At 43.7% G+C, this 42,996-nt stretch carries 36 protein-coding genes; 19 read left to right on the plus strand and 17 right to left on the minus strand.

Annotated features, from left to right (window positions below; translation table 11 throughout):
• Positions 1-118: 118 nt before the first annotated feature.
• Complete coding sequence (locus LHL20_RS17350; RefSeq protein WP_226434204.1) at positions 119-1,360, minus strand: cystathionine gamma-synthase family protein; 1,242 nt, start codon at positions 1,358-1,360, stop codon at positions 119-121.
• An 81-nt stretch (positions 1,361-1,441) separates the two neighbouring features.
• Entirely contained in the window at positions 1,442-2,077 is a 636-nt protein-coding gene (locus LHL20_RS17355; protein WP_226434205.1) for a 1-acyl-sn-glycerol-3-phosphate acyltransferase, read from the minus strand.
• Positions 2,078-2,268: 191 nt separating this feature from the next.
• Here LHL20_RS17355 and LHL20_RS17360 point away from each other — a divergent pair, with 191 nt between their 5' ends.
• From LHL20_RS17360 to LHL20_RS17380, 5 genes are all read left to right on the plus strand, one after another.
• A complete protein-coding gene (locus LHL20_RS17360) occupies positions 2,269-3,054 on the plus strand; it encodes an NRDE family protein (protein WP_226434228.1) in 786 nt (261 codons plus the stop codon).
• Between the two features lie 239 nt (positions 3,055-3,293).
• Positions 3,294-4,484 carry an amino acid aminotransferase gene (locus tag LHL20_RS17365; RefSeq protein ID WP_202265461.1) on the plus strand — a complete coding sequence of 397 codons (1,191 nt, stop codon included), beginning with the start codon at positions 3,294-3,296 and terminating at the stop codon, positions 4,482-4,484.
• A gap of 176 nt (positions 4,485-4,660) precedes the next feature.
• The gene (locus LHL20_RS17370) at positions 4,661-5,350 is read left to right on the plus strand and encodes a TorF family putative porin (RefSeq protein WP_226434206.1); all 690 of its coding nucleotides are present in this window, start codon (positions 4,661-4,663) and stop codon (positions 5,348-5,350) included.
• A gap of 43 nt (positions 5,351-5,393) precedes the next feature.
• The gene (locus LHL20_RS17375) at positions 5,394-5,663 is read left to right on the plus strand and encodes a hypothetical protein (protein ID WP_226434207.1); all 270 of its coding nucleotides are present in this window, start codon (positions 5,394-5,396) and stop codon (positions 5,661-5,663) included.
• Complete coding sequence (locus LHL20_RS17380) at positions 5,611-7,524, plus strand: methyl-accepting chemotaxis protein (protein ID WP_226434208.1); 1,914 nt, start codon at positions 5,611-5,613, stop codon at positions 7,522-7,524. The genes LHL20_RS17375 and LHL20_RS17380 overlap by 53 nt, the downstream gene beginning before the upstream one ends.
• 65 nt (positions 7,525-7,589) lie before the next feature.
• Here the strand turns inward: LHL20_RS17380 and LHL20_RS17385 are convergent, their stop codons facing one another.
• From LHL20_RS17385 to LHL20_RS17405, 5 genes are all read right to left on the minus strand, one after another.
• Complete coding sequence (locus tag LHL20_RS17385) at positions 7,590-9,152, minus strand: hypothetical protein (RefSeq protein WP_226434209.1); 1,563 nt, start codon at positions 9,150-9,152, stop codon at positions 7,590-7,592.
• Between the two features lie 225 nt (positions 9,153-9,377).
• A complete protein-coding gene (locus LHL20_RS17390; protein ID WP_202265453.1) occupies positions 9,378-9,839 on the minus strand; it encodes a YaiI/YqxD family protein in 462 nt (153 codons plus the stop codon).
• 23 nt (positions 9,840-9,862) lie between these two features.
• Positions 9,863-10,624, minus strand: a complete 762-nt coding sequence (locus LHL20_RS17395) for an SDR family oxidoreductase (RefSeq protein ID WP_226434210.1) — start codon at positions 10,622-10,624, stop codon at positions 9,863-9,865.
• Positions 10,625-10,687: 63 nt separating this feature from the next.
• Positions 10,688-11,455 (minus strand): SDR family NAD(P)-dependent oxidoreductase, encoded by a 768-nt coding sequence (locus LHL20_RS17400; protein WP_226434211.1) that lies wholly within the window; start codon positions 11,453-11,455, stop codon positions 10,688-10,690.
• Between the two features lie 149 nt (positions 11,456-11,604).
• Positions 11,605-13,407, minus strand: coding sequence for an acyl-CoA dehydrogenase (locus LHL20_RS17405; protein WP_226434212.1), 1,803 nt, complete (start codon positions 13,405-13,407; stop codon positions 11,605-11,607).
• A 142-nt stretch (positions 13,408-13,549) separates the two neighbouring features.
• On the opposite strand from LHL20_RS17405, the gene LHL20_RS17410 reads away from it, so the two are divergent.
• Both LHL20_RS17410 and LHL20_RS17415 read left to right on the plus strand, forming a co-directional pair.
• The gene (locus tag LHL20_RS17410; RefSeq protein ID WP_226434213.1) at positions 13,550-14,539 is read left to right on the plus strand and encodes a GlxA family transcriptional regulator; all 990 of its coding nucleotides are present in this window, start codon (positions 13,550-13,552) and stop codon (positions 14,537-14,539) included.
• Positions 14,540-14,763: 224 nt separating this feature from the next.
• Positions 14,764-17,040: a TonB-dependent receptor gene (locus LHL20_RS17415; protein WP_202265443.1), complete on the plus strand. Its 2,277-nt coding sequence runs from the start codon at positions 14,764-14,766 to the stop codon at positions 17,038-17,040.
• An 82-nt stretch (positions 17,041-17,122) separates the two neighbouring features.
• Here LHL20_RS17415 and LHL20_RS17420 read toward each other — a convergent pair whose 3' ends face one another.
• The 3 genes from LHL20_RS17420 to LHL20_RS17430 form a co-directional block, all read right to left on the minus strand.
• Positions 17,123-17,479: a hypothetical protein gene (locus tag LHL20_RS17420; protein ID WP_226434214.1), complete on the minus strand. Its 357-nt coding sequence runs from the start codon at positions 17,477-17,479 to the stop codon at positions 17,123-17,125.
• A gap of 136 nt (positions 17,480-17,615) precedes the next feature.
• Positions 17,616-20,768 (minus strand): efflux RND transporter permease subunit, encoded by a 3,153-nt coding sequence (locus LHL20_RS17425; RefSeq protein WP_226434215.1) that lies wholly within the window; start codon positions 20,766-20,768, stop codon positions 17,616-17,618.
• The gene (locus LHL20_RS17430; protein WP_226434216.1) at positions 20,768-22,000 is read right to left on the minus strand and encodes an efflux RND transporter periplasmic adaptor subunit; all 1,233 of its coding nucleotides are present in this window, start codon (positions 21,998-22,000) and stop codon (positions 20,768-20,770) included. The genes LHL20_RS17425 and LHL20_RS17430 overlap by 1 nt, the downstream gene beginning before the upstream one ends.
• A gap of 427 nt (positions 22,001-22,427) precedes the next feature.
• Here LHL20_RS17430 and LHL20_RS17435 point away from each other — a divergent pair, with 427 nt between their 5' ends.
• Complete coding sequence (locus LHL20_RS17435) at positions 22,428-22,736, plus strand: isoamylase early set domain-containing protein (protein ID WP_159624863.1); 309 nt, start codon at positions 22,428-22,430, stop codon at positions 22,734-22,736.
• Positions 22,737-22,836: 100 nt separating this feature from the next.
• On the opposite strand, the gene LHL20_RS17440 is transcribed toward LHL20_RS17435, so the two are convergent.
• A complete protein-coding gene (locus LHL20_RS17440) occupies positions 22,837-23,763 on the minus strand; it encodes an electron transfer flavoprotein subunit alpha/FixB family protein (RefSeq protein ID WP_226434217.1) in 927 nt (308 codons plus the stop codon).
• Positions 23,760-24,512 (minus strand): electron transfer flavoprotein subunit beta/FixA family protein, encoded by a 753-nt coding sequence (locus LHL20_RS17445; RefSeq protein WP_039216447.1) that lies wholly within the window; start codon positions 24,510-24,512, stop codon positions 23,760-23,762. Before LHL20_RS17445 ends, LHL20_RS17440 begins: the two co-directional genes overlap by 4 nt.
• A 371-nt stretch (positions 24,513-24,883) precedes the next feature.
• On the opposite strand from LHL20_RS17445, the gene LHL20_RS17450 reads away from it, so the two are divergent.
• The 5 genes from LHL20_RS17450 (at position 24,884) to fldA (ending at position 28,832) form a co-directional block, all read left to right on the plus strand.
• A complete protein-coding gene (locus LHL20_RS17450) occupies positions 24,884-26,533 on the plus strand; it encodes an electron transfer flavoprotein-ubiquinone oxidoreductase (RefSeq protein WP_226434218.1) in 1,650 nt (549 codons plus the stop codon).
• A gap of 117 nt (positions 26,534-26,650) precedes the next feature.
• Positions 26,651-27,049 (plus strand): H-NS histone family protein, encoded by a 399-nt coding sequence (locus LHL20_RS17455; protein WP_202265431.1) that lies wholly within the window; start codon positions 26,651-26,653, stop codon positions 27,047-27,049.
• Positions 27,050-27,134: 85 nt separating this feature from the next.
• Positions 27,135-27,908 (plus strand): alpha/beta fold hydrolase, encoded by a 774-nt coding sequence (locus LHL20_RS17460; protein ID WP_226434219.1) that lies wholly within the window; start codon positions 27,135-27,137, stop codon positions 27,906-27,908.
• Positions 27,909-28,062: 154 nt separating this feature from the next.
• The gene (locus LHL20_RS17465; protein ID WP_159624996.1) at positions 28,063-28,281 is read left to right on the plus strand and encodes a DUF2788 domain-containing protein; all 219 of its coding nucleotides are present in this window, start codon (positions 28,063-28,065) and stop codon (positions 28,279-28,281) included.
• A gap of 26 nt (positions 28,282-28,307) precedes the next feature.
• The gene (gene fldA / locus LHL20_RS17470; RefSeq protein ID WP_202265427.1) at positions 28,308-28,832 is read left to right on the plus strand and encodes a flavodoxin FldA; all 525 of its coding nucleotides are present in this window, start codon (positions 28,308-28,310) and stop codon (positions 28,830-28,832) included.
• Positions 28,833-28,915: 83 nt separating this feature from the next.
• On the opposite strand, the gene LHL20_RS17475 is transcribed toward fldA, so the two are convergent.
• Positions 28,916-30,922 carry a methyl-accepting chemotaxis protein gene (locus LHL20_RS17475; RefSeq protein ID WP_226434220.1) on the minus strand — a complete coding sequence of 669 codons (2,007 nt, stop codon included), beginning with the start codon at positions 30,920-30,922 and terminating at the stop codon, positions 28,916-28,918.
• Positions 30,923-31,235: 313 nt separating this feature from the next.
• Between LHL20_RS17475 and fur the strand changes: the two genes are divergently transcribed.
• A complete protein-coding gene (gene fur / locus LHL20_RS17480) occupies positions 31,236-31,664 on the plus strand; it encodes a ferric iron uptake transcriptional regulator (RefSeq protein ID WP_159624877.1) in 429 nt (142 codons plus the stop codon).
• A gap of 42 nt (positions 31,665-31,706) precedes the next feature.
• Here the strand turns inward: fur and LHL20_RS17485 are convergent, their stop codons facing one another.
• The 4 genes from LHL20_RS17485 to LHL20_RS17500 are packed head-to-tail and all read right to left on the minus strand — an operon-like array spanning position 31,707 to position 35,038.
• Complete coding sequence (locus tag LHL20_RS17485; RefSeq protein WP_226434221.1) at positions 31,707-32,573, minus strand: D-amino acid aminotransferase; 867 nt, start codon at positions 32,571-32,573, stop codon at positions 31,707-31,709.
• Entirely contained in the window at positions 32,570-33,520 is a 951-nt protein-coding gene (locus tag LHL20_RS17490) for a biotin-dependent carboxyltransferase family protein (RefSeq protein ID WP_226434222.1), read from the minus strand. The genes LHL20_RS17485 and LHL20_RS17490 overlap by 4 nt, the downstream gene beginning before the upstream one ends.
• Positions 33,510-34,253 (minus strand): 5-oxoprolinase subunit B family protein, encoded by a 744-nt coding sequence (locus tag LHL20_RS17495; protein ID WP_226434223.1) that lies wholly within the window; start codon positions 34,251-34,253, stop codon positions 33,510-33,512. The genes LHL20_RS17490 and LHL20_RS17495 overlap by 11 nt, the downstream gene beginning before the upstream one ends.
• Before the next feature lie 59 nt (positions 34,254-34,312).
• Positions 34,313-35,038, minus strand: a complete 726-nt coding sequence (locus LHL20_RS17500) for a 5-oxoprolinase subunit PxpA (protein ID WP_226434224.1) — start codon at positions 35,036-35,038, stop codon at positions 34,313-34,315.
• 65 nt (positions 35,039-35,103) lie between these two features.
• Here LHL20_RS17500 and LHL20_RS17505 point away from each other — a divergent pair, with 65 nt between their 5' ends.
• The 5 genes from LHL20_RS17505 (at position 35,104) to LHL20_RS17525 (ending at position 42,902) form a co-directional block, all read left to right on the plus strand.
• The gene (locus LHL20_RS17505) at positions 35,104-35,994 is read left to right on the plus strand and encodes a CvfB family protein (RefSeq protein WP_226434225.1); all 891 of its coding nucleotides are present in this window, start codon (positions 35,104-35,106) and stop codon (positions 35,992-35,994) included.
• Between the two features lie 8 nt (positions 35,995-36,002).
• Complete coding sequence (locus LHL20_RS17510) at positions 36,003-36,395, plus strand: OsmC family protein (RefSeq protein ID WP_159624888.1); 393 nt, start codon at positions 36,003-36,005, stop codon at positions 36,393-36,395.
• 198 nt (positions 36,396-36,593) lie between these two features.
• Entirely contained in the window at positions 36,594-37,703 is a 1,110-nt protein-coding gene (locus LHL20_RS17515; RefSeq protein ID WP_226434226.1) for an efflux RND transporter periplasmic adaptor subunit, read from the plus strand.
• 25 nt (positions 37,704-37,728) lie between these two features.
• The gene (locus LHL20_RS17520; RefSeq protein ID WP_226434227.1) at positions 37,729-41,073 is read left to right on the plus strand and encodes an efflux RND transporter permease subunit; all 3,345 of its coding nucleotides are present in this window, start codon (positions 37,729-37,731) and stop codon (positions 41,071-41,073) included.
• On the plus strand, positions 41,070-42,902 hold the full coding sequence (locus LHL20_RS17525; RefSeq protein WP_413228905.1) for an efflux RND transporter permease subunit: 1,833 nt from the start codon (positions 41,070-41,072) through the stop codon (positions 42,900-42,902). Before LHL20_RS17520 ends, LHL20_RS17525 begins: the two co-directional genes overlap by 4 nt.
• Positions 42,903-42,996 lie beyond the last annotated feature (94 nt).

Below are 42,996 nucleotides of genomic sequence, written 5' to 3' on the forward strand. Positions count from 1 at the left end.
ATAAAAAAATCCGATGGCAAATGCTCATCGGATTTTTACATCTATAAAAGATCGGTCAACCGATCGCTAAAACTTTTCTTAACTGATCGGCATTAGGCATACGCCCCTTTTTTATTTTTTACAATGAGGCTAACGCTCTATCAAAGTCGGCTATTAAATCAGCGGTATCTTCAATACCCACAGAAAGTCGCAGCATTGAATCAGAAATACCCATTTTTTGACGTTCCTGTGCCGTGTTCTCAAAATAGATCGTTGGTGCTACCGGCAATGCCAAAGTACGATTATCCCCTAAGTGGGTCGCACAGATTACAAGCTCCATCTGATTAAGAAATGCAACGGGGTCGGCTCCTTCCACTAAGTCAAAACTTAGAATAGCGCCATAGCCATTGTTCAAGTGCTCTCGGGCAGTAAAGTGCTGTGGATGATCGGCTAAGCCAGGATAAAACACTTTAGCGACTTTTGCGTGATTGTCTAAGAATGTTGCTAATTGCATTGCATTGTACTGACTACGCGCCATACGCAGTTCGAGGGTTTCCATTCCTAGCGCAATCGCGCTGGCCGATTGTGGCGCAAGCGTCGCCCCAAGGTCACGAAGCCCTTTTTTCTTAATCTGGGTCAGCCCCCATTGAGAGACATCGTCAACCTGATAAGCCGGCTTTATATTGGTAAATTGTTGCCAATCAAACACGCCAGTATCAATAACGGCACCGCCTAACACATTACCGTGGCCGGCGATATATTTGGTTAACGAGCAAAAAATCAGCGACGCTTTGACCTCTTTTGCATAAAACAGCGGCGGTGGTGTCATGGTGTTATCCACCATAAACAGAATACCTTTCTCTTCACAGAACTGACCAATACCACGTAAATCCGCAACTTGGGTGACTGGGTTAGCAACTGTTTCGGTGTAAACGCCTTTAGTATTGGGCTGATAAGCCGCTTTTACGTGTTCAATATCAGTAACATCAGTAAACGTAACCTGTACACCAAAGTCCTGAATCGTTTCAAAGAAGCTACGGGTATTACCGAACAAGTATTGACTGACAATTAAGTGATCGCCTGACTTTACTAGTGCAAAAAGCGCACTGCTAATAGCTGCCATCCCCGTTGCAAAACACAGCGCCCCTACCCCATCTTCAAGGTCGTTGAGCATATTTTGTAGTGCCGCGACAGAAGGCGAAGATGAACGGGAATATACGTGTGCGGCACGTTTGCCTTGAAACGCATCGATAATGCCCTGTGCGTCTTTAAATTCAAACAACACTGAGTTTGAAGTACTGGTATGAACACCACCGTGCTCTGGTGCGTTTAACATGCGATCAGCATGAACCTGACGGGTTGTAAATCCCTGTTTTGTCACGTGTTAAGCTCCGAATATGATGAAAGCGACTTGGGTTATCACGACTTTACTAGCGCCAATTATCTCTGCGATAGAATTGGCTTACGACCGTGTTATGCAATTTTTTGGATATTTTGCGCAAACAGTATCATAAAACGCATAAATAGTTTGCATTTGTTCATCTATGTTAGTCACTTTCTGAATAATCGGGCCCAGTACAATGGCCTTTTTAGCATAGTCGATCCCAATAACTTGAATGGGAATTTCAGCCTCACGCGCAATATGCATAAACCCCGTTTTCCAAGGAAATATCGGACTACGTGTACCCTCTGGTGCCAACGCAAGCATAATATCGTCAGCTTGCTTAATTTGAGTTGCGATAACACTAACCACACCATGAGCCTTACTGCGCTCGATGGGAATTCCCCCCAATCGGCGAACGACAGCTCCAAGTGGCGGCTTGAAAATTGTGTGCTTACCAAAAAAGTTTAAGTTTAACCTAAATGAAAAAACCACAAATAAGCCAATGAAAAAGTCCCAGTTAGACGTATGTGGTGCCACGGCAATAATAGCTTTTCGTTCATTGATAAACTCACCTTCTACAACCCATCCCCGCTTAGTAAGTAGCCATGTTGCAAATCGCGATAGCCATCGAGGCCATTTGCGAGACACCAATTTACCAATATTTACCTGTGATAAAGGGCGACGATGTGACTGTGTTTGTGAACCCGTATTCATTATTGTTATTCTCTTACTACTGCCCTGCATAATCGATGTAGCAATATTTGTCGATTATGCGGAGAAAGGTGCGGCGAATGATGCGGCACAAGATGACGTGTTTATCCTCGATCATAATTGATGTTTCTTCATTGTAAACATTTAGTTAACATTTTAGCGCTTGTATGCGTATTTTCAGTAGTGAGACCTTTATGTGTATCTTGTTTATCGCTAATAAAATGCGACGCGACTTCCCACTTATCATCGCGGCAAATCGCGATGAGTTTTACGCTCGACCTACTGCCCCCTCTGAATTTTGGAATTCACATCCCACGATGCTCGCTGGTCGCGATTTGGAAGCAGGAGGAACATGGATGGGCGTTACGCGTAACGGGATGATTTCAGCATTAACGAATGTAAGAGAGCCGCACAACCTCAAGCAAAATGCGGTATCTAGAGGAGAGCTCGTTGCTAACTGGCTTTCATTGAACGCAAGTACATCAAAAAATAAAGTGGAAAACGATAGCGAGCATTACCTTAGCCGGATACGTGAAAATAGGCACCACTACAACGGCTACAATTTGCTGTTTGGAAATATTAATAAATTGCGTGTCTACAATAATGTGAACGACACCACGCACACTATTAAAAAAGGCGTGTATGGGCTTTCAAATGCAGATATCGCCACCCCCTGGCCAAAAGTAACTCAAGGTGTAACAGCGCTTAACCACTACGTAAACAATGCAAAACTTATAGACCATGAATCATTGTTTGAATTGTTAGCGCAAGATAACAAAGCTGAAGACGACGCATTGCCCGATACCGGTATTGGTTACGAATGGGAAAAAGCACTATCGTCGATTTTTATTCAGACGCCTAACTACGGTACGCGCACATCCACTTTACTGTTAGTCGATTTGAACAATCAAATAACCTGGCTGGAAAGACGCTTCGACGAACACGGTAAAGCACAGGAAACACGCGCTTTCACATTGTAAGTTATCAAGGCTTACTCCTCTGTACACTCAGATAGTCAATCAATTAGCGCGTGTTATAACCGATAATTGATGCGAACAAGTCAATACACTTTAATGGCCTATAGCTGAAATAAATTGTTCGTTTACAGCTTTACACTTAGCTAAATTGAAATATTTTCAACTAATAGGGGTCGTTTTTTCCACCATCGGTGGCATAATGCCTGCCTGCTATTATTTGCATACCAACGTGAGGACATATCGTGTTTGAAGTATTACCCCATCTCGCCCCAGATCCAATTCTTGGCCTGTCAGCTGCTTATCGCGAAGATACCAACCCAAATAAAATCGATTTGGGTGTTGGCGTATATAAAGATGAGCAAGGTAATACCCCTATTCTTTCAAGTGTTGCGAAAGCACAGAAGGTGCTTCTAGACACAGAGAAAAGCAAAACCTACATTACGCCACAAGGCAACCAAGGTTTTATCGACGGCATGTTGTCTTTGTTGTTAGGTAAAGGCAGCCCTGTTTTATTATCTGATCGTGTAGCAGCGGTTCAAGCGCCAGGTGGTTGTGGAGCTCTACGTATTTTGTCTGAACTACTTGCGCGCTGTAATGAAAACGCAAAGGTATGGGTAAGCGACCCGACTTGGGCTAACCACATCCCGCTTATCGGTTCGGCCGGTCTTCAGATTGAGACCTATCCGTACTTCGACAAAGCGTCGGCCAGCATTCGCTTTGATGCCATGATGGACACCCTTCGCAATGTTGAAAAAGGCGACATCGTGTTGCTTCACGGTTGTTGTCACAACCCAACGGGTGCTGATTTGACTAATGCGCAGTGGGATGAAGTGTTGGCGGTAGCTAAAGAACGTGAGTTCCTGCCATTTATTGACGTTGCTTATCTAGGCTTTGGTGAAGGTTTGGACGAAGATGCTTATGGCATGCGTTTATTGGTAGAAAACCTGCCAGAAGTTATTGTGGCAGCATCATGCTCTAAAAACTTTGGTCTTTACCGTGAACGTGTTGGCCTAGCGGCAATTATCACTGCAGATACCGCAACCCGTAAAATCGCGCAAGGACAAATTCAGTCAATTGCCCGCGGCATTTACTCGATGCCACCTAGCTATGGCGGCGCACTCGTTGACATTATCCTATCAGATGAAACGCTTAATAATGAGTGGGTTTCAGAAGTAAATGAAATGCGCGACCGTATGAAGTCTCTACGCGCAATGCTTGTGCAAAACCTTCATGATAACGGCTCGCCAAAGGACTTCAGTTTTGTGAATGATCAAAAGGGTATGTTCTCATTCTTGTGTATTACACCTGAGCAAGTTCGCGAAGTTCGTGAAAAACACAGCGTTTACTTCGTTGACTCTAGCCGCGTAAACATTGCAGGTATTAACCAAGAAAACGTTGAAACCTTAGCAAAGGCACTTGTTTCAGTACTATAACGTTTTCGGTTTATGCTAAAAGCCATCACCTGTGACGCGTGATGGCTTTTTTATTAGACCACCAAGGCCAATGTGCTTATCTGTCTATTTCTTAAATTCTTTTGCTTCAACTTGTCATAAAGCCGTTTAGTTATCTACGCTTATTAGATTCGTAAAAATCTTATATATGTACGCCTATGCGCAAACTTACTGCTTTGCCCGTCCAAGCTCTCTTGTGCTGCGCTTTCACTCAATTTTGTTATGCTGATGTGTCTATCACCACCACACTGGTATCAGACTATCTATTTAATGGTTTGTCTCAAACTAACGACGAAGCCACGTTACAAGGCTCGGTAGATTGGTGGAATGATTCGGGTTGGTATGCAGGAAGTTTTGCATCAGGTGTAGATTATGGACAAGGTACCGATTACGAAGTTGATTTTTATGCCGGTCATACAGGAAACCTAAATGAAAGCTTGGTGTACGATGTAGGCTTTGCCCGCTATTTATACTTAGGTGGTGATGAGAGCAGTGAATTTAACTATACCGAGCTCTATGCTGCTCTCAATTATAATGAAACTCGCCTTCAAGTTTGGTACACCGATGACTATTTTGGTGTGGGCGCTCGGCATTACATTGTCGCGCTTTCTCAAGGCTATCAGTTCAACGATAGTGTCTACCTAACGTTTCAGATAGATCGCTCCACAAGCTTGGATCCCGACATATACAGTTGGGACACTAATGATGACGACTATATTCACTTAAAGGCGGAAGCGGCTTTTGAGTTATTCGGTTTGGCCTGCAGTTTAGGCTTAGAAAAAACCGACTTAGACTATGATGACGATATCAAACTACTCGCTACAGTTGGATATACGTTTACGTTCTAAATCAACACCACATTCACATCTTTACGTTAGTACGGGGTAGCCCATGTTTTTTGAAGGGAAAAGTTTATCGCTAAAATTGCTTCTTGTTGTCGGCGCACTCTTTGTCATTATGTCTACCTGCTACATCGCCGTGAGCATTTATTCACTCAATAAAACCGAATCGGTGATTGTTAATGAAGTCAGTGACGAAGTCTCTGCTCAAATTAAAGATACCGTTCGCTCTAGAGCAAATACTATTGCCGCACAAATAGGAAATCTGTTTGAAAAGTCATTTTCGGTTCCCAAAGGCAATTGCTACACAAATAAAAAGTAATATTGAAGGCGATATTCAAGCACCACTTACACGTGAACAGGTAGAATCGATGGTTGGAAATGCGCTTGCAGCGGCCGATGTATCGTCGCTATATGCACAGTTTGAAGACAATCAATTTGATGGGCGCGACAGTCAATTTACCAGTGGTTATTCTCATTCGGTCGACGGACGAGGCACATTTGAGGTGTACTTTGTAAAAGAAGACAGTGGTGCCATTTCACAGGAGCCTATTGAGGATGCCGAAGAAAAACATGACACTACGCTAGATGAGTATGGCTTCAGAGCAGCTGAATGGTACCTCTGTTCTGCAGATTCGTTAAAACCCTGCGCCTCTAACCCTTATAACTATGAAATACGACCCGGCTATAGCGAATTGATGACAAGTTTAGCCGTGCCTGTTGTGGCACAAGGAAGGTTTAGAGGCGTGGTGGGCGCGGATTTAAACCTACCGATACTTCAGCAACTTGCCAGTAACCTTAAGGCATCGTTATATGGTGGCAACGCTAAGGTATACATTGTTAGCCATAAAGGCTTCTTAGCGGCGGCAACGGACCATGAAGATAGTTTAGCTAAGCCGTTTAGTAGTGTGTTTGATAAAAGCAAAGCGTTATTAGATACATCGGGGAAAGATGTCACTACGACCATAGGCAACTTTTTGTATGTCGTACAGCCCATTATTATAGAAAGCGCCGGTGTTAGTTGGGAGTTAGTGGTAGGCATTAACGTTGATACCGCTATGCAGCCCGTGGCAAATGTATCAGAGATGATTTCAGATGAAATCACCAGCATTTTATCAAACACCTTTATCATTGCTGTTGTACTTACCATTGCAGCCCTTGTGCTGATTCAGCTTTTTACACGAAGCATTATTCGTCCTGTGGAAATGGTGTCGGATCGCATGACAGAACTTGCCGGTCAAGGTGGAGATTTAACGCAGTCTATTAACGTCCACTCTCACGCCGAGCTTATCAACTTAAGCAATGGATTTAATCAGTTCAGGGAGACCGTTAGAGAGTTATTAGACGCTGCTAAAAAGGCAGGCATACAAGTTATTGACCAAAGCGAAATCAGCAAAGAGAATGCCCAAAAAGCACACCAGCAAATTTCTATTCAACAAGCTGAAGTTGAAACTATTGTAACGGCGATTACAGAGATGTCCTCTACCGCCCAAGAAGTCGCCAATACAGCATCTTCTGCTGCTGATAATACAAACGCAGCAACGCAATCTGTGAAAGATACAGAAGCAGAAGTATCAATTGCGTCACAGCAAGCTTCACAATTATCCAGTGAAATTAGCGGAGCGTCGGATGCGGTAAAAGCGGTATCTCAACGAAGTGAAAATATTAGAAAGATACTTGATGTTATTGGCTCAATAGCAGAACAAACAAACTTGTTAGCACTAAATGCGGCCATTGAAGCAGCACGCGCTGGTGATCACGGGCGAGGCTTTAGTGTCGTCGCCGATGAAGTACGAGCGCTCGCGTCAAAAACTGCAGAATCGGTAGGTGAGATTTCTCAGGTGATCACCGCTCTTCAAAACGAAGTGTCACACACCGTAGACATTATTGAGCGAGGTACGCATAAAGCCGAGGATGCCGCTTCTCGTGCTAATGCAGCATTTGAAAAAATGAAAGAAACCGTGAAGCAAATTGAAGAAATAAATCATCGGATAATCCAAATTGCGGCAGCGGCTGAAGAGCAAAGCCAAGTATCGGAAGAATTGAATAAAAATATGGTTGTGATCGGTGACTCTACTAAGGAAATTGCGTCGCTCTCGCAAATGTCAGAGGCTAGCGCCGAAAATATCTACGAGTCGTCACATAAATTAATAGAGCAACTGAATAAACTGAAGACGAGCTAACGCATAAAGTCACGGTTGTAATATTAAAGGCTTCACTTAAGCGTGAAGCCTCCTAGTAAATCAATTTAATAGGAATCTGGATTAAATACACCGTTGTAACGGCGTTTGTCATCTCGCTTCCAAAACTCTATGGCTGGGACTTGGTTTTCCCACACATCGGTTGCATTCCAAGTAAATTCATTCTTGTATCGCAAGTGGAAAAACTCTAAGTCGTATTGGCTTTCGATTCTACACTCTTGAAAGAAAAGATTGGATTTTTTAGAAATGATAAATTCAGCTTGGCTTAAAAACTGAATTTGTCTGCGCGTGATGATTTTGCATATTGGCTCATCAACATCTACAGGATATAAAGACGACACAATCGCTTTTTCTATTTGCCCTGATTCTTGTTGGATAACATACAAGCCAGAGCCGAGCGGAAAACGACCAACCATCTTTAAAAACGCATTCACATGCTCTGCGCGGTACTGCTTGTCGACTCGCCCCTGATCTAAAATATCGTACGCGCGATAAATTTGCTGATAATCAAAATCTTCTTTTGTCGACAACAAAAACGACGCGTAAGTCATAGGAATACGCAGTAAATCACCTAATTCATGACGCTCTGCTTTCAGCGACTCCAGCATTTTGAGCATAAAAGCAAGTTGTCTACGTTCATGGGTTACGAACGTGTCTTTATGTTCTTTACTGGTATATTTTATAGTCGGGATACCCACACCTAACTTAAGGTAATCCGCCGTTTTCTTCTCAATGATAGCCAATAGCTTAGTGCGTTCACTTTGATTGAGCTTACGATAGCGATCATCACCTAATATCTGGTTAGCTTCTGGGCTATGCATGCCTATTGATTGCAGTAATGCTGCTTTTGCGATGGGCTTTAATAAATTTTCGCGATAGGCCATTTTAATGTCGGCAGGCATTGGCTTAAATGTATGATTACTTGCATCATCACTTATCCCTTTATCTACCATCAAACTAAAATGCTCACCTTGTGGAAATAGCTTGTTGAGTTCTTCTTTTAAAAACGGCGTTTCAAACGTAGATTTAAGGCGCAACTCTTCAAACAACGCAATGGTTAACGCCGTAATATAAATCGGCTTGTAACGTTCATTTCTGATATGGCGTACTTTTTCTTTCGGCGACGGCGTTGAAAGTGCAATGGTACCTAAAAATTGGCTAAATGTTCTTTCACCATTAAGTAGGTTGAGCATGTAATCAGTAAGGTGATCAAGGTGTTCATAGCGCTTGTTACTTTGCACGCGTAGTTTGTCTTCTAACGCGCGCAGTTCATTATCGCTGTTTGTTTGCTGTGCAACCAAACGCGCCATATACCGCTGCGCCGAAGGTTGACCTTTTATCGACGGGTACTTTCCTTTCTCTTTGCGATAATTTTCTATGAACTCGATTTGATCTTGGTAAGTATTTACCTTGTGCTTGAGCACGGTGAGCCGCCGGTAATCCTGTGGATACTCTTCAAAAAAGACTTCTGCATCCCTCACGAGCTCGCGATAACTTTGTCGATACTCTGATATTTTGCGTGAAATATCACTCACCATAGTGGGAATTTGAGACAGTTTGTCCTCCGCCCACGACGGTTTGTTATTTTTTGATTTGCTATCAATCAGCATCTATATTCACACTTATGATTCAGTGATCGTTTACGTCACTCGTTATTATTTATAGTCTACAGCAATCTGTATCACGATTAGCGCAACGCATGTAATTGCTAAAGAAGACTAAAATTCCTTTTTTCTCAGAATAAACACAATATTGGCACTATTCAATAGGTTAGGTGAATGCGAATTTTTTCGCTAGTCACATGCGATAAGCCAATTACATACACATCCGGTTCGTTACTTAGTTTGCGCTCTTAAACCTTGCGTGAGTAATCTATCTAATGCATTAGCAAAGTTTTGTTTATCGCGCTGAGAAAAGGCTTTAGGCCCCCCTGTGTGTTCACCACTTGATCGCATAGTGTCCATAAAATCTCGCATGGTCAGTGCTGCGCGTATCGAAGACTTATCGTATTCATCACCACGTGTATTAAGCGCCATTGCGCTTTTTGAGAGGACGTCTGCTGCAAGTGGAATATCGGAGGTAATCACTAAATCTCCAGCTTGACATTTTTCTACAATGAAATCGTCAGCTGCATCAAAGCCTGAGGGCACCAACGTTAAAGTAATATGCTTATCTGGTGGGACAGACATAGCGTGATTAGCCACCAAAGACAAAGGCAGACCGGTACGTCGGGCTGCCTTAAATAGGATCTCTTTGATAACTGCAGGGCACGCGTCAGCGTCTACCCATATATGCATAGTAGTATCTCTTTAGCGAACAATTACGCTAGCATACCACCATCAACAACCACTGTCGTGCCTGTGGTGTAGCTAGATGCATCGCTTACTAAATATAATACAGTGCCCGCCATTTCATCGGGGTCAGCAACACGGCCAAGCGGAATGACTTTAAGTGCATGCTTAAGGATCTGTTCATTAGTCGTTAGCGCAGAAGCAAACTTAGTGTCGGTTAAACCTGGCAGCAATGCGTTAACGCGAATGTTTAGTTTGCCGCATTCCTTAGCAAATGATTTTGTCATACTAATAACGGCTGCTTTCGTAATCGAGTAGATGCCCTGCATGTCACCAGGGGTTACACCATTTACAGACGCCGTATTAAGAATGACACCACCGCCCTGCTCTTTCATCATTTTGCCGGCTTCAATTGACATAAAGAAGTAACCACGAATATTTACATCAACGGTTTTATTATACGCGCCAAGGTCGGTATCAAGGATGTGACCAAAAAAGGGATTTGCTGCGGCATTATTCACAAGAATATCGAGCTTGCCGAAATCACGTTTAATTGTATCGAATGTCTCTGTAATTTGCTCCATTTCACCTACATGGCAAGCAAGAGCTGTAGCTTTACCTCCCGCATCACGAATAGATGACGCAACAGCCTCGCAACCGTCTATTTTACGACTGGAAACGATCACATGCGCACCATATTGTGCTAATAAGCGCGCAATTGATTCGCCGATCCCACGGCTTGCCCCAGTAACCAACGCCACTTTTCCTGTTAAATCGAAGAGATCTTTCATTATAGAGTCCTTGTAATCTTTATATTTAGGGTAGTTAGTTTAACCAACATTGTCGCACGTACGTTAGGCTAGCATGCCGCCATCTAACACTACCGATTGACCAGTCATAAACGATGATTCATCGCTGCAAAGCCAGGCGATGGCGTTAGCGATTTCCTCTGGCTTACCTAACCGTTTCATTGGGTTAGCGCCGACTAAACCTTTTTGTCCACGTTCGTCGAGTTTAGCAAGAACGCCTTGAACCATAGGCGTATCGACAAAACTGGGACAAACGGCATTAACGCGAATATTCGCGCGTGCGTATTCGACTGCGGCAGATTTAGTTAAACCGATAACGCCGTGTTTTGATGCGCTGTACGCGCTAATCATAGGCGCAGATCGTAAACCTGCTACAGAGGCAATATTTATAATGTGTCCACCACCCTTTGCCGTCATGTGGCTAAGTGCATTTTTCATGCAATACCATACACCTGCCAAGTTAACCTGTATGTTTTTCATAAACATAGCATCATCAACTTCGGTTAACGGCGCGGGGAAATGGTCGATACCTGCGTTATTGATGATAACGTCGAGTTTTTCAGCCTGTGAAAGCGCTGCGTTAAACATTGCTTTCACTTGCTCAGGGTCAGTAACATCGACCGCGACCGAGTACGCATTGCCACCTGATGCTTTAATCGACGACACCAACGATATTGCGTTGTCTTCATTGAGATCGGCAACACCCACTAAGGCGCCTCTTGCGGCAAGCACTTTTGCTGAGGCTGCGCCAATACCTGAGCCACCACCTGTAATAAGAATATGCTTGCCTTCAACGTTTGCTGCAACGTTCATATAGTTTGCTCCGCTTCTGGTGCTTGTTTGGCGTAATCCACCTTACAAACTTTATTTATTAGTTATTGTTGTCTTGTGAGTTGTGACCGCAGTGCGTATTAACCGCACCGCGACGTTAGCTGTCCCCACCTTTCGCTCAGCCGCCTAGTCTAAAAGTAACTGGCTTTTACGTTATTACAGGTCGCGTCACTTGACGACAATACTTCGATATCACGAGACACCAACGGTAGCTCCCAATTCACAAAATATTCCGCCGCGGCGAGTTTGCCTTCATAAAAATCGACATCGTGTTCACCAGCGCCTTTAACAAGCGACTGTTCTGCAACATTTGCTTGGCGAAGCCAAATCCAGCTCACGACACAAGCCGAAAATACGTTTAGGAAACAGCTTGCATTGGTGAGTAGTACCGACTGTTTGTCTGAGCGCAAATCACCCGCGGCTTGTTGAATTAATGCACCCAGTTTATCTAGATAAGGTTTTAACTTTGCAGATAGCGCTTGTGCTCGAGGTGTTTCAGCGCGTTTCATGTCTGACGTTACCCGAGATAGCAACACTTGTAATCCTTTCCCCTCGTGCTGCCATAGCTTTCTACCCAGCAAATCGAGCGCCTGAATGCCATTGGTACCTTCGTGTATTGGATTTAAACGATTGTCACGCCAACATTGTTCTACTGGGTATTCACGGGTATACCCTGCTCCACCGAGGATCTGAATCGCCAAATCATTTGCTTTTGGCCCAAATTCTGACGGCCACGCTTTAAATACCGGGGTAAGTAAATCAAGTAATTGTGATAGCTCCGTGCGCTTGTCTGAGTCAGTCTCTGTTTCAAGCTCATCAATCAGCATGCTGCCATAAAGGCATAATGACATACCGCCTTCACAATAGGCTTTTTGCGCAAGTAACATGCGACGTACATCACCATGATTAATAATTGGCGTAGGATCATCCTCTGGCGCTAGATTCGGAGCTGCTCGACCTTGTGTTCTATCTTTTGCATATTCCAATGAATAGCGATAACCGCGATAGCCTATCATTGCCGCACCATAGCCCACACCTATCCGCGCTTCATTCATCATCATGAACATATAGCGTAAGCCTTGATGAGGCTCACCAATAAGATAACCGTGACAATCTCCATTCTCGCCAAAGGTTAGCGCCGTTGACGTGGTGCCTCGATAGCCCATCTTGTGAATAAGACCCGCTAGGGTTACATCGTTGCGCGTCTGTGGATTGCCGTCGCTGTCTAATCTAAATTTCGGTACTGCAAACAACGAAATGCCTTTAACTCCAGCTGGGCCACCAGGTATTTTGGCTAGCACGAGATGCACGATGTTGTCTGACAACTCATGCTCACCACCTGATATATAAATTTTGCTACCTTTTATACGGTACGTACCATCGTCTTGGGGTTTAGCAGAAGTACGAATGTCGGCTAGGGACGACCCTGCATGAGGCTCAGTTAATGCCATAGTTCCGGTAAATTCACCAGCTAGCATTTTTGCAAGAAATGCTTCTTTTATGTCACTTGATGCGAAGTGCTTAATAACGTTAGCCGCAGCAGCAGTTAAAAATGGATAAGCCGTTGTAGAAGGGTTTGCAGCAAGAAAATATCCCGCACAGGCATTCATCACGGTCACTGGCAATTGCATACCACCGTCTTCGAAATCGAAATGGCCAGCAATGAAACCGGATTCTCGATACGTATCAAACGCTATTTTAACGTCATCAATCATAGAAACCTTATGACCATCAAACGTAGGCTCGTCTTTATCGGCCACTGCGTTATGTGGCAAAAATAACTCTTCTGCCATTTTCTCAGCCATGTCGATAACGGCATTGAAGGTTTCTACGTTGTGTTCTTCAAAACGTGATTTATCACAAAGCGAAGCCGTATTGAGTACTTCGTACAATTGAAACTGCATTTCACGACGGGGAATAAGTTGATCTGCCATGGTGTCCTCCACGAAAACTTGTTAACACATTGTGTCACATTCGTTACCATGCCATTATTGTCATTAATGACACAATTATGGTGATTAACGCCAACTATCACTACACCTTATTATTTGAAATAAAATAAAATAAATTATTTTTATGAATAAAACGCCCCACACTGTCACCGTCTTAGGATTTAACCATGCACTAGCCTCTGCCATTACTGGCGCGCTGGATGTGTTCGCTTTTGCTGGAGTCAGTTGGCAGCGTATACATCAGTTACCTACTACACCGAAATTTCACGCGCAATTGGCCAGTGCCCATGGTCAACCGTTCCAGTGCTCCAATCAAATTACGCTAAATCCCAACATTGCTATAGAAGATGTGTCTCAAACGGATATTTTGCTTATACCCACAATTGGAGGCGACATAGACACTGCATTGCGCGATATTCAACCGCAGCTTGTGCACATTAAGCGCTTACAAAAAATGGGAGCAGATATTGCGGCTAATTGCACGGGCACATTTATACTAGCGGAAACGGGATTATTGCAGGGGAAGGTAGCCACTACTCACTGGGGCTATGCTGATAAGTTCAAACAACACTATCCAGACGTGCTATTGCGGCCCGACAAAATGGTGACTGAACACGACGATATTTATTGCGCTGGTGGTGGGATGGCGTGGATTGATTTATCTATTTTGCTTATTGAACGATATTGTGGACACCAAGTTGCAACCGATACGGCCAAATCTCATGTACTTGATGTTTCGAGGACGAGTCAAACCATATATGCCAGTAGCCGCCAACGTCACTTTCATTCAGATAAGGATATCAGTGCGGTTCAGTCGTTCTTAGAAGGTCATTTACACGTCAAGTTATCGCTTGAAGAAGTTGCCCACAAACATAATATGACCGAGCGTACCCTACTCCGCCGCTTCAAAAATGCATGTGATACAACGCCATGGCAATATCTTCAAAGCTTGCGCATTGAACATGCGCGAAAACTCTTAGAAACCACCAATATGCAACTTGAAAAAATAGTTAATGCCGTTGGATATGAGGATATGAGTTCATTTACTCGGCTTTTCAAAAAAATCACTGGCTTATCACCGTCACAATACCGAGCAAAATTCAAACGCTTGTGATAGATATCTTGCACTAAAAACGCTCAAAGTGGTTCAATTGGTCAGTTTATGGGCACACTCTAGCCCGCAAAAAATAAAGCGTTCAAACGATCGACGCACATTTTGCACAAAAATGGGGTTTTTATAGGAAAGTTTGTGTAAAATGCAGCGCCAAGCATGAAGTAATATTTTTTATGCCTAAAACACTACAAAAGTATAATGTTACAAAACATCTTGGTGGAAACATGAGAACACATAAAATCGCCACGCTAGCACTGGCTGTTAGTGCTGCGTTCAGCTCATCAGTTCTTGCACAAGAGGCCGAAACGACACAAAAAAAAGAAGCCTCACTTGAACAAATTACCGTAACTGCACAAAAGCGTACGCAATCAATTCAAGAAGTACCTATTTCTGTTGCAACACTTAGCGGTGAAAAATTCGAAAGCCTTTTCTCAGGCGGTGAAGACATTCTTGCCCTAGCCGTTCGTGTACCGGGCCTATACGCTGAGTCATCAAACGGTCGTGTAGCACCACGTTTTTATATCCGTGGTCTAGGCAACACTGACTTTGACCTAGCTGCATCTCAGCCGGTTTCTATTATCATGGACGAAGTGGTAATGGAAAACGTGGTACTAAAAAGCTTCCCACTTTTTGACGTTCAGCAAGTAGAAGTACTTCGCGGTCCTCAAGGTACGCTTTTCGGTCGTAACACAACAGCAGGTATCATTAAGTTTGATACCGTTAAGCCTACTCAAGATGTAGAAGGTTACGGAAAAGTTGGTTTCGGTTCATTCGGCACAATGAACATTGAAGGCGCAATCAGCGGCGGTTTAACCGACAACTTGTCAGCGCGTCTTTCTGTACTTTCACAAGAGCGCGATGATTACATCGACAACGCTTTCACAGGTGAAAACGATGCAATTGGTGGCTACGATGAAAAAGCCTACCGTCTTCAACTACTTTGGGAACCTTCAGCGGACTTCTCAGCCCTTCTAAATGTTCACGGACGTGATCTAGAGGGTACAGCATCTATTTTCCGTGCTAACGTTTTCGATAAAGGTAGCAACGATCTTAACGCTAACTACGATCGTGAAACTGTATATTACGATGGCGACCTAACGGGTGACGGCATCGACAACAACCCGCAAGAGTACGACGGTTTTGGTACATCACTAAAACTTGAATACGACATGGACACTGTGACGTTCACGTCAATCTCTGCGCTAGAAACCGCAGAAGGCTCTAGCCTTGGTGATATCGATGGCGGTTTCAACCGTGCAGATGGTACATCTGGCCCAGGCTTTATTCCTTTCTCTGCGGTAACACAAGATCGTCTTAACGACCTTGAGCAATATACTCAAGAATTCCGTCTTGCAAGCAACACCCGTGATGCAATGAACTGGCAAGTGGGCGCGTTCTACTATGACGCATCATTCAACGTAACCAGTATCGATGGCTTCTTCGGCGCAACTACGGTATTCCACGATAACCAAACGTGGGCCGTGTTTGGTCAAAGCTCATACCAAGTAAATGACAAGCTAAACGTAACTGGTGGTATCCGCTATACACACGACTCTAAGAGTCTTGTAGTTGGCGATCAGAACGTAAACGGCTTTGCATTGGTTATTGGTGCTGCAAGTGTTCAAGACTACGACGATATCGACGTTGACGACGGTCAAACTAGCTTCGAACTTAGCGCAAACTACCGTGTAACAGACGATATGTCAGTATTTGCACGCTATGCAAATGGCTTCCGTGCTCAAACGATCCAAGGTCGTGACGTAGCATTTGAAGGTGCTCCTTCTGTTGCTGACGCTGAGACAATCAACTCGTTTGAAGTGGGTATTAAGTCTGATTTACTTGATGACACTTTACGCTTAAACGCTGCTGCATTCTTCTACACTGTAGACGACATGCAATTCTCAGCAATTGGTGGCGGCAATAACTTCACTGCGTTAGTAAATGCTGATAAAGGCGAAGCGTATGGTTTTGAAGTTGACGCTCAGTGGCTAGCAACTGATGAGTTAACATTCACAGCAGGTTACAGCTACAACCACACAGAAATCAAAGATGATTCATTGACAGTATCACCTTGTGGAACTAACGCTGGTTCAGGCTTTACAGGTAACTGTACTGTAACTGATCCGCGCCCAGATGGTTTTGTTGCATCAATTGATGGCAACCCTTTCCCACAAGCGCCTGAGTCAATCTTTAACTTCACCGCGCGTTATGCAATTCCTATGGGTGATGATGGCGAGTTCTTCGTATTCACCGACTGGGCATTCCAAGGCGAAACTAACATCTTCCTATATGAAGCTGTTGAGTTTACTACCGATGATAACTTCGAAGGTGGTTTACGCATTGGTTATGAAAACTTTGCACACAACTACACTGTTGCTCTATTCGGTCGTAACATTACAGACGAAGACAACGTTAAAGGTGCTATCGACTTTAACAACCTGACCGGCATCGTTAACGAGCCTCGTGTTTGGGGTGTAGAGTTCAAATACACTTACTTCTAAAAAGTAATCACAATTCAATGTAGCTGTCGGCTACATTGGCTTGCATAGAAAGCGATGGTGTTTTTAAACACTACCGCTTTTTTTATGCGGCTAATTGAATATGCTCTGCATGTTTTTGTACAAGTTGCTGAAGCTTTCGACATACCTTTACCCAGCGGCTTACTTTTTGGTAATACACTTGCTCGATGAGCGCACCTTTCTCGTCAAACAAAAAGCTCGCTAATTTGCCCTTGTTGCCCGGCATATAAAAATGGTGAACGGTAAAATTGCGCGAAAGTGGCGCACTCACTACTTTTTGGTACATACAAAAAGGTAGCGTATTGGCGCGTTCGTCACCGCCTGTAAGTCGCGCTCGTCTTTGAAACGTGTCGTAGCCAAGGTCAGCCATAATACCGTGCTTGGATATAAGCTGATCTACCGCTTTTATTCCTGTTTGCATAATGCCTGCTCCAACATCAATTAGACTCAAAACAAACCATACTGATATTTATACAGTATATGGCCATTTGTACAAATTGCAAACAAAAAAAGCCGCTCAATAGAGCGGCTTTTAAATTACGGCACCGTAGTGTTAATTAGCTTGGGCTGTTTACCTGAGTATCATTCGCTAGTTGCGTATGTTCTCTGCCTTTAAACACATTTTTGATGTCATTTAAAATGAGATAAAGCGCAGGTACAAGTAGTAGTGTAATGATAGTGGCAAACAGAATACCGAATGCCAATGAAATCGCCATCGGTATTACTATCTGTGCTTGTAAGCTTCGCTCAAATACAATTGGCATCAACCCCATAAAGGTTGTTAATGACGTTAAAATAATTGCTCTAAAACGCTGAGTACCAGCACTGATTGCTGCATCCATTAACGACAGGCCTTCTTTTCTGGCTCTGTTAACGAAATCAACCATGATCAAACTGTCGTTAACAACAACACCTGACAACGCGATGATACCGCAAATCGACAAAACACTGACCGCCATTCCCAGCACTAAGTGACCAATAATTGCGCCCACAATACCAAATGGGATCACCGACATAATAATGAAAGGTTGGCTGTATGATTTAAGCGGAATCGCGAGCAATGTGTAGATGGCAAATAGAGCAAACAACAAGCCCTGCATCAAACTAAACATCGCATCGGCTTGCTCTTTGGAGTTTCCTTGTAGCTGAAATTCTACACGCGGGTAACGATCTAGCAAATCTGGCATCACATTTTCGATGACATCATTAGTGATTTCCGAAGGATCCATCAATGCTTTATCTACTACACCGGTTACCGTAACAGAGCGCTTTCCATCAACACGAATGATTGAGTCAAAACCCTGACCCACTGTAAAGGTAGCAACCTGTTCAAACGGTATCTCTTGACCACCTGGCGTACGGATACGCATATTTTCTAAATGTTCAATTGAGCTACGTTCATTCTTTGGATAACGCACCATCACTTTAATTTCTTCGTCATCACGCTGAATACGCTGAACTTCAGCCCCGTAGAAACCAAAGCGCACTTGTTGTCCTAACTGCTGCAACGTTATACCCAACGCATCGGCCTGAGGTTTAAGCGCCAATTGAATCTCTTCACTGCCCCCAGAAAAAGTATCGTTTATATCCGTGACGCCTTCATAAGCGTTTAGCTTGTCTTTCAATTCATCACTAATTGCCCGCAGCGCTTTGATATCGCTTGAGCTAAATTCAAAACTCAAGTCTGCACCACCACCAGGGCCACCCGGCGAACTGATATTAAGTACTTTTACGCCAGGAATTTCAGGTAACTCTTCACGCCACATCTCTTGAATTTCAAAGTCAGTAAGTGTGCGGGTTTCGCCCTTCGTTAATTCGGCAAAAATTTCACCACCTAAGTTACCATTATCGTAAGCAACGGCGTGTTTAATAACATTTTCACCCGTATCTTTAGCAACTTTATCGTCCATTCGATGCATCGCCGCTCTAAGCGTATTCAATACGTCGTCTCGTTGTTCCAAAGATGAACCTGGTTCAAGCTCAAAGCTCGCTATCATAAAGTCACTAGGGATACTTGGGAAAAATACAAAGCGCACTATACCGCCGCCAAACATGCCAACAGTAAGAATTAGCATTGCCATGAACACCGACACTGTGGTGTAGCGATTACGAACGGCTTTCGCTAAAAATGGGGCATATTTGTTATGTATAAAGGTTTTGATCCCTTCACTAAAAAAGTCTCTGAAGCGCTGAAATGCATTAGCTTTTTCGGGATCATAAGGCTTAAGTTTCATGTGCACTAAGTGAGCCGGCAAAATAAGCTTAGACTCAATAAGCGAGAATATAAGGCATACAATAACCACCATGCCAATGGTTTTCCAAATGATACCAAATGGGCCAGATACCATTAACATGGGCGAGAAAGCAGCAATGGTGGTCAGTACGCCGAAGGTAGCCGGCATTGCAACCTTTTTAACACCAGCAATAACGTTATCAGTGCTATGCCCTTTTTTGTCTATTTCAGAATAGGCTGACTCTCCCATAATGATGGCGTCATCAACCACAATCCCTAATACAAGGATAAATGCAAACAGGCTCAGCATATTGATAGAAACGCCAACCATATCCAATGGCATTACTAGCAAAGTGCCTAAAAAACAAACCGGTAGACCTACAATTACCCAAAACGCCAGTTTAATTTTCAAAAATAATGACAATACTAGGAATACCAATAGCGCACCAAAGAACATGTTTTCAAGCATCATGTTTAAGCGGTCTGCCAGATAAAATGAGCTATCGCCCCACGTATCTGCGGTAATGTGTGCAGGGAATTCTGCTTTTTTAGTATCGACGTAATTGTTAACCTGCTCAGATATCTCCAATGCGTTTTGGTCACCAACTGCTCTTACTCGAAGGCTAACAGCAGGCTTATCGTCAAACATTGCGTATTGGTTGTTCTCGATAAAACCGTCATTGATGTAGGCTACGTCACCTAACGTAACGCGAGTACCATTGGCATTAGTCACCAACACTATTTGAGAGAAATCCCAACCTGTGTATGCCTGCCCTTTGGTTCTAAGCAATATATCGCCATTTTCGGTGCGAATAGAACCACCAGGTAAGTCGATACTTGTTTGACTTAAACGAGCTACCACATCAGCAAACGTTAAGTTGTACTTCTGTAAATCAACCTCAGAGAGCTCGACAGAGATTTCATAGTCTCGGGCACCTACAACTTGCACGCTCGAGATACCGGGTAAATTTGCGATATCATCTCGTAAATCTTTTGCAAATTCTTTTAATTCACGCTCAGACGCATCACCGTAAACCGACAACCAAATCACGTCCTGTTGAATTTTCTGGCGATAAATAACCGGCTTTTCCGTGTCTGCGGGAAAACGAGGAATAGCGTCTACTTGTACTTTCACTTCATCAAGAAGCGACTGTACATCGTAGTCCTCTTCCACTTGAATACTCACCGTTCCCATGCCTTCTACCGCAGTGGAATTGAGCTGTTTGATACCTTCTAAGTCCTTAACCGCTTCCTCTATTTTTAGCAGAACACCCTCTTCTACCTCTTGAGGAGCAGCACCAAGGTAAGGCACACGTACATTGATAACGTTAATTTCGAAGTTTGGAAAAACCTGTTTTTGAATATTTGCCGCGCCAAACAAACCGCCAACAATTAAAAGCCACATCAGCAAGTTTGCCGCCACATTGTTGCGTGCAAACCATGAGATAAGGCCGCTTTGCGTATCGATGCGACTCATTATTGGCCTCCGCCAGCGGTTGTGGTTTCAATAGCGGTATCATCACTTCCCTTGTCAGATTTAGCTTCGTCTGACAAGACTGGCTCATCACCTGGCAAACGTACTTTCATACCGTTATAAGGGTTAGGAACCGCAGAGGTTACCACTAAAGTACCTTCTGCAATGCCATCGCGAATGAACACTTCTTTTGCCGTAGTTCGCGCTACATCAACGTGTTTAATTTCAATTTCTCTATTGTCATTAACCGTCAGAATTGTGTTGTCTAAACGCAAAATACTGCGAGGTAACACCATAAGGTTTTCGTTTTGACGCGAGGTTATCTCTGCTTCAACAAATTGACCGAATCGCAATGGCGCTTTATGTGACGCGTTTACATTGTAAGGGTCTTGCACCTCAACAATGGCATAAACAACACGACTTCCTGTATCAAGCACGCCTTCTGAACGCACTAATTTGCCCTGCCACGATTGTTTAGTACCACCTACAGATGCAGTGAGATACACGGGCGCTCCGTCGCTTGACTGACCCGCAATGTTTACAAACATTAAATCACTGTCGGTGATAGGCAATCTGACTTCAGCGGTATCAGTTGAATACACCGTACCAATCGGTGAGCCCGTTGCGACAAACTGGCCTAAATCGATACTGCGCTCCACCACAATGCCATTGTAAGGTGCAGTAATTTTTGTTCTTTGCAAATTGCGCTTCGCACGTTCAAGTTTAGCTTCAGCAGCCTTCACATTGGCTTGTTCTTTCGCCAATTGTGGTTTACGTAAGCCAAGCTCAGGTGGTGCAACACTGTTGACCGAGCGCCACTCTTGCTCTGCAACTTTCCCTCGTGCGATTTCTTCTTGAAGCGCAGCTTGGGCCTGCGCAAGTTCAGCTTCTGCTAGCTTTAAATCTGTTTTGTAATCGTCTTGCTCTAATGTGGCTAACACATCGCCCTTCTTAAAGGTACCGCCGGCAATAAAGTTGTCAGAAAGGCTAATCACTTGCCCACTAACTTGCGCACTTAATGAAGTCTTATTACGCGGTACAACATTGCCCTGCGATTTCACGATAAAGTTTACGGGTTCAGAAGTAGTGGTCTTTGCTTCGACAAGAAATGCAGGAACCTCGACCGGCACTTGTTCGGGCGGTTTGCGAGAACTAATCATGATGGCTGCAGCAATAAATGCCACGATGATAATGCCAAGTGGAATGCCACTTTTCATTAAAACAGAGTTTTTCATTTACTATCCCTAGGAACACTTGCATGGAAAATCAGCATCTTAGCACGCTGATTGAAAGGCTAAAGAGTCGCTACACCACGCCAAGTAAAATTAAATTATTATTGTGTCGTTAATAGTTTACTGATTTTACGAGCCATATGCTCAATTAAGTTTGTTAAATTTTGTGTATTGATTGTGACGTAAATTTCACTATTGAGTGAGTGTTTTTTATACACATTGTTAAAAGGTTGTACACCTTGCTCAATTGGCTGTGGCTAATATAAAAAAATGCCAAAAGATTACAATCGAAGATTGATAAATACGCATTTTTCGCTGATTATTTAACCACTCATAGTCTATGAGTTAACCGAAAACTGTTTCACTTAACGTTTTGTAGCGTTGCAGTTTCGGAATTTGAAATTTCGCTACGTTGAAGGGAAAACACATTATGAGTCTTAAGAAACAATATCTTAAATCTAAACCTCTGTGCAAAGTGACGTTTCGACTTGACGCCGAAGCCGCACGGGATGCCAAAGAGGCAGAACTTTGTGGAGACTTTACAGATTGGAAAGCACAGCCGCTTACCATGAAGAAGTTAAAAAGTGGCGATTTTACACTTACTGTCAACCTCGAGACAGATCACGAGTATCAGTTCCGCTATTTGCTTGACGGTGAAAAGTGGGAAAACGATTGGGACGCCGATGCCTACATTCCCTCCCCAGTGAGTGTGGAAGATAACTCGGTTGTTCGCGTTTAACTGACTTTTAAATAATAAATCTATTCCCTACAAAAAAGGCTGCCATCTTGATGAAGGCAGCCTTTCGTCTTTTTGGCTTTTTAGGTCACTGCTTTTGGTTTTACAGTGAACCTTCCAGCTCAGGCAGAACGTCAAACAAGTCACCCACCAAACCATAATCAGCAACTTGGAAGATTGGCGCTTCTTCGTCTTTGTTAATGGCTACAATGACTTTAGAGTCTTTCATACCCGCAAGATGCTGAATAGCGCCTGAGATACCTACTGCGATATAAAGCTGAGGCGCAACAATTTTACCTGTTTGACCTACTTGCATATCGTTAGGTACGAAACCAGCGTCAACCGCCGCACGCGATGCACCAATAGCAGCGCCTAACTTGTCGGCAATACCTTCAAGTAGTTTGAAGTTGTCGCCGTTTTGCATACCGCGACCACCAGAAATTACCACTTCTGCTGCAGTAAGTTCAGGACGCTCTGATTCTGTAAGCTCTGCTGATACAAAGTCAGACTTTTCACTGCCCTTGACCACATCAATGGCAGTCACTTCTGCACTACCACCTGTCGCTGCGGCGTCAAATGACGCTGCGCGAACGGTGATAACTTTCTTCGCATCAGACGATTGAACTGTTGCAATAGCATTACCTGCGTAGATAGGGCGAACAAACGTGTCTTCGCTTTCTACACCGATAATGTCAGAAATTTGTGCAACATCTAATAACGCCGCTACGCGAGGCATGAAGTTTTTACCTGTTGTTGTTGCCGCTGCAACAACATGGCTGTAATCGCTAGCAAGCTCTACCACTAGGTCAGCAGTATTTTCAGCTAACTGGTGCTTATAAGCAGCATTATCTGCAACGATAACTTTTGCTACGCCTTCGATTTGCGCCGCGGCTTCAGCAACTGCTTGGCAACCTTCACCAGCAACGAGTACATGGATGTCGCCACCCATTTTTTGTGCTGCGTTTACAAGCTTGTGCGTTTCCGTTTTTAAGCTTGTATTATCGTGTTCTGCATATACGAGTACGCTCATGAGATCACCTTTGCTTCATTCTTTAACTTGTCTACTAGCTCAGCAACGTCTGCTACTTTAATACCACCCTCACGCTGTGGTGGAGGCGTTACTTTTAGAACTTTAACGTTTGACTCAAGCGCTACGCCAAAATCAGCAGCCGCTTTAACGTCAAGTGGCTTGCGCTTCGCCTTCATAATATTAGGAAGAGACGCATAACGCGGCTCGTTTAAGCGAAGGTCTGTGGTCACAACAGCAGGTAGTGACAATGCCACAGTCTGAAGGCCGCCGTCGATTTCACGCGTTACATTTACCTTTTCGCCATCGACAACCACTTCTGAGGCGAAAGTACCTTGCGGCATGCCAGTAAGTGCCGCAAGCATTTGACCCGTTTGGTTATTATCAGAGTCGATACTCTGCTTACCTAGAATTACAAGCTGAGGTTGCTCTTCTTCAACAACTTTTGCTAAAAGCTTTGCCACTTGAAGTGAATCAAGGTTTTGGTCGGTATCGATTTGGATACCACGATCAGCACCTAGGGCGAGTGCTGTACGAATTTGTTCTTGGCAGCTTTTATCACCAATTGAAACAACAACGATTTCAGTGGCTACGCCTTTCTCTTTTAATCGAACGGCTTCTTCAACCGCAATTTCACAAAAAGGGTTAATGGCCATTTTCGCGTTAGTAAGGTCTACGCCAGATTCGTCTGCCTTCACTCTTACCTTCACGTTGTAGTCGATCGCGCGTTTGACCGGTACGAGTATTTTCATATTTACCTCAATTGTTGAGTTCGTCGGTGTCTATTACGTTTTACTAATAATTAACTATTAAAAATTAAAAACGTATTACATCACCACGCGTTTTGAAACTTTAACAATGTACTCTACGTTAAAAAAGAAACCGTGGAACGTACGTTTTATATAGGCTAGCTTTAAAACGCCATTAACACCACGTTCGCGAACATATATAATGTGTCGCCAGTTAACGTTAACGTAAACTGCTCTGCAATGTACTTACTGTTGACGTAAACGTCAACCTGCATTACCTTTCAGAGCGACATTTAATTTACATGTTTTTGACACATCGCATTATTTGTTTCATCAATAGTGCACTATAAAAATACGAACATAAGGAGCCTCCCGTGGAACGAGAATCGATGGAGTTTGACGTAGTCATCGTCGGTGCCGGCCCAGCTGGATTATCAACTGCTTGCAAACTTATGCAGCTTGCCAATGAAAAAGACCAAGAACTCATGGTTTGTGTGGTCGAAAAAGGCTCCGAAGTAGGTGCACATATTCTATCAGGTGCTGTATTTGAGCCCCGTGCGCTTAACGAACTGTTTCCTGATTGGAAAGAGAAAGGCGCGCCTCTTAATACCCCTGTTACTGAAGACCACATCTATTTACTTAAAAATGAAACCAGTGCGAAAAAGCTACCAAACGGTATCACCCCAAAAACCATGCACAACGACGGCAACTATATTGTGTCTATGGGTAATGTTACGCGCTGGTTAGCTGAACAAGCAGAGCAACTTGGCGTAGAAGTATTTCCGGGCTTTGCCGCCTCTGAAGTTATCTACAACGACGATGGTAGCGTTGGTGGCGTGATTACTGGCGACATGGGCGTAGGTGAAAATGGCGAGCCTAAAGACGGGTACATGCCGGGAATGGAGCTTCGCGCGAAATACACCGTTTTTGCAGAAGGTTGTCGAGGACACCTTGGTAAAGAGCTGATTTCACACTTCGAGCTTGATAAAGAAAGCTCACCTCAGCATTATGCTATTGGTTTTAAAGAGATTTGGGATATCGACCCAGCTAAACATCAACCAGGACTCGTTGTTCACAGTGCAGGCTGGCCGCTTGATGATGCAACGGGTGGTAGCTACTTATATCACGCAGAAGACAACCAAGTATTTGTTGGCTTAATTGTCGATTTGAATTATGACAATCCTTATTTGAGCCCATTTGACGAATTCCAACGCCTTAAACATCACCCTGTATTTAAGCAATATCTAGAGGGCGGAAAGCGCGTCTCTTATGGTGCTAGAGCTATCGCAAAAGGCGGGTTTAACTCGTTGCCTAAAATGACATTTCCAGGCGGATTACTTGTCGGTTGCGACGCGGGCACACTAAATTTTGCCAAAATTAAAGGCAATCACACTGCCATGAAATCGGGTATGTTGGCAGCAGAAAGTATTTTTGAAGCAATTAGCGAAAATGCAGAGGCGCCAGTTAAAGAATTAACCAGCTTTACAGAGAAATATAAATCGTCTTGGTTATACGATGAATTATTCCGTTCACGTAATTTTGGTCCTGCCATTCACAAATTAGGTAATTTCTGGGGTGGCGCCTTTAATACACTTGAGCAAAACTTCTTTAACGGTAATTTGTTTTTCACCATGAAAGATGAGCACAAGGATTACGCGCAACTCAAAGAAGCTAAAGATGCCAAAGAGATAGCGTATCCTAAGCCCGACGGTGTGCTAAGTTTTGACAAGCTATCTTCTGTATTTCTGTCGAATACTAACCACGAAGAAGACCAGCCGTGTCACCTTCAACTAAAAGATCCAAGCATTCCACTTCAAGTGAACTTGCCCAAATATGCTGAGCCTGCGCAGCGCTACTGCCCTGCCGGCGTGTATGAAGTCATCGAAGAAGAAGGCGAAAAGCGTTTCCAAATTAACGCCCAGAACTGTGTTCACTGCAAAACCTGCGATATTAAAGATCCAAGTCAAAATATTCGCTGGGTTGTTCCAGAGGGCGCCGGCGGTCCAAATTACCCAAATATGTAATTCGAAAGCCACTAGAGCGTGTTATTTTTAAAAGCGAGCATTGCTCGCTTTTTTTTTGTGCTAAATTTATTTACTATCCAACATAATTAATAAGTTAAACGTAATTAAGGTTAATTAATGAGCGAGTTTCTAGATATTTTAACCCATGGAAGACGTTTGCAAGGTGCTGTTAAGGAATTAAGCATTAATGAACTTGAAGCAATTCAAGAAAAACTTGGCAGCATAATTGAGAAGCGCAAAGAAAAAGCGCAGGCTTTAGAAAAAGCCGAACAAGAAAAAAGAGAAAAACTCGCTGCTATAAAAAAACAAATGGAAGAAGCAGGTTTAAATGTTGAAGATTTAAAAGCGCTTTCGTTACAACCGAATAAGAAAACCGGCAAAAAGCGCCCTGTTAAATATAAATTGGTCGATGAACAAGGCAATGAGCATCTATGGACAGGAATAGGGCGCATGCCGCGTGTTTACAAAGATGCATTGGATAGTGGTAAGTCACTAGACACATTTTCTGTAAACTAACATCCTTGTATTTAAGTATTAAAAAAATAAGGTCTGTTTTTACAGGCCTTATTTTATTTTTAGTTAGCTAAGTAACAGGTCTATTGTGAATTTAAACTATAAGCTTTCAAAAAATGACGACACTTCACCCTGGCTAGTGTTAATTCATGGCTTGTTTGGTAATGCCGATAATTTAGCAGGTATTAAGCGCCATTTTGAATCACATTTTAATGTAATAAGTGTGGATTTACCTGATCATGGTGAGTCACCATGGGCTGCGGGATTTGATATTTCAGACGCTGCAAAGAGCATTTACGAAATACTCCAATCTCTGTCTATCACCACCACTGCTGTTTTAGGGCATTCTTTAGGTGGAAAAGTAGCGATGCGACTTGCCCTTGACCACCCAGACAGTGTTTCGCACCTTATAGTAGCGGATATAGCCCCAGTGTCTTATCAACATAGTCACCAAGCGGTTTTCGACGGTCTGAACGCTGTTCCGCTTGAGACCATCACTAGCCGAAAAGATGCTGAAAGTGCCATGGCACACCATGTTAAAGAACCTGGTGTCCGTCAGTTTTTACTTAAGAGTTTGTACCAAAAAGAAAATGGCGACTGGGCATGGCGATTCAATGTAAAAGGCCTTTATAACAGTTATCAACACATTATTGATTGGGAACAAACCAATCAGCAATACAATGGGGTAACCTTGTTTATCAAAGGCGCGGAGTCAGACTATATCACCGCTGCTCATCGCGATGCGATTGCGCGTTATTTTCCCAACGCGAAAGCGCACATTATTGAAGGCACTGGCCACTGGCTGCATGCTGAGAAGCCTGCGGCTTTCAATACGGTAGTAGAGCGCACGCTATCGAAATAATAGAGGGCGAGTATAATAGTTGTCTAAGTCGTATGAACCGGCTGCCTTTCTTTAGATGAGAACGACAACTATTACATAATTTTGAACGTTTTGTTCTCTGACACACGTTCAAGGTGTGATATAGTTGCGCCAGATTTTTTTTAGTATCAAAACTATGCTTGCAGAAAACTACGAACTCATTGAGTCCATCATGTTGTACGGCGGGTTATTCATCTTATTTTTATTGATGGGTTTCGCAGTTCACGATGTATTACGTAAGAACGACGTGCCACTTATTGGACGAGTGGTAACCTACGGTGTACTAGGTTTAGGTGCACTAGGCTTTCTTGCGAAAGGTATCATTGAATGGTTCTGGCTTAGCTCAGGCGTTTAATTTGTAACGGTTAATAGAGGTTATATATGGCAAGTGTTGGCCTATTTTTCGGAAGTGACACGGGTAATACCGAACATGTTGCGAAAATGATCCAAAAGGAATTGGGTAAACAGCTAATTGATGTTAAAGACATTGCCAAGAGCAGTAAAGAAGACATCGCTGAATTTGATTTACTCATTTTCGGTATCCCAACATGGTATTACGGTGAAGCGCAATGTGACTGGGACGATTTCTTCCCTGAGCTTGAGCAAATTGACTTCACAGATAAGTTAGTGGCCATCTTTGGCTGCGGTGACCAAGAAGATTACGCAGAGTACTTCCTTGATGCAATGGGAATGGTGCGCGATATCGTTGAAGCGAAAGGTGCTATCCTCGTTGGTCAGTGGTCAACTGAAGGTTACGATTTTGAAGCGTCGAAAGGCATGGCAGATGACAACCATTTTGTTGGCTTAGGCATCGATGAAGACCGTCAGCCTGAATTAACTGACTCTCGTGTTAAAGCGTGGTGTAAGCAAATTCACGATGAATTGTGTCTTGCTGAATTAGCGTAAGTGCTACCGACTTTTATAAAAAAACCGCTCTTTTGAGCGGTTTTTTTATTGCTGGCCATCTCTTTGTAAGAGCTGGGCCATTGTTAGAGCTGGAAGCGCTCAACTGCTTTTCGCAAGCTTTCCGTCTGTGCATCAAGCATCATGGTAGACTCGTTTGACTGGCGCGTACTTTGTGCGCTTGCATCTGCAAGGGCAACAATTTTATTTAAGCTCTCTGCGACATCACCTAACAACACGTCTTGTTGCTGTGTATCGGATACAATATGCTCATTGATATTACTTAAACGCTTAATGATGGCGCGCACACTTTCAACTTGCTCTGATACTTGTTGGGTAATTTGAACCCCTTCTTGCGCTTGTTCACGCCCAGATTTAATCGCCTTAACAGCTTCGGCGGCATCTTTTTGTAAGTTGCCAATCATTTGCTCAATCTCTTCAGTAGAGTCGTGCGTTCGATTAGCCAGTGTTCTCACTTCATCGGCAACAACAGCAAATCCCCTTCCCTGCTCACCGGCACGAGCAGCCTCGATAGCCGCATTTAGCGCAAGCAAATTGGTTTGTTCCGCAATGGTTTTAATTACATCGAGAATACTACCAATGCTGCGGGAATTTTCGTCTAGACGACCGATTATCTTCGCTGAATTATCTGCCTGCTTAGCCTGACTTTCAACCTGCTGACGATTGCGTTCCACCAGATGGCCGATATCGGTACTTTGCTGTGTGATATCCTTCAATGCGTGCATGGCGTCGTTTATTTGCGCTAAATTGCTTCGACTCTTGTCTTGAACGTCTTTTGTATTAGCTGATGTAACGGTTACCTGCTCACGCTGTTTATCAACTTCAGCCAAGCTTTTATCGCCAAGCTCAACGCTTTCTTTTGTTATCTCAATCAAGCGTTTTTCTTGTGCCAAAATGTTGCCCACCAATTCTCGTAAGCTCTCAGTTAAGCTATTCACTTTCGCTGAAAGCGCAGAGAACTCATCGTTGCCTTCTTCAGGCAATTTGGTACTTAAGTTTCCTCGGCTTAGTTGAGAGAGTCCACGATTTATACGCCCTAGGGGTTTCGAAATACTGCGCGTTACGATCACAGCAAGACCAATCGCGGCAATCATGCCCACAATAGCGACAATAATATTACGGACTAAGTTGGCCTGAACCGACTCTAAAATTGCATTTTGCCCGTTGAGCGACTGTGTTTGCACTGATTCGAACAAGGCATTGATGTCAGCCAACGCGGTATTTAACGAGTCATTTGCACGCTTCTGCGCTTGCGCTGCATTTTCAATTTGAGCGAGCTTTTCTTGCTGAAGGGCAATCAAACCATCGCTTCCATTTACCGCGTTAAGCAACAGCTCATATTGCTCATTAAATGCTGCCACTGTGCCACCGTCATCAACGGTTGCGGCTAATCTATTCACATAATCTTTATCGACTTGTAAGTTGCTTAGCTGATATTTCAAATCTTCAATAATATTTGCACTTTGTTCAGCACTACCTGACTCAGCCAGTTCAACAAATGAGTCGTTCATCGTGAGTAGTTTGTTATCAATAGCAGTACCAGCACCAATAAGGGTTTCTATGCTGGGGTCATTGCTCTCTAAATAGGATAAGTCGAGCATAAGCGCACTGGCTTCATCGGCCACCATCAACACTCTCTCTAACTGGCTTTTCAGCGCAGTTTCAATTTGCATCCGCTTGGCAATTGCAGTGTACATTGCGTTGCTGTTACTCACATAATCAGCACTCACTTCTACTGCAATACTCGCCATCGAATTGCCCGGCATGAGTGCTTTCAAGGTTGATAAGTCTTGGGAGAATGCGTCTGATAATTCGTCGAAGGTTGCTTTATTTTTGCGTAATTCAGCGTCTGTCTCTACATGGTAGCCGTTTGCTGTAATGACCGATAAAGACAGTATTTCTGTCTTTACTTTTACCATGCTAGTTTGCACCGGCATTTTTTGCTCAACAACATCTAACGCAGAGTCTTTAATACTGCTAAGGCCAAAATAAGAAAGAATACTAGTAAGTAATAAAAGACAGCCAAATAGGCCAAAGCCGAGTGTAATTTTATTTATTATTGTTAACTGCATGGGTACTTCCAACGAAAAAACATGCTAAATATCCAAGGCAAAATCCCCTGATTTAAGTTTAGTTTAACAGGATGTTAATTCAATTCATCAAAAGTTTAATTTATTTTGCATATTTGTTAGGGTTATCTTGCACTTACTGGCTGGTCAGGCTAGAAGTTACGCGGTCTGTAGCGAATTAATTTTTTTCACATCTTTTAAGCTGCGGACGAAAATTATTCACCCATTGAAACTTTCCACGGTTTTTCTTTTAAAATGCTTCAAGTTACCTATAATAACCCCAAAATAGATATTCACTCGTTCTTAGTAGGTTGTAATGGATCAAAATAAAGAATTGAAAAAAGCAGGGCTTAAAGTCACTCTGCCTCGCCTTAAAATTTTACAAATTCTGCAAGAGCCAGAAAACCAGCATATCAGTGCTGAAGACGTCTATAAGATCCTCATTGAACAGGGTGAAGAAATTGGCTTGGCAACGGTATATCGCGTGCTCAACCAATTCGACGATGCTGGTATCTTAAATCGCCATCACTTTGAAGGCGGTAAGTCAGTGTTCGAAATAAGCCATAAAGATCATCACGACCATCTTGTGTGCTTAAAGTGTGGCAAGGTCATCGAGTTTGAAGACGACATCATTGAAGAGCGTCAAGAAATGATAGCTAAGCAACACAATATGAAGCTTACTCACCACAGCCTTTACCTTTACGGTGAATGCACTGATGGCAATTGCGATAACGCGCCTGATTAAGCCCACTTAATCAACAAAAAAGCCCGCTTGCGCAGGCTTTTTTTATGCATCGAATTTATAGGCGTGGTAAGCGTTAATAGCCCGTTCCCAAATATCACCTACCTGTCCATTACCAATGGGCTTGCCATCAACTTCAGTCACTGGCGCAACCTCTTTACTCGATGACGTTAACCATACTTCATCAGCGTTTAGTAATTCCTCTTTGCTGAACCATGCTTCAGCTACATTTAGACCTGCTCGATTGAACGCTTCTATTGCAATAGCACGCGTTATACCGGGCAACAACTCATTATTTAGTGGCGGTGTAGTAATTACGCCATCTTTTACGATAAATACATTACAAGAGCTTGCCTCTGTAACCATTTTGTCGCGGTTATACAAGATGGTTTCGTTGACGCCGGCCTCAACACCTGATTGAAAGTGCATAACGTTTCCTAACAGCGACGTAGATTTTATGTGACATCGTTGCCAGCGTTTATCTTGCTCTAGCGCCACCTTAAACGGCTTTGCTAGCGCTTTATCGGTTGGTTGGGGCGGGGCTATCTCAAACGCAAAACCAAATACTGTAGGTGCAATATCTTCGGGGTATGCATGAAAACGCTTTACATCAGCTCCCCTACTAATATGAAAATACACCCCAATATTGCCGCTTGTGAAAATGTGTTGGTTTTCATCAACCAATTGCGAAAGAATGTCGCCCCATTTGCCAGTTGAATAGGGATTAGCAATGTCTATAGCACTCAACCCGTTTGCCATACGTGCCATATGACCGTTGAACCCCACCGCTTTACCCGCATAGGTAGGTATGACTTCATAAATCCCATCACCGAATAAAAACCCTCTATCCATAGGAGATATCTTAGCTTCAGAAAGCGGTAAAAACTCGCCATTTAAAAATGCAATAGTCACAGTAATTCTCCTTGTAATTGGCGTCGACGACACAGTGACAATAAGTTGTCTGCCCTCGCCGCCTCATGATTCTGATAGGTAAAACTAACCTTCTCTCCCGGCACGGCCTGGGCTAATCTGTTTATATCTAATGGATTCACACACCCCAACTTGGGGTAGCCCCCCAAGGTTTGTCTATCTCTCATCATAACGATGGGTTGCCCGTCAGGAGGTACCTGTACAGCGCCAATGTGGACTGCCTCAGAGCGAAGTTTATTATGGCTACAGGCTACGTCAGGGCCTTGCAGTCGGTAGCCCATGCGATCAATAGACGACGTAACCGTATAGTCACTCGTTACAAAGATACGCTGTGCGACACCACTAAACTGTTCAAACTGATATCCTGGTATCAGTCTAATTGGCGCATCTAAGCTATAATTAACACGTTTTTCAAATGCCAAAGTACGTACTGTTGCACTCTTAACTTTTGAAAGCGTATTTTCATTCACATTAAAGCTATCGCCATTGGCGAGCGCACTGCCGTTACCGTGCAGTCCCCCCAATAATTCTCGTGATACCGTACATGCACTATTGGCAAAGAGTGGCGTGTCCCAACTACCACAAATTGCTAAATATGCTTTACTTCCCATATATTCACTGCCAAAGGTAACTTCATCGCCAGCAGTAACATATAAACTCTCATAACTTGGCTGTTCGTGACCGTTTATTGTCACCTTAACTGCCCTTCCTGTTACGGCAATTATGCAATGACTACTAAAGCGCGCGGTTAATGTACCCATGGCCTCAATACAAGGTGTGTTGTCTAAATTAAACGCAAGAAAATTGGCCCATAAAAATGCGTCTTCATCCATTGGACCAGATTGACTAAATCCATCCCTTTGTCGCCCTACGCGACCGTTATCAACAATGAGGCTAAATAACCCTTTATCGACAATTTCAACCTTCATGATATGCGTAAAACTCTTCTTCTGATATGGCAGTAAATTTCACTGTATCGCCAGCTTTAAGCAACGCCGTACTTTCATTTTCGCTATGGTTCACCATACTTAGTGGCGTCAGTCCCAATAGGTTCCAACCACCTGGTGAGTCACTGGGATACACCGCTGTTTGTCTATCTGCGATTGCAACTGCACCTTTTGGCACGCGTTTTCTTGGCGTACTTAAACGCGAACATGCCATAACCTCGGGCAATTCTCCCATGTAGGCGAAACCTGGTGCAAAACCAACGGCGTAAACAGTAAATGTGCAGCCTGTGTGCAGCGCGATAATCTCATCAATACTTAATGACGTTTTCTTACTCACCACACTTAAATCACTAGCACTCGGAGCGCCATACCACACAGGTATGGTTTTAGTGGCACTGTGTGGTAACGCTGAAACATGTTGATTTTCCACGCCTTCATTTGCTGCCTGACGAGTTGAAAGCGCCCTCAACCATGCATAAACACCATGGGTGTCGATGTCTTCAATATTAAAAACAAGCAACAGGCTGTCGTAAGATGGCACACATTCTTTTAACCAAAGTGGTGAGTTGATTGAGCTTTGAACAGCGCTATCAATCATTGCCAGCCACCTTTGACATGCGGCATTCGCTTTATCTAATGTATCGTCTTTAAAGTAGAGTATGACAGCGTCAACACCCACCGGCGTTAGCCGCTTTATGTCGCCAAACAATTGCATGTACTTTCCTTGATAAATGTGTTCTTAATGAGGCAATGATATTGAATTGTAGAGTTATTTTAGCCAATTGCTTTAATTTGGCGCGCTATTTCTACCGCCCCGGCGGTATCACCGTGCACACAAAGGCTATCGGCTTCAATGTCCAAGGTTTTTCCTGATACGGTAGTCACGGTATTATGTTTTATCATTTGCTCTGCCTGGGCCAGTGCGTCTTGCTCTTTTAACACCGCCCCGTCCATAGTCCGCGGTGTCAGTAGCCCCTCATCGGTATATCTTCTATCCGAAAAGGCCTCGAACAATAACGGTAAATCAAAAGCACTGGCTTCATGACGAAGCACATCATTGTGACGAGTAGCTTGAACCATTAGCGCTAATTCGCCTTTACCCATTTCAGCCACGCTCTTCATTACTGCGTGGCGAATAGCGCTATCTTTCATCATATCGTTGTAAAGCGCACCATGGGGTTTGACGTAAGCCACACTGGTGCCGCAAAGTGCAGCCATGCCGCTTAGCGCGCTTACTTGGTATTGAATCATGGCAATTAATTCGTCGCTTGGAATTATCATGCTCCGTCGACCAAAGCCTTGCAAATCCGGGTATGATGGATGTGCACCAACAGCTACATTATGTGATGCAGCCAAGCTTAACGATGATTTCATCACTTGTGGGTCGCCTGCATGAAAGCCACACGCAATGTTTGCTTGGTCGATAAGCGCCATAATATCGCTTTCAACAGGCATTGACCATGCACCGAAACTTTCACCTAAATCGCAATTTAACTTCATAATGGTTTAGCTCTTACCCTCAATCCAGTATCATGTTACCTGTTCTTTTTAAAAAGTCAGTTCTAATGATAAATATTGGAAAAATTAATACATTGCAGGTCATGGGCCAATACCCTTTTGGCTACGCTTTAGCACCTATTGTCACCAACGTTGGTGCACAAGACAACGTTTACAATGCTGAGCAAGACGAGCAGCAAACGGTGACGCTTAGTCTTGATGAAGTTGAAGGGGAACTAGCAGAGGGTCATGAATTATCGGTGTTCGTGGCTACCGATCAACGTGGCGAACTGTATGCAACGCTTAAAACACCTAAAATTCAGGTAGACGAAACAAAAATATTAAAAGCGGTTTCTGCCACCAACTTCGGTGCGTTTTTCGACTGGGGGCTTGATAACGACCTTCTTGTGCCCAACGATTATCAAGCGCAGCCAATAAGTGCTGGCATGTATTACGTCGTGCACACCTTTTTTGATGATAAAACCAAACGTATTTTGGGTGCAACTAAGCTGCACTACTTCTTAAAAGAAAACAGTGCGTACCTCAATGAGGGCGACGTCGTATCTTGCTTGGTCTACGCCAAAACGGAATTAGGCTTTAAAGTTGTTATTAACGAACAAAGCCTTGGACTAATTTTCCATAGCGATGCATTTAAACCACTAAAGGTTGGACAAGCAACCGAGGGGGTTATTAAGACTATTCGTGAAGATGGAAAAGTGGACGTTGCCTTACAGCGCGTAGACAAAAGTGGCCGTGACGCACTTCAGCAAGCGATTCTAGAGGACTTAGAGGCTCATGGTGGTATTTCAACCCTAACGGATAAAAGTGCCCCTGAAGCTATTTACTCTCATTTTAATGTAAGCAAAGCGGCCTATAAAAAAGCGCTTGGTGCGTTATATAAGCAGAAAAAAATTACTCTTAGCCCTGATGCTATTCGATTAAACAATACAAACGATTAGGACATACAATGAAAGCGCATGTTTCTTGGGATAAAGACCTTACTTTCACTGGCACCACTGACAGTGGTTATAAAACAGTTATGGATGGCAGCGGCAAGGCGATTTCCCCTATGGAGTCGGTATTGGTTGCTGTAGGTGCATGTTCAAGCGTTGACGTGGTAGATATAATCAAAAAAGGACGTTTTGATATTACCTCATGCGAGTGTGAATTAGAGGCTGTTCGCGCTGACGAGCCACCGCGTGTATTTACAAAAATTCATGCGCATTACACCGTTTCGGGTGAAGGCATAAGCGAAAAAGCCCTTGCACGCGCAGTGCAGCTTTCAGCGGAAAAATATTGTTCTGTAATGCTAATGCTAACCGGTAACGTGGATATAACCACCAGCTATACTTTAGTGTAATGAACTTAAACATAGTCAATCTCGCTATCGCTTAGTGAAAAAAGCCAACCTTTAGGGTTGGCTTTTTTATTAAAACCCTTTGTTACACATGTATCCTATTGATTATTAAGCCTTTTAACATTAGTTAACATCTTTGGCATGTTAGCTGCTGTAAACGGTCATTATTATATAACGACTACAACGTTAGGGCTTTTGACCATGGATACTATACAACGTACAACACCTGTTTTCGCTACTCACACTTTCCGCACTCTTGTTTTAGGCACAACTTTAGCTGCCCTGTCACTGTCGATGACAGCGTGTTCAGACGCTGATGCAGTAGACAGTAGCGCGACTCCTGAGGTGGTAGAAGAAACCGTTTTTGCTATTCCTGTTGAAACACAAAGCATTCGCACTGGCGATATTACGTCGACCTATGACACGACGGCGATTTTAGAAGCGCGTGAAGAAGCTTTTGTGGTTGCAAGAGCTTCTGGGATCATCGAAGACATTTTCGTGGAAGAAGGCGACTATGTAGAAAAAGGTCAAGTGTTAGCACAACTTGATAAACGTCGTTATGAGTTAAACTTGGCCAAAGCAAACGCTGACTTGACGGGCATTGAAAGCGAACTCGATAAAGTAAACAAAGTTTACTCTAAAAAGCTTATCAGTGACGATACTTACGACAAGCTTAAGGCTCAGTACGAATCAGCAAAAGCCTCTGTTCGCTTAGCAGAACTTGATTTAAAAGAAACGACGATAACCGCGCCTATCAGTGGTTATGTTGCTTCGCGCAATGCCAAAGTAGGCAACCTAACCGAATCGTTCCAACGTGAACGCATGTTTCATATCGTGCAACTGCGCAACTTACAAGGCGTGGTTTACCTACCTGAAAACGAACTACCCAATGTCACGGTAGGACAAGGTGCCACGCTTACTGTAGCGGCATTGGGTAATCACGCGATTCACGCAAACATTGAACGCATTAGCCCAGTTATCGACGCGGCAACTGGCACATTTAAGGTAACACTTAAAGTACCAAATGAAGACAATCGCTTAAAAGCAGGTATGTTTACTGACGTATCGCTTGAGTATGCAACACACGCAAATGCCACTTTGCTACCACGCCGAGCACTTGTCACTATAGATAACAGCCATAGTGTATTTGTTGTTGATAACGGCAAAGTAAAAAAAGTGAACGTTTCGACTGGTTTTGAAAATAACGAAGTGGTTGAAGTTATCAGTGGCCTAGAAGGCAACGAAGAAGTGGTAACAGCCGGACACCAGAACTTGAAAGACAGTGCTCCTGTTGAAGTAGTTAACAGCTAAACTGGCGAATCGAGGAGTTAATATCATGCGTATTGTTGATATCGCCGTAAAACGTCCCGTAGCAGTCAGTATGTTTACTTTTGCTGTACTGCTATTTGGAATGGTCTCGCTAGGCAGATTGTCAGTTAACTTACTTCCAGATTTGTCATACCCAACCCTTACTATTCGCACCGACTACGACGGTGCCGCACCAGGTGAAGTAGAACAACTAGTTTCAAAACCTATTGAAGAAGCAATCGGTGTGGTTAAAGGTGTAAGAAAAGTCACCTCTACCTCCCGCGCAGGACAATCTGATGTCGTACTTTCTTTTGCTTGGGGTACAGACATGGACTTTGCCAGCCTTGAAGTACGAGAGAAGCTTGATGTACTGCAGTTGCCTTTGGACATTGAAAAGCCTCGATTACTGCGTTTTAACCCCAGCCTTGACCCGGTTATTAAATTGGGGCTAACCGCTCAAACAGACAATGCCAATTTAACAGTTGAGCAAATGAAGCGGCTTCGCTTATACGCAGAGCAACAAGTAAAACGCTCGCTAGAATCAGTAGAAGGCGTTGCTGCCGTGCGTGTAGGTGGTGGCTTAGAGAATGAGATCCACATTCTTATCGATCAACAAAAAGCCAGTCAGCTTTCGATTCCTATCACGACTATTATTGACCGCGTAAGCACTGAAAACATTAATGCTGCGGGCGGTCGCATCGATAATGCAGCGCAGGCGTTCTTAGTGCGTACCCTCAATCAATTCGAAAACCTAGATGATATTAAGAATCTCTATATTGGCCGTTTTGAAGGCAAAAATATTCAGTTAAAAGATGTAGCTACTGTCGAAAGTGCCTACAAAGACCGCGACGTTGTTACGCGTTTTAACGGGAGCGAGGGTGTTGAGATTGCCATCTACAAAGAAGGTGATGCGAATGCAGTCAATGTGGCTCAAAAAGTAGCAAATCGTTTAAATGAGGTTAACCAAAACCTTCCCACAGACTATACATTGGCACAAATATACGACCAAAGTGTGTTTATCAAACAAGCGATAGACAACGTAAAGTCGGCAGCCATTATTGGTGGCGTGCTGGCTATGTTAGTCCTTTATCTGTTCCTTAAAGACTTTTGGGCTACAGTAATTATCTCTGTGTCTATTCCAGTATCCGTAATTGCCACATTTAACCTGATGTACGCCAACGACATAAGCTTAAATATGATGAGTCTTGGTGGTATCGCCTTAGCTGTTGGCCTACTTGTTGATAACAGTATCGTGGTACTTGAAAATATCGATCGTCACAAAAAGCACAAAAATGCGTTGGGCGAAAATAACGCTGAAGCGCTCGCCGCCAGTGAAGGTACAAAAGAAGTATCTGGCGCCATTGTGGCCTCAACGCTAACCACCATGGCTGTGTTTGTGCCACTCATTTTTGTTGAAGGTATTGCTGGTCAATTGTTTAGAGACCAAGCATTAACCGTATCGTTTGCACTTGCTGCTTCACTTGTCGTTGCCCTTACGCTTATTCCTGCAATGGCGCATAAGAAGAAAAAGCAACAGCTAGATCACGAAGACACCTTTACAAGTGCACCAGCCCCCTTCCCCACATCGCTACTTGGGAAAATAGGGTACTACATTACGCTTCCTGTGCGCTTAGTATTAAAGCTAGTTTCATTGCTGCTTGCGGCAATTGTCACAGTTGCGATAGGCACTTGGCAAATCATTAGCAAGCTGCTTGGTTTTGCGTTTACGCCGCTTATCTTTATTTTCAACAAAAGCTTCGATGTCCTTGCCTCTGGTTACGAAAAACTACTGAAGGTTAGTTTGCGTGCAAGAGTATTTGTCCTTTTCACTGCCTTCGCACTTGCTGCAGGCGCGGTTACCTTAGTGCCGAAACTAGGCATGGAGCTTATCCCTACGCTTTCTCAAGGTGAATTTTCGGTTGAAGTAACGCTACCCGCGGGTTCACCTCTTACTCGTACCGACGAAGTAATGAACGAGTTGGCTCAAGTGGCTGTTCAACCTGTTTCGGGTGCTTCTTCTGACCAGAGCATGGTGCTGCGCACTTATGCCATGTCAGGTACAGGTAGCTTGATAAGTGCGGCGCCAAACCAAGGCGGTGATCATTGGGGTCGTCTTAACATTGTGATGAAACCTAACGCGACAGAGCAAGACATGCTTGCTGTTAAACAACAACTTCGCGACCATCTTGGATTTATGCCTCAGGTCCAAGCCACGTTTTCTGAGCCTGAACTCTTTAGCTTTGCCTCGCCTATCCAAATTGAAGTTGCCGGTTATGATTTAAACCAACTTCAACAGTATGGCGATGCAATTGCGACAAAGTTAGCCAGCTATCCAAATTTTGCTGATGTAACCACCAGTATCCGCGATGGCAACCCTGAACTAAAAATTGCATTTCACCACGCTAAACTTGCACGTTTGGAACTTGATGCAGCAACCGTTTCTGAGCTAATTGCGGCGAAAGTGGGCGGTCGTGTTGCCACCCAATACAGTGTTGAAGACAGAAAAGTAGATGTGCTAGTACGTACGTTTGAAAACCAACGTAATGACATCGCTAGTGTGCGCGCTATTGTAGTAAATCCTGGCGCATCCCAGCCTATTCCACTCAGTGCCGTCGCTGACGTATTCATGAGTGTGGGACCCAGTGAAATCACTCGTGTAGGTCAACAACGTGTTGCGCTTGTGTCTGCGAACCTTGCGCAAGGTAAGTTAGATGAAGCGGTAGCAATTGCCAATAAGGTGTTAGATGAGACACAACTGCCTTTATCACTAAGTGCACAGGTTACGGGTCAAAGTGAAGATATGCAAAACAGCTTCCGTTCGCTGCAATTCGCGCTAGCGCTGGCAGTATTTATGGTATATCTGGTGATGGCATCACAGTTCGAGTCGCTATTACACCCTTTGCTGATATTGTTTGCTGTACCACTGGCGGGCGCCGGTTCAGTATATGGACTGTGGCTAACGGGTACGCCGCTAAACGTTGTTGTGTTTATAGGACTTATCATGTTGTGCGGTATTGTGGTGAATAACGCTATTGTTCTTGTCGATCGCATTAACCAACTACGCCGTCAGGGTATGGAAAAACAATCGGCTATTATCGATGCTGCTAAAACACGTTTGCGCCCTATCGTAATGACCACGCTGACCACCATTTTAGGTTTACTGCCCATGGCCTTTGGATTGGGCGAAGGCGCTGAAATTCGCACGCCAATGGCCATCACCGTCATTTACGGCCTGTTGTTTGCCAGTTTGCTAACCTTAATCCTTCTACCGGTGCTATACAGCTTGTTCGATACCAAAAAGGTGCTGGCTCCGGTGAGCAGCGACGAACCTAGCGCACAACACGATGCTGTACAAAAAGGAGGTGTGTTATGAGCACACCATCTCAAAACCAGCGTGACGCCAACACGCCACAGCTAGGCAAAATAGCGGGAATTGGTGCAGCATTAGCACGATTTGCACTGAATAAGCCCGTTACTATTGGCATGTTGTTCTTGTCGATGTTGTTGTTTGGTTTGGTATCGGGTCGACTGTTGCCGTTAGAGAAGTTTCCCGGTATCGATATTCCAGAAATGGTAGTTCAAATTCCCTACCCTGATGCAACACCGGTAGAAATTGAAACTATGATCACACGCCCCGTCGAGGAAGCAATAGCCACAATGTCAGGGATAAAGCGGCTTCGAGCGCGCTCATATGACAATATGGCCGAAGTTATTGTTGAATTTGATTGGGATGAAAACTTAAAAGCAAAAAGTATTGAAGCGCGAGAGAAGGTCGACGCTATTCGCCATGAGTTGCCCGACGATATTGAGCGCATTATGGTGTACAAGTTCAACACTAATGATATGCCCATCTTCCAGTTGCGCGTATCAAGTGACAGAGACCTATCAAACGCGTACGACTTGCTCGATCGCAACTTAAAGCGCCCATTAGAACGTGTTCCTGGCGTGTCGAAAGTAGAATTATACGGCACTATGAAGCGACAAATTACTATTCGCCTCGATCCAAAGAAAATGACGACCTATCAAATTGATAGTGAGCGTTTGCAGCAACTTTTACAGGGCGCAAACTTCTCATTAACTGCAGGCTACATGTATAACAACGGTGAAAAAATTCTGGTTAACCCAACCGGAGAATTTACCGACGTGAACGATTTTAAAAACATGTGGGTTACACGCAATGTGCGCTTATCGGATATAGCAACTGTGACTTACGAGTTACCAGAACGCAACGAAGGCCGACACCTTGATCGTACTTTTGCTGTAGGCTTTAACGTATTCCGTGAGTCGGGCAGCAATTTAGTTGAGGTCTCTGACGCGGTGATGAAAGTTATCGAAGCGGCTAAAGAAGATCCTGAATTCAACGGTATTAGCTTGTTTGTAATGGATGACACTGCCAAAAGTGTTACGTCTTCACTTAGCGACTTGCTTAACGCGGGACTACTTGGCGCTTTGCTTTCAGTGATTGTGCTTTACTTATTCTTGCGACAGCTTACCACCACGCTAATTGTTGTGCTTTCGGTACCTTTCTCTATCTGCATCACGTTAGGTGTAATGTATTTGTTAGGTTATACCCTAAACATATTGTCGTTAATGGGACTCATGCTGGCCGTAGGGATGCTGGTCGATAACGCAGTGGTAATTACCGAAAGCGTATTTCAAGAGCGTCAACAAGATAACAATATTGCCCGTGCCACGCAGATTGGCGTGAATAAAGTCAGCCTTGCGGTTATTGCAGGCACCGCCACCACTGCTATTGTGTTTTTGCCCAACATTATTGGTGTCAAAATTGATGTCACCATATTTCTTGAGCACGTTGCCGTTGCTATTTGCCTTTCACTTTTTGCATCGCTATTTATTGCTAAAACGCTAATACCACTACTCACCACTAAAGTTGCTATTCCTGTGGTGAAAACACCTACAACGCCCAAATACATCAGTGGTTATGGTAAAGCGTTAGGCTGGATGTTAAAAAATCAGGGTAAAACCTGCCTTATCGCCTTACTTATTCTGGGTTCTACGGTAATTCCTATGGGTGCAGTAACAGGTGACGATGAAGGTAATAATAACCAAGAGCGTGTTTGGCTTAACTACCATATAACGCAGAATTTCACCTTGGATGAAGTGGAAAAAACCGTTGATAAAATGGAAGCCTATTTATATGAAAACCAAGAGCGCTTTCACATCAAACAGGTCTACACCTGAGGGATCCCCACGAATTTAATTCCATGTGCTTCCGGCCCATGCACTGTCTACTATGGAGCTGTACCATTTGAGTGCAGCTTTCCACTGTCGCATG

This window comes from Alteromonas sp. McT4-15, from assembly GCF_020515205.1.
GTDB lineage: Bacteria > Pseudomonadota > Gammaproteobacteria > Enterobacterales > Alteromonadaceae > Alteromonas.

What these genes read in the sequence shown, in the direction of transcription:
- LHL20_RS17420 (WP_226434214.1), bottom strand. Translation starts at nt 17,479, where the DNA reads ATGCAAACAGGAATAAAAGCGGTAGATCAGCTTATATCCAAGCACGGT.
- LHL20_RS17405 (WP_226434212.1), bottom strand. Translation starts at nt 13,407, where the DNA reads ATGGCAGATCAACTTATTCCCCGTCGTGAAATGCAGTTTCAATTGTAC.
- LHL20_RS17490 (WP_226434222.1), bottom strand. Translation starts at nt 33,520, where the DNA reads ATGAAGGTTGAAATTGTCGATAAAGGGTTATTTAGCCTCATTGTTGAT.
- LHL20_RS17385 (WP_226434209.1), bottom strand. Translation starts at nt 9,152, where the DNA reads ATGCTGATTGATAGCAAATCAAAAAATAACAAACCGTCGTGGGCGGAG.
- LHL20_RS17435 (WP_159624863.1), top strand. Translation starts at nt 22,428, where the DNA reads ATGAGTCTTAAGAAACAATATCTTAAATCTAAACCTCTGTGCAAAGTG.
- LHL20_RS17455 (WP_202265431.1), top strand. Translation starts at nt 26,651, where the DNA reads ATGAGCGAGTTTCTAGATATTTTAACCCATGGAAGACGTTTGCAAGGT.
- LHL20_RS17415 (WP_202265443.1), top strand. Translation starts at nt 14,764, where the DNA reads ATGAGAACACATAAAATCGCCACGCTAGCACTGGCTGTTAGTGCTGCG.
- LHL20_RS17360 (WP_226434228.1), top strand. Translation starts at nt 2,269, where the DNA reads ATGTGTATCTTGTTTATCGCTAATAAAATGCGACGCGACTTCCCACTT.
- fur (WP_159624877.1), top strand. Translation starts at nt 31,236, where the DNA reads ATGGATCAAAATAAAGAATTGAAAAAAGCAGGGCTTAAAGTCACTCTG.
- LHL20_RS17410 (WP_226434213.1), top strand. Translation starts at nt 13,550, where the DNA reads ATGAATAAAACGCCCCACACTGTCACCGTCTTAGGATTTAACCATGCA.
- LHL20_RS17495 (WP_226434223.1), bottom strand. Translation starts at nt 34,253, where the DNA reads ATGCAATTGTTTGGCGACATAAAGCGGCTAACGCCGGTGGGTGTTGAC.
- LHL20_RS17355 (WP_226434205.1), bottom strand. Translation starts at nt 2,077, where the DNA reads ATGAATACGGGTTCACAAACACAGTCACATCGTCGCCCTTTATCACAG.
- LHL20_RS17515 (WP_226434226.1), top strand. Translation starts at nt 36,594, where the DNA reads ATGGATACTATACAACGTACAACACCTGTTTTCGCTACTCACACTTTC.
- LHL20_RS17400 (WP_226434211.1), bottom strand. Translation starts at nt 11,455, where the DNA reads ATGAACGTTGCAGCAAACGTTGAAGGCAAGCATATTCTTATTACAGGT.
- LHL20_RS17440 (WP_226434217.1), bottom strand. Translation starts at nt 23,763, where the DNA reads ATGAGCGTACTCGTATATGCAGAACACGATAATACAAGCTTAAAAACG.
- LHL20_RS17445 (WP_039216447.1), bottom strand. Translation starts at nt 24,512, where the DNA reads ATGAAAATACTCGTACCGGTCAAACGCGCGATCGACTACAACGTGAAG.
- LHL20_RS17430 (WP_226434216.1), bottom strand. Translation starts at nt 22,000, where the DNA reads ATGAAAAACTCTGTTTTAATGAAAAGTGGCATTCCACTTGGCATTATC.
- LHL20_RS17375 (WP_226434207.1), top strand. Translation starts at nt 5,394, where the DNA reads ATGTTTTTTGAAGGGAAAAGTTTATCGCTAAAATTGCTTCTTGTTGTC.
- LHL20_RS17525 (WP_413228905.1), top strand. Translation starts at nt 41,070, where the DNA reads ATGAGCACACCATCTCAAAACCAGCGTGACGCCAACACGCCACAGCTA.
- LHL20_RS17500 (WP_226434224.1), bottom strand. Translation starts at nt 35,038, where the DNA reads ATGAAGTTAAATTGCGATTTAGGTGAAAGTTTCGGTGCATGGTCAATG.
- fldA (WP_202265427.1), top strand. Translation starts at nt 28,308, where the DNA reads ATGGCAAGTGTTGGCCTATTTTTCGGAAGTGACACGGGTAATACCGAA.
- LHL20_RS17510 (WP_159624888.1), top strand. Translation starts at nt 36,003, where the DNA reads ATGAAAGCGCATGTTTCTTGGGATAAAGACCTTACTTTCACTGGCACC.
- LHL20_RS17475 (WP_226434220.1), bottom strand. Translation starts at nt 30,922, where the DNA reads ATGCAGTTAACAATAATAAATAAAATTACACTCGGCTTTGGCCTATTT.
- LHL20_RS17520 (WP_226434227.1), top strand. Translation starts at nt 37,729, where the DNA reads ATGCGTATTGTTGATATCGCCGTAAAACGTCCCGTAGCAGTCAGTATG.
- LHL20_RS17425 (WP_226434215.1), bottom strand. Translation starts at nt 20,768, where the DNA reads ATGAGTCGCATCGATACGCAAAGCGGCCTTATCTCATGGTTTGCACGC.
- LHL20_RS17390 (WP_202265453.1), bottom strand. Translation starts at nt 9,839, where the DNA reads ATGCATATATGGGTAGACGCTGACGCGTGCCCTGCAGTTATCAAAGAG.
- LHL20_RS17465 (WP_159624996.1), top strand. Translation starts at nt 28,063, where the DNA reads ATGCTTGCAGAAAACTACGAACTCATTGAGTCCATCATGTTGTACGGC.
- LHL20_RS17505 (WP_226434225.1), top strand. Translation starts at nt 35,104, where the DNA reads ATGATAAATATTGGAAAAATTAATACATTGCAGGTCATGGGCCAATAC.
- LHL20_RS17370 (WP_226434206.1), top strand. Translation starts at nt 4,661, where the DNA reads ATGCGCAAACTTACTGCTTTGCCCGTCCAAGCTCTCTTGTGCTGCGCT.
- LHL20_RS17395 (WP_226434210.1), bottom strand. Translation starts at nt 10,624, where the DNA reads ATGAAAGATCTCTTCGATTTAACAGGAAAAGTGGCGTTGGTTACTGGG.